This is a genomic window from Actinocorallia sp. A-T 12471, from assembly GCF_033875155.1.
Classification (GTDB): Bacteria; Actinomycetota; Actinomycetes; order Streptosporangiales; family Streptosporangiaceae; genus Actinocorallia.
Map to the genome: position 1 here is coordinate 1 of NZ_JAWZTE010000001.1, position 57,671 is coordinate 57,671.

Annotated in this window: 44 protein-coding genes, 2 tRNA genes and 3 pseudogenes (1 of these 49 running past the window's edge); 30 read left to right on the plus strand and 19 right to left on the minus strand. The window is 68.8% G+C overall.

The annotated features are described in order from the left end of the window. Positions 1 to 73 precede the first annotated feature (73 nt). The 4 genes from abc-f to R9X44_RS00020 all read right to left on the minus strand — a co-directional run bounded on the left by abc-f (position 74) and on the right by R9X44_RS00020 (position 3,296). On the minus strand, positions 74 to 1,711 hold the full coding sequence (abc-f, locus tag R9X44_RS00005; RefSeq protein ID WP_319811818.1) for a ribosomal protection-like ABC-F family protein: 1,638 nt from the start codon (positions 1,709 to 1,711) through the stop codon (positions 74 to 76). Between the two features lie 172 nt (positions 1,712 to 1,883). Next, positions 1,884 to 1,955, minus strand: a tRNA-Lys gene (locus tag R9X44_RS00010). Positions 1,956 to 2,052: 97 nt separating this feature from the next. Continuing rightward, positions 2,053 to 2,778, minus strand: a complete 726-nt coding sequence (locus R9X44_RS00015) for a Clp protease N-terminal domain-containing protein (protein WP_319811819.1) — start codon at positions 2,776 to 2,778, stop codon at positions 2,053 to 2,055. After that, complete coding sequence (locus R9X44_RS00020) at positions 2,775 to 3,296, minus strand: hypothetical protein (RefSeq protein WP_319811820.1); 522 nt, start codon at positions 3,294 to 3,296, stop codon at positions 2,775 to 2,777. The genes R9X44_RS00015 and R9X44_RS00020 overlap by 4 nt, the downstream gene beginning before the upstream one ends. Positions 3,297 to 3,456: 160 nt before the next feature. Between R9X44_RS00020 and R9X44_RS00025 the strand changes: the two genes are divergently transcribed. After that, positions 3,457 to 4,770 (plus strand): dipeptidase, encoded by a 1,314-nt coding sequence (locus R9X44_RS00025; RefSeq protein ID WP_319811821.1) that lies wholly within the window; start codon positions 3,457 to 3,459, stop codon positions 4,768 to 4,770. A gap of 28 nt (positions 4,771 to 4,798) precedes the next feature. On the opposite strand, the gene dapD is transcribed toward R9X44_RS00025, so the two are convergent. Together dapD and R9X44_RS00035 are read right to left on the minus strand one after the other, a co-directional pair. Continuing rightward, positions 4,799 to 5,764 (minus strand): 2,3,4,5-tetrahydropyridine-2,6-dicarboxylate N-succinyltransferase, encoded by a 966-nt coding sequence (dapD, locus tag R9X44_RS00030; RefSeq protein WP_319811822.1) that lies wholly within the window; start codon positions 5,762 to 5,764, stop codon positions 4,799 to 4,801. A gap of 62 nt (positions 5,765 to 5,826) precedes the next feature. Beyond that, positions 5,827 to 6,981: an acyl-CoA dehydrogenase family protein gene (locus R9X44_RS00035; RefSeq protein ID WP_319811823.1), complete on the minus strand. Its 1,155-nt coding sequence runs from the start codon at positions 6,979 to 6,981 to the stop codon at positions 5,827 to 5,829. A gap of 113 nt (positions 6,982 to 7,094) precedes the next feature. Between R9X44_RS00035 and R9X44_RS00040 the strand changes: the two genes are divergently transcribed. Then, a complete protein-coding gene (locus tag R9X44_RS00040; protein WP_319811824.1) occupies positions 7,095 to 7,403 on the plus strand; it encodes a PspC domain-containing protein in 309 nt (102 codons plus the stop codon). Here R9X44_RS00040 and R9X44_RS00045 read toward each other — a convergent pair. After that, complete coding sequence (locus R9X44_RS00045) at positions 7,384 to 8,661, minus strand: MFS transporter (RefSeq protein WP_319811825.1); 1,278 nt, start codon at positions 8,659 to 8,661, stop codon at positions 7,384 to 7,386. The genes R9X44_RS00040 and R9X44_RS00045 overlap by 20 nt on opposite strands. A gap of 94 nt (positions 8,662 to 8,755) precedes the next feature. After that, positions 8,756 to 9,097: a metallopeptidase family protein gene (locus R9X44_RS00050; protein ID WP_319811826.1), complete on the minus strand. Its 342-nt coding sequence runs from the start codon at positions 9,095 to 9,097 to the stop codon at positions 8,756 to 8,758. Between R9X44_RS00050 and R9X44_RS00055 the strand changes: the two genes are divergently transcribed. After that, complete coding sequence (locus R9X44_RS00055; protein ID WP_319811827.1) at positions 9,042 to 10,556, plus strand: metallophosphoesterase; 1,515 nt, start codon at positions 9,042 to 9,044, stop codon at positions 10,554 to 10,556. The two genes, R9X44_RS00050 and R9X44_RS00055, sit on opposite strands and share 56 nt — an antisense overlap. 48 nt (positions 10,557 to 10,604) lie before the next feature. Continuing rightward, positions 10,605 to 10,680: transfer RNA gene (locus R9X44_RS00060), tRNA-Glu, on the plus strand. 837 nt (positions 10,681 to 11,517) lie between these two features. Here R9X44_RS00060 and R9X44_RS35610 read toward each other — a convergent pair. The 6 genes and pseudogenes from R9X44_RS35610 to R9X44_RS35615 all read right to left on the minus strand — a co-directional run. Then, a pseudogene (locus R9X44_RS35610) lies at positions 11,518 to 12,528 on the minus strand (recombinase family protein); the annotation flags it as partial. Positions 12,529 to 12,651: 123 nt separating this feature from the next. Continuing rightward, positions 12,652 to 13,005: a hypothetical protein gene (locus R9X44_RS00070; RefSeq protein WP_319811829.1), complete on the minus strand. Its 354-nt coding sequence runs from the start codon at positions 13,003 to 13,005 to the stop codon at positions 12,652 to 12,654. Further along, on the minus strand, positions 13,002 to 13,946 hold the full coding sequence (locus tag R9X44_RS00075; protein WP_319811830.1) for a TRM11 family SAM-dependent methyltransferase: 945 nt from the start codon (positions 13,944 to 13,946) through the stop codon (positions 13,002 to 13,004). Before R9X44_RS00075 ends, R9X44_RS00070 begins: the two co-directional genes overlap by 4 nt. Continuing rightward, positions 13,939 to 14,766, minus strand: a complete 828-nt coding sequence (locus tag R9X44_RS00080; protein WP_319811831.1) for a hypothetical protein — start codon at positions 14,764 to 14,766, stop codon at positions 13,939 to 13,941. The genes R9X44_RS00075 and R9X44_RS00080 overlap by 8 nt, the downstream gene beginning before the upstream one ends. Positions 14,767 to 14,865: 99 nt before the next feature. Continuing rightward, positions 14,866 to 15,417 (minus strand): AbiV family abortive infection protein, encoded by a 552-nt coding sequence (locus R9X44_RS00085; protein WP_319811832.1) that lies wholly within the window; start codon positions 15,415 to 15,417, stop codon positions 14,866 to 14,868. Next, entirely contained in the window at positions 15,357 to 15,578 is a 222-nt protein-coding gene (locus R9X44_RS35615) for an AbiV family abortive infection protein (protein WP_413774887.1), read from the minus strand. Before R9X44_RS35615 ends, R9X44_RS00085 begins: the two co-directional genes overlap by 61 nt. A gap of 216 nt (positions 15,579 to 15,794) precedes the next feature. Between R9X44_RS35615 and R9X44_RS00090 the strand changes: the two genes are divergently transcribed. Then, on the plus strand, positions 15,795 to 16,058 hold the full coding sequence (locus R9X44_RS00090; protein WP_319811833.1) for a hypothetical protein: 264 nt from the start codon (positions 15,795 to 15,797) through the stop codon (positions 16,056 to 16,058). Positions 16,059 to 16,170: 112 nt separating this feature from the next. Here R9X44_RS00090 and R9X44_RS35620 read toward each other — a convergent pair. Then, positions 16,171 to 16,455 (minus strand): annotated as a pseudogene (locus tag R9X44_RS35620) (IS256 family transposase); the annotation flags it as partial. Between the two features lie 687 nt (positions 16,456 to 17,142). On the opposite strand from R9X44_RS35620, the gene R9X44_RS00095 reads away from it, so the two are divergent. From R9X44_RS00095 to R9X44_RS35625, 4 genes and pseudogenes are all read left to right on the plus strand, one after another. After that, positions 17,143 to 17,523, plus strand: coding sequence for a hypothetical protein (locus R9X44_RS00095; RefSeq protein WP_319811834.1), 381 nt, complete (start codon positions 17,143 to 17,145; stop codon positions 17,521 to 17,523). Positions 17,524 to 17,707: 184 nt separating this feature from the next. Next, positions 17,708 to 18,094, plus strand: coding sequence for a pilin (locus R9X44_RS00100; protein ID WP_319811835.1), 387 nt, complete (start codon positions 17,708 to 17,710; stop codon positions 18,092 to 18,094). Positions 18,095 to 18,297: 203 nt separating this feature from the next. Then, a complete protein-coding gene (locus R9X44_RS00105; RefSeq protein WP_319811836.1) occupies positions 18,298 to 19,659 on the plus strand; it encodes a conjugal transfer protein TrbL family protein in 1,362 nt (453 codons plus the stop codon). Positions 19,660 to 19,706: 47 nt separating this feature from the next. Continuing rightward, positions 19,707 to 19,889, plus strand: a pseudogene (locus R9X44_RS35625) (PrgI family mobile element protein); the annotation flags it as partial. 1 nt (position 19,890) lies between these two features. Here R9X44_RS35625 and R9X44_RS00110 read toward each other — a convergent pair. Continuing rightward, the gene (locus R9X44_RS00110; RefSeq protein WP_319811837.1) at positions 19,891 to 21,216 is read right to left on the minus strand and encodes an ATP-binding protein; all 1,326 of its coding nucleotides are present in this window, start codon (positions 21,214 to 21,216) and stop codon (positions 19,891 to 19,893) included. A 248-nt stretch (positions 21,217 to 21,464) separates the two neighbouring features. Here R9X44_RS00110 and R9X44_RS00115 point away from each other — a divergent pair, with 248 nt between their 5' ends. The 13 genes from R9X44_RS00115 to R9X44_RS00175 all read left to right on the plus strand — a co-directional run bounded on the left by R9X44_RS00115 (position 21,465) and on the right by R9X44_RS00175 (position 42,714). After that, on the plus strand, positions 21,465 to 23,039 hold the full coding sequence (locus tag R9X44_RS00115; protein ID WP_319811838.1) for an Eco57I restriction-modification methylase domain-containing protein: 1,575 nt from the start codon (positions 21,465 to 21,467) through the stop codon (positions 23,037 to 23,039). Beyond that, positions 23,020 to 24,003, plus strand: a complete 984-nt coding sequence (locus R9X44_RS00120; protein WP_319811839.1) for a BsuBI/PstI family type II restriction endonuclease — start codon at positions 23,020 to 23,022, stop codon at positions 24,001 to 24,003. Before R9X44_RS00115 ends, R9X44_RS00120 begins: the two co-directional genes overlap by 20 nt. A gap of 100 nt (positions 24,004 to 24,103) precedes the next feature. Continuing rightward, on the plus strand, positions 24,104 to 27,844 hold the full coding sequence (locus tag R9X44_RS00125) for a hypothetical protein (protein WP_319811840.1): 3,741 nt from the start codon (positions 24,104 to 24,106) through the stop codon (positions 27,842 to 27,844). A 439-nt stretch (positions 27,845 to 28,283) separates the two neighbouring features. Further along, positions 28,284 to 28,640: a sigma-70 family RNA polymerase sigma factor gene (locus R9X44_RS00130; RefSeq protein ID WP_319811841.1), complete on the plus strand. Its 357-nt coding sequence runs from the start codon at positions 28,284 to 28,286 to the stop codon at positions 28,638 to 28,640. Between the two features lie 328 nt (positions 28,641 to 28,968). Then, positions 28,969 to 29,418, plus strand: a complete 450-nt coding sequence (locus tag R9X44_RS00135; RefSeq protein WP_319811842.1) for a hypothetical protein — start codon at positions 28,969 to 28,971, stop codon at positions 29,416 to 29,418. A gap of 572 nt (positions 29,419 to 29,990) precedes the next feature. Further along, positions 29,991 to 30,962: a histidine kinase gene (locus R9X44_RS00140; RefSeq protein WP_319811843.1), complete on the plus strand. Its 972-nt coding sequence runs from the start codon at positions 29,991 to 29,993 to the stop codon at positions 30,960 to 30,962. Between the two features lie 331 nt (positions 30,963 to 31,293). Then, positions 31,294 to 32,097 carry an SAM-dependent methyltransferase gene (locus R9X44_RS00145; RefSeq protein ID WP_319811844.1) on the plus strand — a complete coding sequence of 268 codons (804 nt, stop codon included), beginning with the start codon at positions 31,294 to 31,296 and terminating at the stop codon, positions 32,095 to 32,097. 91 nt (positions 32,098 to 32,188) lie between these two features. Beyond that, positions 32,189 to 32,959, plus strand: coding sequence for a cyclase family protein (locus R9X44_RS00150; protein ID WP_319811845.1), 771 nt, complete (start codon positions 32,189 to 32,191; stop codon positions 32,957 to 32,959). Positions 32,960 to 32,962: 3 nt separating this feature from the next. Next, positions 32,963 to 34,603, plus strand: coding sequence for a thiamine pyrophosphate-binding protein (locus tag R9X44_RS00155; RefSeq protein ID WP_319811846.1), 1,641 nt, complete (start codon positions 32,963 to 32,965; stop codon positions 34,601 to 34,603). 102 nt (positions 34,604 to 34,705) lie between these two features. Beyond that, a complete protein-coding gene (locus tag R9X44_RS00160; RefSeq protein ID WP_319811847.1) occupies positions 34,706 to 35,233 on the plus strand; it encodes a hypothetical protein in 528 nt (175 codons plus the stop codon). 124 nt (positions 35,234 to 35,357) lie between these two features. Then, entirely contained in the window at positions 35,358 to 35,930 is a 573-nt protein-coding gene (locus R9X44_RS00165; RefSeq protein ID WP_319811848.1) for a hypothetical protein, read from the plus strand. 104 nt (positions 35,931 to 36,034) lie between these two features. After that, on the plus strand, positions 36,035 to 37,936 hold the full coding sequence (locus R9X44_RS00170) for a flotillin family protein (protein ID WP_319811849.1): 1,902 nt from the start codon (positions 36,035 to 36,037) through the stop codon (positions 37,934 to 37,936). After that, positions 37,933 to 42,714: a DNA repair ATPase gene (locus R9X44_RS00175; protein ID WP_319811850.1), complete on the plus strand. Its 4,782-nt coding sequence runs from the start codon at positions 37,933 to 37,935 to the stop codon at positions 42,712 to 42,714. Before R9X44_RS00170 ends, R9X44_RS00175 begins: the two co-directional genes overlap by 4 nt. 425 nt (positions 42,715 to 43,139) lie before the next feature. Here the strand turns inward: R9X44_RS00175 and R9X44_RS00180 are convergent, their stop codons facing one another. Further along, positions 43,140 to 44,303, minus strand: coding sequence for a pentapeptide repeat-containing protein (locus R9X44_RS00180; RefSeq protein ID WP_319811851.1), 1,164 nt, complete (start codon positions 44,301 to 44,303; stop codon positions 43,140 to 43,142). 184 nt (positions 44,304 to 44,487) lie between these two features. Between R9X44_RS00180 and R9X44_RS00185 the strand changes: the two genes are divergently transcribed. The 5 genes from R9X44_RS00185 (at position 44,488) to R9X44_RS00205 (ending at position 49,161) form a co-directional block, all read left to right on the plus strand. Further along, complete coding sequence (locus tag R9X44_RS00185) at positions 44,488 to 45,747, plus strand: glycoside hydrolase family 1 protein (RefSeq protein WP_319811852.1); 1,260 nt, start codon at positions 44,488 to 44,490, stop codon at positions 45,745 to 45,747. A 125-nt stretch (positions 45,748 to 45,872) separates the two neighbouring features. Further along, entirely contained in the window at positions 45,873 to 46,325 is a 453-nt protein-coding gene (locus R9X44_RS00190) for a PPOX class F420-dependent oxidoreductase (protein ID WP_319811853.1), read from the plus strand. 230 nt (positions 46,326 to 46,555) lie between these two features. Next, on the plus strand, positions 46,556 to 47,329 hold the full coding sequence (locus R9X44_RS00195) for an SDR family oxidoreductase (RefSeq protein WP_319811854.1): 774 nt from the start codon (positions 46,556 to 46,558) through the stop codon (positions 47,327 to 47,329). Between the two features lie 16 nt (positions 47,330 to 47,345). Then, the gene (locus R9X44_RS00200; RefSeq protein WP_319811855.1) at positions 47,346 to 48,110 is read left to right on the plus strand and encodes a crotonase/enoyl-CoA hydratase family protein; all 765 of its coding nucleotides are present in this window, start codon (positions 47,346 to 47,348) and stop codon (positions 48,108 to 48,110) included. Positions 48,111 to 48,375: 265 nt separating this feature from the next. Further along, positions 48,376 to 49,161, plus strand: coding sequence for a S1C family serine protease (locus tag R9X44_RS00205; RefSeq protein ID WP_319811856.1), 786 nt, complete (start codon positions 48,376 to 48,378; stop codon positions 49,159 to 49,161). 67 nt (positions 49,162 to 49,228) lie between these two features. Here the strand turns inward: R9X44_RS00205 and R9X44_RS00210 are convergent, their stop codons facing one another. Next, on the minus strand, positions 49,229 to 50,053 hold the full coding sequence (locus R9X44_RS00210) for an oxygenase MpaB family protein (RefSeq protein WP_319811857.1): 825 nt from the start codon (positions 50,051 to 50,053) through the stop codon (positions 49,229 to 49,231). An 89-nt stretch (positions 50,054 to 50,142) separates the two neighbouring features. Between R9X44_RS00210 and arfB the strand changes: the two genes are divergently transcribed. Next, positions 50,143 to 50,577, plus strand: a complete 435-nt coding sequence (arfB, locus tag R9X44_RS00215; RefSeq protein ID WP_319811858.1) for an alternative ribosome rescue aminoacyl-tRNA hydrolase ArfB — start codon at positions 50,143 to 50,145, stop codon at positions 50,575 to 50,577. 8 nt (positions 50,578 to 50,585) lie between these two features. On the opposite strand, the gene R9X44_RS00220 is transcribed toward arfB, so the two are convergent. Continuing rightward, on the minus strand, positions 50,586 to 51,599 hold the full coding sequence (locus R9X44_RS00220; RefSeq protein WP_319811859.1) for a hypothetical protein: 1,014 nt from the start codon (positions 51,597 to 51,599) through the stop codon (positions 50,586 to 50,588). A 209-nt stretch (positions 51,600 to 51,808) separates the two neighbouring features. Between R9X44_RS00220 and R9X44_RS00225 the strand changes: the two genes are divergently transcribed. Together R9X44_RS00225 and R9X44_RS00230 are read left to right on the plus strand one after the other, a co-directional pair. After that, a complete protein-coding gene (locus R9X44_RS00225) occupies positions 51,809 to 52,330 on the plus strand; it encodes a gamma carbonic anhydrase family protein (protein ID WP_319811860.1) in 522 nt (173 codons plus the stop codon). Positions 52,331 to 52,348: 18 nt separating this feature from the next. Continuing rightward, positions 52,349 to 57,671: the 5' portion of a hypothetical protein gene (locus tag R9X44_RS00230; protein WP_319811861.1), read on the plus strand. It continues 116 nt past the right edge of the window; only the first 5,323 of its 5,439 coding nucleotides appear in the window; the start codon lies at positions 52,349 to 52,351; its stop codon lies off the right edge, out of view.

The window sequence follows — 57,671 nt, forward strand, 5'->3', positions numbered from 1 at the left end:
GTCAGGGCGTCAGGGCGTCAGGGCGTCAGGGCGTCAGGGCGTCAGGGCGTCAGGGCGTCAAGGCGTCAAGGCGTCAAGGAGGGGCGAGGCGGCCTTGGGTGAGGTGGAGGGTTCGGGTGGTTTGGACCGCGGTGAGCATGCGGCGGTCGTGGGTGACGAGGAGGAGGGTGCCGGGGTAGGTGGCGAGGGCGGCTTCGAGTTGTTCGATCGCGGCGAGGTCGAGGTGGTTGGTGGGTTCGTCGAGGACCAGGAGGTTGACGCCGCGGGCCTGGAGGAGGGCAAGGGCGGCGCGGGTGCGTTCGCCGGGGGACAGGGTCGAGGAGGGGCGGGTGACGTGGTCGGCCTTCAAGGCGAACTTCGCCAGGAGGGTGCGGGCGTCGGCGGGGGACAGGTCGGGGGCGTGGACGCGGAAGGCGTCGAGGAGGGGGACGCCGCTCTCGAACAGGCGGCGGGCCTGGTCCACCTCGCCGACGACGACGCCAGGGCCGAGTGACGCCGAGCCCTCGTCGGGCGTAAGACGGCCGAGCAGAACGGCGAGGAGCGTCGACTTGCCCGCGCCGTTCGGACCGGTGATCGCCACCCGCTCGGCCCAGCCGATCTCCACACTGATCGGCCCGAGCGTGAAGCCGCCGCGCCGCACGACGACCTCGCGCGCGGTCGCGGTGACCGCGCCCGAGCGCGGCGCGGCCGCGATCTCCATGCGCAGCTCCCACTCCTTGCGCGGCTCGGCGACCTCCTCAAGCCGTTCCATCGCGCGCTCGGTCTGCCGTGCCTTGGCGGCCTGCTTCTCGCTGGTCTCCGCGCGGTGCCGCTTGCCGATCTTGTCGTTGTCGGGGGCCTTGCGCCGGGCGTTGCGCACGCCCTTGTCCATCCAGTTGCGCTGCTGCTGCGCGCGTTCCTTGAGCGAGCCGAGCTTGTCGGCGTACTCCTCGTACTCGGCCCGGGCGTGCCGCCGCGCGATCTCCCGCTCGGCGAGATACGCCTCGTACCCGCCGCCGTACACGTTGATCTGCTGCTGGTGCAGGTCGAGTTCCACAACGCGGTCGACGGTCCTGGCCAGGAACTCGCGGTCGTGGCTGACCAGCACGGTCGCCGCGCGCAGCCCGGTGACGAACTTCTCGAGCCGTTCCAGGCCCTCGAGGTCGAGGTCGTTGGTGGGCTCGTCGAGCAGGAAGACGTCGTAGCGGCTGAGCAGCAGGCTCGCCAGGCCCGCGCGCGCGGCCTGCCCGCCCGACAGCGACGTCATCTCCTGGTCGAGCCCGACCGACAGGCCGAGGTCGGCGGCGACCTCCTCGGCGCGCTCGTCAAGGTCGGCGCCGCCGAGCGCGAGCCAGCGTTCCAGGGCCTGCGCGTACTCCTCGTCGGCTCCCGGCGCACCCGCGCCGAACCGCTCGGTGGCGGCGTCGAACGCGGCCTGCGCCTCGGCGACCCCGGTGCGCCGTGCCAGGAACCCCCGGACGCTCTCGCCCGGCCTGCGCTCCGGCTCCTGCGGCAGATACCCGACCGTGGCATGCGCCGGGTTGACCCGCACCGACCCCTCCTCGGCCGGCAGTTCGCCCGCGAGGGTGCGCAGCAGCGTGCTCTTGCCCGCCCCGTTGACGCCGACGAGCCCGACCACCTCGCCCGGAGCCACCACAAGGTCAAGCCCAGAGAACAGCGCCCGGTCCCCATGCCCGGCCGCCAACCCCTTCACCACGATCGTCGCGCTCATGCCCGGAACGCTACCCGCCCCACAAAAACCCCGCCGACCACCCTGTGGACAACTTCCCCCGCCAAAGTTCCACCCGCACTACGACGCCCAACAACCCTGCCCCGAACAGCGACTCCCGAGTACGCGGGCTCCCCTCGGGCACCCCCGCGCAGCTCAGCGAGCCACCTGATAGTGGGTCGTGTGGGACTCGAACCCACAACCTACGGATTAAAAGTCCGGAGCTCTGCCATTGAGCTAACGACCCGTCGAGCATCATACCGATCTCGCCTCGGTCGTTGGCAGCCGAATATGCCCGTGGGGCGGTGCGGCGGTGTGGCGGGCCGCACCGCGCCGGTGGGGGGTCAGGCTTTGAGCGCGTCGATGAAGGCGACGACGTGGCTTTCGGTGGCGTCCTTGGTGACGCCCGCCGAGGTCAGGGGGCCGGCGCCGTCCTCGACCTCGAGGAGCGCGAGGAGGATGTGTTCGGTGCCGATGTAGTTGTGCCCGAGCCGTAGCGCCTCGCGGAAGGTGAGTTCAAGGACCTTCTTGGACAGGGCGTCGTAGGGGATGAGCTCGGGCACGTCCGTGACGGCCGGGGGAAGGGCCGCGGTCAGGACGTCGCGCAGGGCCTCGGCCGTCACGCCCTGCTCGCCGATCGCCTTGGCGGCGAGCGCTTCGGGCTGCGCCAGGAGGCCGAGGGCGAGGTGCGCCGGGATCATCTCGGCGTTGCCCGCCTTGTGCGCCTCGTTCATGGCGGCCATGAGGGAGTTCTTCGCGCGCGGGGTGAACCGCTCGAAGCCCTGGCTGAGGTCGAGGGGCTCGTCGTCGGGCCGCGTGACGAACCGCTTCTGCGCCGCCTGCTTGCTGACGCCCATGCTCCGCCCGATCTCGGTCCACGACGCGCCGGAGCGGCGCGCCTGGTCGACGAAGTGGCCGATGAGGTGGTCGGCGACCTCGCCCAGGTGCTCGCCCGCGATGACGGCGCTCCTGAGCTGCTCGAGCGCGTTCTCGTCAACCTTCTTGATCGCGGAGATCAGCTCATCAAGCCGGACGGGATAGTCGATCTGCACCTTCTCGTGTTCACTCATACGTCAACCATAGGTTGACGACCCCATTCCGTCAACCCAAGGTTGACGCCGAACTTCTTTGGGGTGGGGACCTGTGGGCATTCGGTGGTGACCTCGTCGTCGGTTAGCGCATCGAGGTCTGCCCAGCCGCCGCGATACAAGACAATCTGCACTTCGGTCCATTCATCGGACCCCACGACGCGTACGCCGACCGAGTCCGGGTCGGTGACGAGAGCCCGGTCGGTCTCCAGCGGCTGAGGCCAGGTCGCAGCCGCGTCCCGCCAGGTGATCGGTCCGGGGTCGAGCCCGGACGCAGCCCAGACAGGGAGCCGTGAAGTGATCTCAGCGGCGGCCCGGTCGAGGTCGATGACGTGTTCCACGGAGAGATCTTCGCCCGTGACGCTGCTTCGTGCCGAGGTCGACCGGGTCTTCGATGAACAGGTGGGCCCGGGGAAGCCGAGGGCATCGGCGACGGTGAAGATCCCGTCGATCGAGACGCTGTGCTGGCCGACTTCGACTACCGAGCGGACCTCGACCACTCCGTCGCCGGCACCTGGAACATCCAGATCCCCCTGAGTCGCTGACGCAGGCGCGTGTATGGGGAGTGTCAGGGGTGGGTGTGGGGGTGATCATGGGGGGATTGCGCCGGAGATGCCTGGGGTAGGGCCGGACTGACGGACTCGCGGGGGGAGTACGGCAATGGTCCGAGCACGGGTCGCGGAGCTTATGGGCAGGGCCAGACGCGATCTGGAGGAGTTGGTCGCGTTCCGGTCCGTGGCCGACGCCCGGCAGTTCCCCGAGGAGGAGTGCCTGGAGGCGGCCAGGTGGACCGCCGACGCGTTCACCGAAGCCGGGGTGCCGTGCAAGCTCCGTGAGACACCCGACGGTAGCCACGCCGTCGTAGGGCACCGTCCGGGGCCGGAGGGGGCTCCGACTGTGCTTCTGTACGCGCACTACGACGTCCAGCCGCCCGGCGAAGGGTGGACGTCGGATCCGTGGCGGCTCACCGAGCGCGAGGGACGCTGGTACGGCCGGGGCGCGGCCGACTGCAAGGGCAACCTCGTCATGCACCTGACGGCCTTGCGCGCCGTAGAACCCGCCGTAGGGGTCAAGGTTGTTATCGAGGGCAGCGAGGAGCAGGGTACGGGCGGCCTGGAACGGCTGTTGGCTTACGACCCCGAGCTGTTCGAGGCGGACGCCATCGTCATCGCCGACACAGGCAACGCCGCGGTAGGAATCCCCACCTTCACGACGAGCCTGCGGGGCCGTGCGGGCCTGGTCGTCACGGTGACGACGATGGACAGCCCGCTGCACTCGGGCACCGTCGGCGGGGCCGCGCCCGACGCACTCGCCGCGCTCATCCACATGCTGGGGACGCTGCGCGACGGCGCGGGCAACACCACGATCCGCGGCCTGAAGTCCGACCAGCGCTGGCAGGGCGCGCCGTACCCGTTGGAGAGGTTCCGCAAGGACGCCGGGATCCTCGACGGCGTGGGCGTCGCGGGCACCGGGACCGTCTCGGACATGCTGTGGGCGCGACCCGCGCTGACGGTGCTCGGGATCGACTGCCCGCCCGTCGTGGGGTCCACCGCGTCGGTGCAGGCGAGCGCGCGGGCAAGGCTCAACCTGCGGGTGCCGCCCGGTATCGACCCGGGCTCCGCCTGTGACGCGCTCGTCGCGCACCTGCACGCCGCCGCGCCCTGGCACGCGCGGGTCGAGATCGAACTCGAAGGCGTCGGCAGCCCTTTCCTCGCCCGTACCGGCGGCCGCGCTTACACGACGATGACGGCGGCGCTGTGCGAGGCGTATGGCAAGAAGGTGTCCACGATGGGCGACGGAGCCTCGATCCCTCTGTGTCCCGCCTTGCACAAGGCGTTCCCGAAGGCAGAGATCATGCTGATAGGCGTCGCGGAGCCCGCGGCCCGCATCCACGCCCCCGACGAGAGCGTGGACCCGTCGGAGATCGAGAATCTCGCCGTCGCCGAAGCGCTCTTCCTACGCGGCTACTCCTGAAGAGCGCCCCGGCGGACGGCCTTACGCCTCAGTTGGCGTGCAGGGCCTCGTTGAGGCCGCCCCACGTCCCCTTGCGCGACACCACCTCGACGGCTCCGGACTGCGAGTTGCGGCGGAACAGAAGGCCGCTCGCCCCGGACAGCTCAAGGGCCTTGACGACCTTGCCGTCCGGAAGCGTCACCCGCGTACCGGCCGTGACGTACAGGCCGGCCTCCACGACGGAGTCGTCGCCGAGCGAGATCCCGATGCCGGAGTTCGCGCCGAGCAGGCAGCGCTCCCCGAGGGAGATGACCTGCTTGCCGCCGCCCGACAGGGTGCCCATGATCGACGCCCCGCCGCCGACGTCGCTGCCGTCGCCGACGACGACACCGGCGCTGATCCGGCCCTCGACCATCGACGCGCCGAGCGTCCCGGCGTTGAAGTTGACGAAGCCCTCGTGCATCACCGTCGTGCCGGCGGCGAGGTGCGCGCCCAGGCGCACCCGGTCGGCGTCGGCGATCCGGACGCCGGACGGGGCCACGTAGTCCGTCATGCGGGGGAACTTGTCGATCCCGTAGACCGACAGGTGGCCGCCCTCGGCGCGCACCCCTACGCGGGCCGCCTCGACCTTCTCCGGCAGGACGGGTCCCGCCGACGTCCACGCGACGTTCGCCAGCAGCCCGAAGACCCCGTCGAGGTTGAGGCCGTGCGGGCGGACGAGACGGGCGCTCAGCAGGTGCAGGCGCAGGTAGACGTCATGGGCGTCGAGGGGCGCGTCGGCCAGCGAGGCGATGACGGTCCGCACCGCGACGACCTTGACGCCGCGCCGTACGTCGGCCCGGACGGCGGCGGCGAGGTCGCCCGCCTCCGCGCCCTCAAGGACGACGGTCCCGGCCGGCCCCGAGGGCAGCTCGGCGAGAGCGGGGGCGGGGAACCAGGTGTCGAGCACGGTTCCGTCATCGGCGATGGTGGCAAGACCGACGGCTTCGGCGCCGGAGGAAGTTACAGAGCTCACGGCCACAGGGTAGTGAACTCCGGCGACGCGCAAGGAGCCGGTGCGCGGCCAACCGGTAAGGCTCAGCCCCGGTACGCGGGGATGCCTGTGATGGCCTCGCCGAGCACAAGGGTGTGGATCTCCTGCGTGCCCTCGTACGTCAGCACGGACTCGAGGTTGTTGGCGTGCCGGATGACGGGGTACTCCAGCGTGACGCCGTTCGCGCCGAGGATCGTCCGCGCCTGCCGGGCGACGTCGAGCGCGGCGCGGACGTTCGCGAGCTTGCCGAACGAGATCTGCTGCGACGTGACGGTCCCTGCGTCCTTCAGACGGCCGATGTGGAGCGCGGTGAGCCCGGCCTGCCCCAGGGCCACCTCCATCCACGCGAGCTTCTCCTGGGTCAGCTGGAAGCCCGCGATGGGCCTGCCGAACTGCTCGCGCGACTTGGCGTAGGCGACCGCGGACTCGTAGCAGGCCCGTCCCGCGCCGACCGCGCCGAACACGATCCCGAACCGCGCCTCGGACAGGCAGCCGAGCGGGGCCTTCAGCCCCTTGGCCTCCGGGAGCAGCGCGTCGGCGGGCAGCCGCACGTCGTCGAACGCCAGCTCGGAGGTGACCGACGCGCGCAGCGACAGCTTCCGCTTGATGTCCGACCGGGTGAACCCGGGCGTGCCCGCCGGGACGAGGAACCCGTTGACGCCCTGCTCGGTGCGCGCCCAGACGACGGCGACGTCCGCGACCGACCCGTTGGTGATCCACATCTTCGCGCCGTTCAGGATCCAGTCGGAGCCGTCGCGTCGGGCGTGGGTGCGCATCGACCCGGGGTCGGAGCCGTGGTCGGGCTCGGTGAGGCCGAAGCATCCGATGAGCTCTCCGGCGGCCATACCGGGCAGCCACCTTTGCTTCTGCTCCTCCGAGCCGTACTTGTGGATGGCCGCCATCGCCAGGGAACCCTGCACCGAGACGAACGAGCGCAGCCCACTGTCGGCCGCCTCAAGCTCCCTGCACGCGATCCCGTACGAGACGGCGTTGGAGCCCGCGCAGCCGTAACCCTGAAGGTGCATTCCGAAGAGGCCGAGGCCGCCCATCGCCCTGGCCAGGTCGCGTACGGGCAGCGTCCCGGTCTCGAACCACTCGGCGATGTGGGGGTCGATCGACTCGTTCCGGAAGGCGCGGACCGTGTCGCGTACGAGGCGTTCGTCCTGGCTGAGCTGGTCGTCGATCCGCAGTACGTCCATGGCGCTTCCTCCCGGAGTGTGGCGTTCGCGAGCTTACTCAGGGGGTCGTCTCAGGGTTCGCCCAGGGACCGTCCCCGATGTGGCAGGGGTCGGACGAAGGGCATTCTTAAGACATGAACACGACGCTGCACCGCAAGACCGACAACAAGATGCTCGCCGGGATCTGCGCCACGATCGCCGAGCGGACCAACCTAGACCTGAACGTCACCCGCCTGGCCGTCGCCGGCGTCTCCGTCGTCGGCGCGACCGTCGGCATCGGTTTCGCCATCCCCGTCCTGTACGTCCTCGGCTGGATCCTCATCCCGGCGCAGGACCAGGACGCCTCCATCGCCCAGCGGTGGTTCGACAAGCCGCAGGTGCAGGACGCGATGAACGCGACCGCCGAGGCGCTGAAGAAGCCGCTCAACAAGAAGGAGCAGTGACCTTCGCCGCGGGGACCGAAGGGCGCGCAACCGCGCCGATGACGTCCCCGCGCACCCTCGTCCACACGAGGGACAGGATCGCGGCCGTGGACAATCCCGCCATACCGGCGAGCGCGACCACGGTCTGCGGCCCGACCACCTGCGCCAGCGCCCCGCCGACGAGGATGCCGAGCCCCTGCCCGGCAAGGATCCCCGACTGGGCGAGCCCGAACGCCCGCCCCCGGCCCTCCGGGGGCACCGCCGAGACGAACGCGGCGTTCGCCGCCACCTGGTAGGCGCTGCCGACCCCCGACAGGGACCACAGCAGGACAGTCACGGGGAAGCTCGGATCAAGCGCGCACACGACGAGCGGGGCGCAGGCGAGTATCGACATCCACCCCATCGCCTTGATGCGCCCCGTAGGCCGCACGAACCGCGAGAAGAAGAACGCGCCCGCGACCATCCCCGTGGGCATCGCCGCCATCAGCACCCCCACGTAGATGGGGTCGTCCCCGAACGTCGCCCCGTAAGGCGCGGCCAACCCCTCGGGGACCGTGTAGAACGAGCACAACCAGGCGAAGCTGACGAGGCTGCGCAGGGTGCGGTCGCCGAAGACCATCCGAGCGCCCTCGCGGGTACCGCCCCACAGCTTCAGGTCCTTGCGTGTGCGCGCGGGCGCGGGACGGTGCCGCAGCCCGATCAGCACCGCCGCCGACACAAGGAACGTCAACGCGTTCACGACCAGCGCCTCACGCGTCCCCACGAACGCGACGAGCGCGCCGCCCGCTATGAACCCGATCATCTGGCACGCCTGATGGGTGATGTTGGTGATCGCCGCCCCCAGGACGTACCTGTCGCCCTCCAGGATGTCCGGTAGCAGGGCCGCGCGGGCGGCGGAGAAGGGCGAGGCCATAAGGATGGTCAGGAAGACGAGCGCGCACAGCCCCGCGAAAGGCATCCCGTCGACGGCCATCAACCCCATGAGCGCCATACGGACGAGGTCGCTGACGACCATCACCCTGCGCCGGGGGAAGTGGTCGGCAAGGCCCGACAGCACGGGGCCGCCCATGATCGGCGGCAGGTACGTCAGCGCGTAGGTGAGGGCCGTAAGCAGAGGGCTCTGCGTGCGGTCGTAGACGAGTACCGCCAACGCCACCTGAGCCAACTGGTCGCCCAACGAACTGAGTGTCTGCGCCGCCCAGAGGCGACGGAACTCCCGTTCGGAGAACACCTCGCGGTAGGTGATCCGCCGCTCCGGTGGCCGTCTGTGCCTGCCCATGCTCTGCCCGCCACGTGTCGATTTCCCGACATCAAATCACGTAGCGTCGTCGTCATGTGACCGAATGTGCTGAAATTCCCAGGGCTTTCGCGGGCTACCAGCCGAGCGCGTGCAACCGCTCGTCGTCGATGCCGAAGTGGTGCGCGATCTCGTGTACGACTGTGACGGCTATCTCCTCGCGGAGTTGGTCGTGATCGTCACAGATCGCGAGGTGCTCCTGACGGTAGATCTCGATCCGGTCGGGCAGGACTCCTGCGTACCAATCGCCCCGTTCGGTCAGCGGGACGCCGGTGTACAGGCCGAGAATGCCCGGCTCCGGCGGCTCGTCGACCACCACCACGACCACGTTCTTCATCATCGACGTCAAACCCGGAGGAATCGTGTCCAAAGCCTCCGACACCAACTCCTCGAACTCCGCCTCCGTCGCCTCGACCATCCGCCGGCTCCTTTCCGCGGTCGTCTCCAGCGTCTTCAACCGCCGCACCGCACGCTGGAGTTCCCTCGTGGCCGTGGCCGTCGCGGGCACCGTCATCGGCCTGCTCGTCGGCGGCCGCGTCGAAACCCCCGTCGGGCCCGCTGACGCCTCCCTCAGCCTTGCGTTCTCCGCCGAGGGGGGCACCGAGGTGGAGGTGCCGCCGCTCGGCGCGCTCCGCCTCGACTCGCATGCGGGACCGCTCCTTCTGAAGGCGCAGATAACCCGGTTGAGGCCCGCCGCCACCCAGGCGTTCATCAACGACCCCGCCGGGATCAACGCCCTTGAGAAGACCGTCACGGACGAGATCCAACGCGGCGTTATCTGGATGGCCGTACGGGCCGTCGTAGCCTCCCTCGTCGTCACGGCCCTTCTGGCACTTGCCTTGTACCGGAGTTGGCGACGCGCCCTTGCGGCGACTTTGGGGTCGGTCCTACTGATGGCCGCCATGTCCGGCGTCGCGTGGGGCACCTTCCGTCCGTCGTCCGTCGCCGAACCCCGGTACACCGGCCTTCTGGCGAACGCGCCCCAACTCGTCGGTGACGCGCAGGCCGTCATCGACAGGTTCGACGAATACCGGGGCATGCTGGCCAAACTCGTCGGAAACGTCTCGGAGCTGTACGCGACGACGAGCACGCTGCCCGTCTACACGCCCGACCCCGACACCGTCCGGGTCCTGCACGTCTCGGACATCCACCTCAACCCGCTCGCCTGGGACGTCATCCGCAACATCAGCGAGCAGTTCAAGGTCGACGTGATCATCGACTCGGGCGACCTCACCGACCACGGCTCACGCCCCGAGGACCGCTTCGTCGCCAACATCAACACCCTGAAGGTCCCGTATGTCTTTGTCCGGGGCAATCACGACTCCAAGGGCACCGAGACCGCCGTCTCCAAGATCAAGAACGCGGTGGTGCTCGACGACCGCGCCCAGGAGGTCGCCGGCATCCTGATCTACGGCGCGGGCGACCCACGCTTCACCCCCGACAAGACCAACGACCACGACGCCTTCCCCGCCACCGCCCTCGAGGCCCAGGGCGTCCTCAACGCAGAAACCCTCCGCGCCCTCCCCAACCCGCCCGCCATCTCGGTCGTCCACGACCCCACCCAGGCCCGCCCCCTCGACGGCCTCACCCCCCTCGTCCTGGCAGGCCACACCCACCAACGCAAAACCGAACTCCTCCCTAACGGCACCCGCCTCTTCATCCAGGGCAGCACAGGCGGCGCCGGCCTCCGCGGCCTCGAACACGAATCCCCCACCAAGATCAACCTCAGTATCCTCTACCTCAACCGCACCACCCAAACCCTCCAGGCATGGGACGACTTCACCCTGGGCGGCCTGGGCGAACAGTCCGTCCAGGTCGAACGCCACCTGGCCACCCCACCCCAGCCCCCCACCCCCACCACAACCCCCAGCCGCTAATCCGATTACACCGATCCACCCCCCGTCCCGTACACTGACCCCAGACCAGCCCTCATCGTCTAGTGGCCTAGGACGCCGCCCTTTCAAGGCGGTAGCACGGGTTCGAATCCCGTTGGGGGTACCAGCCAGATGGCTGCAAACCCGGACATTCGTCCGGGTTTTCGGCGTTTAGGCCGCTTTCCGCCGTTCGGGTCGCGGTGTGGGCGGCGCGCTGGATGGTGGGCGCGGTTTCGGCGGTCATGGTGAGGGTGATCTCGGCCCGGTCGGTGGTGTGATCGTAAATGATCTCCAGATTGAAGGCGTCGTAGAGCTGGCGTAGGACAGCCTCGGGCAACGCGGTCAGGTCGACTCGGGCTTGTGGGACGAGGTCGAGGAGTTCGGGGTTCTGGGTGGGCGGTTGCTGGTTGTGGAGGTCTCGGAGTTCGGCGGCTTTGGCCCGTCGGTCTTGGGCGAGCTGGGTGGTGCGGGCGTCGATTTCGCGGGCGAACTCGTCGGAGCAGTCGGGGTCTTCGAGGCGGCGCATGAGGCGGGCGCGGCGTGCGTCGAGGTCGTCGATGTGGGCTTGGAGCCGGGCGAGCTGTTCGGCGTGTTCTCGGGCGGCGGCGACTGCGGCTTGGTCGAGGACGTCCTTGAGCAGGAGTGCTCGGTTCGGTCCGAAGATGTGCGCGGCGAAGAAGTCGCTGATGCCCTGGACGAAGGGTTCCTCGCGGACCCAGATGCTTTTCGGGTGCCCCTCGGGGACGTGGCCGCGGCCGGGTCGGCAGACGTAGTAGGTGTTGCCGCGCGAGTCCTTTCCACCCATCAGCCGCCCGCAGAGCTGGCAGCGGATGTAGGAGCGCAGCAGGTAGGTGCGCTGGGTGTCGGGGTGGGAGTTCCCGTCTTCGATGCGGGACCGCTGCCGGTTCTTGTTGACGCTCTGAGCGGACGTCCAGATGTCCAGCGAGACGATCGCCTCGTGCGAGGGCTCGGCCGACCACACCCATTTCTCCGGCGGGTTGAGCTTGCCGCTGTCGGTCTTGGTGGCCTTGCGGTTGAAGACCATGTAGCCGGTGTACTTCGGGTTGATGATGACCTCGCGCACCGAGGACTCGGTCCATTGGCCGACCGCGCGGGAGGGGTCGACGGGTGCGGGTGGAGGGTTGAGGACGAGGTCTCGGTTCAGTTCGGCGGCGATGGCCTTATAGCCGAGCTTCTCGGCCACCCGCAGGTTGAAGATCCGGGCGACGACGGGCGCTTTCAGCGGGTCGGTCTTGAGGGTGTGCTTGGTGGCTCCTTGCTCGCGGCGTGCGGCGATGGGGTGCGGGACGTCGTGCTTGACGTACCCGTAGGGAGGCTTGCCGATGTTGTAGCCCAGGTGGGAGTGGGTGCTGAGCCCGTCCCAGGACTTCTCCAGCAACTCCAGGACGTACCACTCGGAGACGCCTTGCTTGACGCGGCGGGTGAGGGTCTGGGTCGCGCGCTTCCCACTGGTGATGAGCGGCTCATCGGCGGCGATGAGCAGGACTCCGGCGCGTTCCAGGAGGGTTTCGATCTCCTGGGAGACGTAGCTGCGGCGTCCGATGCGGGCGATGTCCTCGCAGATGACGGCGTCGAACCGCCGGTCGGGCTGGCGGGCTTCGGCCAGGAGGTCCTGGATGCCTCCGTCGCGCGGGATCGGGATGTTGAAGCGCTCGTGTCCTCGACCGTGGCCGCGGGCGTCGAGTGCTTTGCGTCCGGATTCGACGTCGTAGAAGTAGGCGACCATCGCCCCACCGGGAGGCAGCGCGGCTTGGGAGTTGCTGAGCTGCCGGAGCAACGACGTCACCGGGTCTTGCAGGTCGTCGGTCGAGGTCCGCCCGGCGAACGCGACCCGCAGCAGCCGGTCGTCGGCGAACGCGTCGTAGCCGATCAGCTGGGCGCGTCGGCCTCCCGTCCCGGCGCTGATGGCATCGAGTGGGATCGGTGAGTGCTGCTGTCCTGAGTAGAGAGACATTCGAGAACCTTCGTGATGGCCCGGACCTGGCCGTTCTTCACTGCTTCGGCCAGGTGGGGTGCGGCGATGTGGAAGCGGAAGGACAGGACGGGCACACCCGAAGGTGTGCCCGTCCTCGCGGATTCAGGCAAAGGAGAGCCGCCGGGCGACCCGGACGGGGACGCCTGCGGCCGTGAGCCGGAGCAGGACCGTGTTGTAGTGGACGCCGCGATGTTCCAGGCGGTCGCTGGAGCGGGCGATGACGAGGTCGAAGCGCCTGAAAGGGTCGCGGGCCTCGCGCAGCAGGTCGGTCATGGAGCCGTCGCGCTCCAGGCCGAACCCTTCGGGCAGAAGATCCGATTCCCCGACGTCGAAGAAAACCGTGGTGATCTGCTCACCAGGGTTGAGGACCCGCTGGCACAGCTCGCGCTGCTTCATGACCCGGTCCTCTGCGCCATGCCAGGTATCGGTGCGCCCGTAGAAGGCGATGCGCATCACGGCCTGTCCTCCGCCCTGCCGGTGGCCGCCGTGCGGCCGGGACGGGTATCGACGCCGACCTCGTTTCCGCATGTCAAGTCGTCGCCTCCTCGCATCGAGTCGGCCCGCTGGAAGACCAGGAGGTCTTCGTGGGCGCTCGCGCACACGGGCCGTCCGGCGGCGCGGTTGCGTCGGGTTTCGAGGATCTGGAAGAAGCTCGCCCGCGTGACCAGCTGCCCGTCCTTGATCCCGCACAGCAGCGCGGCCAGCCGCGCTTGCAGGACGAGGCCGGCCCTCTCGGCCGCGGTGATGACCTCTCCGGGCAGGTCGACCAGCTCGCCCTTCACCCGGAACGGACGCGTCGTCACCGCCAGGACACCACCGGGCCGAAGCAGCAGGGACGACCCGGCGAGGATCTGCCCGAACCCCTCGATCAACGCGGGGAACTGCCGGTAAGCGAGGTTGGAGCGGTCCTCGGAGTAGCGGTGGTCCCACTTGCTCACCGGACCGCCGTCACCATCCCGGATCTCCGAACGGACCTGCCCGTGCGTGCTTGCCCCGTACGGCGGCGAAGTGAGCACGAGAGCGGCCTTGCCGTGCAGGTCCGAGCACACGGCGGCGATGTTCCGCGCATCCCCGCACACGACCCTCGGCTTCCCAGAGGCTCCCTGGGCGGCGGCGTGCAGGAGGTTGCGGACGCTCAGGTTCGCGAAGTCGGCCTCGTACTCCATCCCGACCGCATCGCGGCCGAGGTGGACGGCTTCCACGAGCGTCGTGCCGATCCCGCACATCGGATCGACCACCAGCCCGCCCGGCTCGGTGTAGGCGCCGATGACGGCTCTGGCGATCGAGGGCAGCATCTTGCCGGGATGCCGCATCGACTCCGGCAGATACCGGCCCCTGTGCTGCACCCGCGAGACCACCTGCCCGGTAGCCAGGACCGAGGGCACGAACTCACTCATCGACACCCCCGCGCGGCTTGGTGAACAGGCACACGTCGGCGTGAAGCGACACCACGGGCGGCAGCACCGTCTCCCGCGGATCGCGGAGTTGCGCGAGGTCGTCGGGCCCGGCCTGCACGACGAGGACATCGCCGTCGACCGGTACTCGGATCGCGATGGCGTGCTGCACATACCGCAGCCCGGCCCGACGCGCGTTGCGGACGATGCGCGGCGCGGGGTCGAACAGTCTGCCTTGCGCGTAGCGGGCCGTGGTGACGACCGCGACATGCCCGCCGGGCTTCAGCACCCGGGCCGCCGAGTCGAGGAACCCGTGCAGCCGCGCGGTGTCCAGCGTCCGCACGTCCCACCGGCACGCCGCACATCCGGGATCACGCCGCCCACCCGAAGGGCCGCCACCGAGCCCGACGACGGGCGGAGCCCCGATCACGAGATCGACCTCGCCGGCCAGATCCGCGAGCCCCTGATGAAGGTGATCAGGCAGGCACGGCCGCAGCAGAACCCGGTCCCGCTCCTCGTCGGTGAGCGTCCGGGCGAGCCTCTCCTGAATTCGCTGCGCGAGCGGAAAGTGCGGCACGCACGCGACCGCACGTCGCCCGGCGCGGACCGAGGCCGCCGTCACCGCCTCGCCCCCGGCGAACGCGTCGACGACCACCCCGCCCGTACCGGTGCATACGTTCAGGAGATGGCGAGCCAGCTCGACCCCGACCGTCCCCCGATGACGCACACACGACGTGCCCCCGGCCGTCTCCTCCTCCGGCCTGTCCGGGCACAACCAAACCGTGAGGGGCAGCAACTCCTGCCCCGTCTTCTCGTCTCCCATGCGCAAGTGACCCGACAGCGGCTCACCCGTTCCCCCGCATTCCTGAAACACCACCGGACTACGGCAGATTGGAGAGGCGCGGGTACTTCAGGGCTGTCATCAGCCACCTGCAGCGATTTTCTGGGCTTCCTCGTTGTTTGAACCCTCATCACGTGAACGAACGAAGGCTTGCCAGTCCTCAGGGTGCGAGATGGGCAGCAACCGGAACTGTTGATCATGGGTGCTGTCGTAGGGCGTGATGGCGCTGTGCTTCATTCGGATGTGGTCCTTGATGAGCATCATTTCGATCACCTGGGCGGCGACTCTCAGGTCCTCCGCTGTCGTCCCAGCGGCGATTGTCGAAGGAGATGAGAGAACCCCGTCGTTGTCGCGATCAACGTAGAAGCCTTGCTGCTTGGCGGCATTGGCCGCCCTCGCGGCTGCCTCAGCTTGGGCCCGCTGCTGGGCGAAGTACTCGTCCCATGACTCGGGATCAGGGCCAGGACCAGCGGCACTACTGTGATCTCCCCAGAAGCTGTCGAGCTCGGTGCCATAGACCGCAGCTTCGAAGTATTTTTCCCTATGGCTTCGCCCATGCTGGGACAGCTTGCCTACAGTCCGGGGGTTCTCGTTTCCCTCGCTCCAAGCGTCCTCAAGGCGTTGTAGATCCACAGAGCTTTGCCTAGTTCCTCCTGCGCCAGGACCATGAGAGACCGAGCCCTCCCAAAGGATTCGGCGGACAGCAGAAGGTAGGAGTCCTTGATCAGAGAGGTGGCATTGTCCATCAAGGCTTTCCAGTAATCGCGTGCCTGCCCAGGGCTCATCTCGACCATGCAGAGAGTCTGCCGCAGATCACGTAGCGGGGCACCTCAGTATCTATTAGGTGAGATCCACCACGTGTTCGGGAGTAATTGTCAAGAGTCGTGGACTTAGCCTTCTGGCGCGGTGACCCCGGCGGCTGGCCGCGATCCGGGCCTTTTCGCGCACCTTCGAGGCAGTATTGGCGGATGGCGGCGCGGCTGTAGCCTCCGGTGTGGCAACATCAGTGCATGGGCATCTTCGACTCCATCATGCGTGGCCTCGGTAGCCTCCGCCCGCTGTCCGACGCGGAACTCGAAGAAGAGCGCGAGGCGCTGCGACAGCGTTACGTATCCACCGGGGATGACAACGAGTCGTCAAGGCTCTACGACGAGCTACATCGCTACGACGCAGAGATGATACGCCGTTCAAACGAGTCCTATGCCCGTGAGAACCCAAACCCACCCGGGCCCAGGCATCGCGAGCACGGGTGGTACCTGCCGAACGACGACTAGGCGGGCGTTTTCAGGCTGTGATTAGGCGCTTCTGTGCCTTCGAGACTGTGTTCTCCGAGCAGCGTGCACCGGTAGCTGTGGTTGAGACCTTCGACATTCCCGCAGACCGCGCTCGGCGGCAGTCGCGCAGCAGGTCGGCCCATGACCCGGTGCACTCGCGCAGCCCTTCGCGAGCGTGATCAGCTCCTTCGTGCCGTTCGGGCGCACCCCCAAGGACCAGCACACAGGAGTGGTCCTGCACTAGCCGGATCTTGGGGCCCACACCTTCGGCCCGCACGTAGACGAGTCGCGTTCCACTGCTTCGTCAGCCGGGTCACGGTCGCCAGCGACAGGCCCGCTGCCGAGCCAAGAACTGCTCCAGCGCGGGCGCGAAGTCGAAGGACAGTCCGTGCAGGTAAGCAGCGGCAGCACCAGGTCTTGAGTATTGCTCCACGTTTGGCCACTTTGCCGAAAGCTGACTACGGACTTGTCGATGAAGGATCGTTGCAGCTCAGCGCCCGTTCAGGGACTTGGTAGGGACTTTGAGTAGCTGCCCCTCGAACTCGAGGACGTACGTCGAGATAGCTCCCCTCGCGCCTCAAAGCGGAGGGCAGTAGAAGGACCGACCACGTGAACGCCCCTGGGAAGGCACTGGATGGTGGTGGAGATCTAGCGGCCTCAACTCTTCGGAAGGGGTCGCGATGTCTGGTGGTCAGGGTGCGGTGGACAACGCTCTCGACTGCGCGGAGAAGGTCTTTCATGTCCTGGTGACGGGGCCGGAACCGCTCAGCCTGCACTGCGGGGAGATCGGCGGGGGGTGGCTCCCGGCCCGAAAGGTGGATCTCGCCGAGCTGAGCGTTCTACTCCTCAAGGGCGGGTGCCCGGATGAGGTGAAGGACGCGGTGTGGCGCGAAATGGTCTCTCGTGCCAGGACGGGGCGGCCGGAGTGGGTGATCGGGTGTGTGGGGCTGGCGATGCCGGGGCTGAAGAACGTTGTGGCCAGGGCGGCGCACAAGTGTGCGCCGGGGCTGGCGGAGGACATCGTGTCTGAGGCGGTCGCGGAGTTCGGGCGCAGCTTCAGCGGATCGATCTCGGGCGTCCGCACGTGGTGGCGCGGCTGCTGCTGTGGGTGCGGAAGGGCGCGCTGCGGGCGCGGGGGCGGGAGACGCGGCACGTGATGCGGCGTGAGGGGCTCGAAGTCCTGGACGAGGTCGCCGCGAACGGTGAAGGGGCGATCGGTCAGGAGCCGGTGCGGGTGCTCGTCGAGGCGGTTCGGGTCGGGGTGATCTCGGCTCGGGCGGCGGAGCTGATCAATGCGACGCGGCTGGAGCGGCAGTCACTTCAGGACTTCGCGAAGTCGGCGGGCGTTCCTGCGGATCGGCTGTACAAGCAGCGGAAGACGGCGGAGGCGCGGCTGGCTCGGGCGATCGAGGAAGGTCAAGTCCTGGTCAGCAAGGTCGGGCTGCTTTCCGATTCGGGGTCGTGAGTCGGGTGCTTTACCTATGACGAGCACGATCACGGCTTGATGCGGTGCCGGGGCGGTCACCCGTTCCCGTTGCACCCGATCGTCACTTCGAGGGTTCCGAAGGAGGACACCCTTTCCGGCCCGCATCGGGTCGTGGTCGTGCTCGGTCCGTGAGGTTCCCGACGAGGAGACCAGGGATCGACAGATGTCTTTCGCACGCAATGAACAGCGCGAGGGCGGGCCGTCGCCGGTTCCGCGTGGGCGGCGGGTCGCGGCCTCCGCCTGGTGGACGGTCGGTTGCCTCGGCGCCGCGCTGACCGTTCCGGTGATCGCGGGGGAGGTGCCCGCCCTGGCTGCGTCGGCCTCGCTGGACCAGGTCATCACGAACATGAGGAACGTGATCGTCGGTCTCCTGGTGGGGCTGGCGACCTTGTTCCTCACGATCGGCGGGTTCCGTCTTCTGATCGCGGGCGGGGATGCCGGCGAGGTCGAGTCGGCGAAGCGCGCCTTGCGGTACGCGGCGCTGGGCTACGGCGTCGCGGTTCTCGCCCCACTGTTCGTGACGCTCCTCCAGAAGATCGTGGGTTCCTGAAGTGAGGGCGGCCAAACGGGCGCGCCTGACGCTGTGGGGTTTGCTGGCCGCGGCGCTGCTCGCTGGAGCCTTCGCCGGGGCCATGGGTGAGGAGGCTGGGCCGGAGCCGTCCGGTATCCGCGGTGGGAGCTCTGCCCGCCTCACCTGCTCCCACCCCGACGCCGTCGGTCCCGACGGAGGCACCGGCCTCGCCGGCACCCGCGGTGACGCCACCCGAGGGTGGAGGAGAGGAACCGGAGCAGGAGGACTGCGGGTTCACCGAGTTCGACTGCCACGCCGCGAACGCGATCAACGGCTGGTTCACCGACCTCATCGAGTCGGCGTCTGAACCGGTGGTCGAGGTGCTGGGGTCGACGCTGTTCGCCACGCCCGAGATCGAGTCCAGCCAGATGGCGACGGTCCGGGAGCTGTGGTCGACCTCGCAGGCGATCGCGGCCACCTGGTTCGTTCTGCTGGTCACCCTCGCGGGCGTGACCCTGATGACGGGTCAGACCATGCCCGGCGGCGTCTCGCCGCGCGAGCTGGCCACCGGCGTCGTGTGGGCGTTCATCAGCGCGAACACCAGCCTCGCCCTGATCGGCTACCTCGTCACCTTCGCCAATGGCCTGAGCCAGGCGTTCCTGAGCGGAGCGCGCGAGGACATCGACCCGCCGCGCGTGGCGAGGACGGTCGTGGACGGGATCTTGAGTTCCGTCGCTTCCCAGGGCGTGTTCATCGCCCTCGTCGCGCTGGTCGCGGTCGTGCTGGCGGTCTGCGTCGGGTTCAGCTACGTGATGCGTCTGGCCCTGACCATGTGCGTGATCGCCATCGCGCCCGTCGCGCTGATGTTCCACGCGCTGCCCATGACGAGCGGGATAGCCCGTCTGTGGTGGAGGGCGCTCGTCGGACTCCTGGCCGTGCAGGTCTGCCAGGCGTTCGTTCTCGCGATGGCCTTCCGCGTCCTGGTCGGCTCGGACGGCGACGACGTCCACACGCCGCTCTTCCCCGACGATGACTCGGCGCTGCTCGAACTCCTCCTGATCATCTGTCTTCTGTTCATCCTGGTTCGCATCCCGGGCTGGGTGGCGCGTCCGGTGTGGCAGGCCGCGCAACCGCCCCGCCTCCTCACGAGCATGATCAAGACCTTCGTGCTCTACCGAGGGATGGGAAAGCTCCTGGGCCGCGGCGGTGCTGCCGCCCGGACGGCCTTGCCGCCGAGTTCGCCAGGAACGAAGGCGCCACCGAGGGGCGGCCCGAAGCCGCCTCCCGCATCGCCCCCGGGGCCGCGTCCGCTGCCGGGCGAGCCGCGTCCCCTTGGAGGAACGCCACCGCCCAGGCCGACGCCGCCTCCTGCCGCCGCGCCTCCGAGCCCCGCGCCAGGCCGAGTGCTGCGGACCGACCGAACCGAGACCGCTAATTCACGGCGACCGCCCGCACCGCGCAGGCCCCAGCCGACGAGATGGCCGTCCGGAGTACCGCCGACCGCACCGCGCCGCCCCGCACCCAGACGACCTGGAGAGCGTCCCGCGCCGCGCACGACTGCCCGGAGACCGGCTCCGAACACCCGCCCGAGGAGAAACCGATGAGCGCAGACAAGGAACCGCTGACCGCCCGCATCCCGACCGACGTTGAGATGCCGGACAAGGTCCTGTTCGGCTTCACCGCCCGCCAGGCAGCGATCCTCGCCGTGACCGGCCTCGTCGGAACCTGGGTCTACGTGCTGGCCGGGCGGGTGTTTCCGACGCCGATCCTGGTCGCGGTGCTCGTTCCGGTCGTCGCCCTCGGCTCCGCGCTCGCGCTCGGCCGTCGCGACGGGATCAGCCTCGACAGGTTCGCCGCGCACGCGGCCGCGTTCCTTCGCCGACCGAAGACCCTGGCCGCCGAAGGGGAGCAGGCGCACCGGGCCCCGGCCTGGTGCAGGCAGACTGAAACATGTCGTTGGCCAGTGCTGCCACGGCTGCGGCCAAGCCTTGAGCTCCGTCGGCGAGATCGTCCAAGAGCACGTCAGTACGGCCGGAGGTCTCCCTTCGCTGCTCGGTGCCGAGCCGGTCGATACCGGAGCCGAAGTGGCTGACGGTGAGTAGAGCCACCGGAACCTCGAACCAGGAAGAGTTTTCGCCATACCGCCCGTTGAGCGTGGCGGTCACTGCGGCCACGCCGGAGGCACCCGCACGGTCGCGGGCATGACGCCCCAAGTACCGAAGCAAGGACACGGTCCACACGAGGATCGCGCTGTCCCACACTGCGACGTGGGTCTTCTCCAACTCCTCCAGATACAGAGACATGACCGCCGACGCAGATCCATCAGCGTGAAACTCGATCCTGCCATCCTGGCTGGAAGCGGTGAAGCGGCGACGTCCGACCCCGGGCTGCCATCCGGTCTGAGGCGGTTCGTAGCCGATCAGCAGCGGCTCTCGCTGCAGATCCGCGCGAAAACGGTCGAAGCTGCTCCGATCGACGATCAGGTCGCCAGGGACCTCCGGGACCAGCGAGATCGTGAGACGCCCGCTGGCCATCCCGGTGCCAGGTCGGCGGGGCAGCGGGAATCCCTCAACGACCTCGCCGGAGATTTGAGTGAGCCGCTCAGCCTGGTCGGCGGCTGCGGCGAACCGACGTCGGTAGGCGGAGGCCAGGTCACTCTCACTCATCCAGATCTTCGCGGTGCCATGCCGTCGCGGCCACCGCAAGTTGTGGCGTGAGGACGGAGTAAAGACCGCGTGCGGTGCCATGGCGCTCGGCGGCACAGTGATGAGTAGCAGGCCCGATGGCAGCTTTCCTTCGTAACCGGGTCGGGGGACCGCCCGCAAGGTGAAGGAGGGTAGCGGGTGGGTTCGCGAGGCAGCCACTTCGTGGATCCGGCGCTCAAGCGCATCGGTCAACTCCACACCGGTGACGGCAGACGGGCGAGCGTTGGCCTCGGCCATACCGACGACGATCACTCCTCCACGGTGGTTGGCGAACGTCGCGATATCCACCGCGATGTCCTCCATACCCTTGTCGCCTGGCTCGTATAGCCGTTTGAAGTCCAGCTCCTCGGCCTCGCCGGCAGCATCATTGCTCGTGAGGGCCTCCAGCTGCTCGAATGTCACTGCCTCGGGGCTTGCTCCGAGAATTGCGTTGAGCCTTGCTGAACGCCAGGCCATGACCATCCTCACCTCAACGGAATCAACCCGTCCGAGCTTGCCATCTCACAGCAAGCCTCGGGTTGAGACGCCTCAATTTGGTAGGAGCCCCCAATACTGGGAAGGATCGGGAGCCGTGGAGCTCACCGAGGAAGCATTCGTCCGAGCTGTGGGGACATGTGGTTCGTGGTCTTCTTCCGGGCGCAACTCACCGCTGAGGCTGGCCGCGAACAGAACGAAGGGGCAGGTCCGCGCCGTAAGCTAGGGGGATGACAGCCGAGGAACCTGCGACAACCTGCGAAGTCGCGGGGCGTCTGGTCGATCGCACCGAAGCCCGCCGACAACAGAGTTCGGCTGGGTTGGATCCCGACCGGCGAGCGAGCCTTGGTCAGTACTTCACCCCATCGCAGGTCGCGGACTTCATTGCTGCACTGGCGAATCTGCCGGAGCTCGGATGCATTCGGGTCCTTGATCCCGGTGCAGGTGCGGGGTCGCTGTCCGCCTCGATCGTCGCCCGCCTCATCAAAGAACGTCCTCACGCCTCGGTGACCTTGGTCGCCTGCGAACTTGACGAGTCCCTGCATCCAGTCCTCGCTGACACGCTCCGCGACTGCCGGGAGTCCGCAGCCAAGGCGGGCGTCAAGGTCGAGACGGTCCTTCAGCCGGGCAGCTTCATCGATTGGGCCGCTGGTGGATCTCTACTGGACACCGCTCCAGAGCCCTTCGACCTGGTGGTGACCAACCCGCCTTACAAGAAGCTCCGAAAGAATGCCTCCGAACGCAGCGTTGTCGCGTCCCACGCGAGTGACGTCTCGAACCTCTACACGGCGTTCCTCGCCATGAGCGTGAACCTTCTGAAGCCAGGCGGGCAGCTGGTGGCGATCACACCGCGAAGCTTCGCCAACGGCCCGTACTTCCGAAGCTTTCGCCAGTTTCTTCTCGACCGAATGCATCTCGATCGGCTTCACGTGTTCGAATCACGGTCGACGGTTTTCGGGGACGCAGATGTCCTCCAAGAGAACGTGATCTTCAGCGCTACTCGAACCGCCAGCATTGAGCGCGGTCCGCTGACGATCTCGACCAGCGCTGGATACGACGACGTTCCACGAGTGCGGACCGCTCCCTATACCGAGGTCGTACATCCGAGCGACCCCGAGCAGTTCATTCACATTAGCGGTGACGACGGCGACCGCGAGACGGCGGCGATGCTCGCCAGGCTCCCCGCTCAGCTGGTCGACCTCGGACTAAAGGTCTCCACCGGCCGTGTGGTCGATTTCCGTGCGAAGGAACACCTCCGCATGGACCCTGAGCCAGGCACGGTGCCATTGATCTACCCATTGCACATGCGTGGTGGGCGGATCATCTGGCCTGTTCCAGGAGCCCGGAAGCCGAATGCGATCGTCTCCACCGAGGCAACATCGAAACTGATGTTTCCATCAGGGAACTATGCCGTCGTCAAGCGAATGTCCTCGAAAGAGGAACCTCGTCGTGTGGTCGCATCCGTCTTCGAGTCCGAGGACTATCCTGGCATGGAGATCGGCTTTGAGAATCACGTCAACGTCTTCCATGCGAACGGCGTAGGAATGCCTGTTGATCTGGCACGTGGGTTGTGTCTATGGCTCAACTCCACGGTTCTCGACGGATTCATTCGAAGGTTCAACGGACATACGCAGATCAACGCCACCGATCTACGCAACCTCAGGTACCCGTCCGTTGCTGAGCTGACGGCCCTCGGGTCCTCCCTCGGGGGTGGCTCCTGGCCGGACCAAGAGAAGATTGACAATCTCGTCCTTCAGCACGTCTCCGCCTGCCAGACTCAAGAGGGTGACGACACCACAGCCTGAGGGCTCCGCGCAGAAGTCGATCGCTGAGCAGGTCTTCGAAGCCCAACGCATACTGCGCCTCCTGAACTTCGATGACGAGCGCTGCAACGAGCGATCCGCCTTGACCTTCCTTGCCTTGATGGGTATGACACCTGACGTGGCCTGGGTGGACGCCGAGCGACCGCTTCTCCGGACGGTCGAGATCATGGACTGGCTTCGTACCCGCTACGACAAGGACTACAAGCCGAACTCTCGTGAAACTATCCGTCGTTTCACTCTCCACCAGTTCATCGATGGCGGACTGGTCGTGCTCAACCCAGATGACCCCAAGCGCCCCGTCAACTCTCCAAAGAACTGCTACCAGATCGAAAAAGAAGCCTTCGATCTGATCCAGCGAACTGGTGACGCGGACTTCGAGGACCAGGTCGCCGCTTACCTTGCCAGGGTTCCCGGACTGCGAGCGAAGTACGCCATGGAACGGGATCTCCTCCGCATCCCGGTCACGCTCCCGGACGGAACCGAGGTGCGGCTCAGCCCTGGTGGACAGAATGAGCTCATAGTCCCCATCATCAAGGACTTCTGTGAGCGTTTCACCCCTGGAGGAAAGATCCTCTACATCGGCGACGCCGACGAGAAATGGAGCATCTTTCAGGAGCGTGCTTTGGCCGACCTGGGTGTAACCATCGACTCGCACGGAAAGATGCCGGACGTCATCGTCCACTTGCCTGACCGGAACTGGCTCGTCCTCATCGAAGCCGCATCGTCCCACGGGCCAGTCGACTCCAAGAGACACGGCGAGCTCAAGAACCTGTTCCAGGCGGCAACCGCTGGCCTCGTCTTCATCTCCTGCTTCCCCTCAAGGGCAGATCTGAGGCAGTACCTGAAGGACATTGCCTGGGAGACGGACGTCTGGTGCGCCGACAACCCCACTCACCTGATTCACTTCAATGGGGAGAGGTTTCTGGGACCGTACGACCACTCCTAGCCTGGTGGCCAACCCACATTACATGCCGATGAGCTTCTTTTATCAACCGTAGGCTTCGGCAACAGCATCCGGTGCCGCTCGGCCATAGTCCGGAGGGGAAATGATCAGTCCAGAGTTGGTCAATGCGACGCAGCTGAGTCAATGGGCAAGCACCCGAGCTTCGCAAGATCGATTTCCTGAGTTGATACGACGGCTTCTCGCTTCTACGCGAGGAATCACTGGCATTTCTGTCCGTTCTGGTGACGGCGTCGCTGCTCCAGGCTGGGATGGACGTGCTAAGTCTGAAGGTACCCCTTTTCTTCCATCCGGAGATCTCTGCTTTGAGTTCGGCGTCAACTCTAATCCTAAAAGTAAAGCGGATTCAGATTACAAGAACCGTCTAGTCGGCGATGCTGGAGGCGTTGAGCGAAAGAAAGTAGTCTTCATTTTCGTGACTCCCCGACGATGGTTCGGAGCAGAAAAATGGGCCAGTGATCACCGGGCGAAGGGCGACTTCGCCGATGTTCGCGTACTGGATGCTGATGACCTCGAAGGATGGCTTCAGCAGACACCTGCTGTGCATTTTTGGATATCTGAGCATCTGGGTTATCGGCCGAAAGGGGCGGAAAGCCTCGACAGTTGGTGGGAGCGATTTCAGTCACGTACTATGCCCTGCCTTCCTGCTCAGTTTTATCAGTCAGGACGGGATGAGGAGCGGGCCCGACTTCTGCGAGTTTTGAACGGAAGGCCTGATGCCGTCTCCGTCAGGTCCGGGTGGCGCGAGGAATCCCTGGCTTTTATCGTCGGCGTGTTGACTTCTGGGGAACAGAAAGACGACTTTCCCCCAGTTCTAGTCATTTCTCAGCAAGTTATCTGGGATCGCGTCATCGCAATGAGCAGTCGAGCTATCCTTATTCCGATATTCGAGAATATCGGCATCGGTCCGACACTCGAAGCTGGCCACCATGTAATTATGCCACTCGGCCATGGGTATATTGCGGTTTATGGATCGGTGATTGAACTACCACGAGTCTCCCGGCGCGAAACTGAGGCTATCCTCGAATCTGTTGGTATTACTGATCAACGTGCCTATGATCTCGCGGCTCTAGCTCGTCGAAGTATGCAGTCAATGACCCGAGCTCTGTCAAAAGATCCTGCGTTCACCTGTCCTCCCTGGGCACGGTCACCCAGTGACGCCGCAGTGCTTGCGCCACTGATCCTCCTCGGATCATGGAGCGAAAGAGATTTTGATCTTTCTGTCGCAAGCACCCTGTCTGGAACGTCCTGGCCGGAGATAGAGAGAGTGCTCCTGCACTGGCAGAATACTGACGACCCTCCGTTCATTCGTACCGGAAGCGGTTGGTATGTAACTGCTCTTGTCGAGGCATTCCATGCATTGCATCCCCTACTCTCTTCTTCGGTGATGCGACGATGGCAAGAAATCTTGGTCACGGTCTTCAATCAAATAGAAGATGCCAGCCAGATTAATCGGAGGGAGGGTGCTCCTTCTATTGCTTCACCTCTTGCAAGGCGTGGATTGGCACAAGGTTTGGCGCTTCTTGGAACTGAGGGAGGCCGAATTCTAGGAGATGTCACCTCATGCGCTTCGTATGCTCGCCGTAACGCCGCTATGATCCTGCGACAGGCCAACAGCGATCTCACTGGAGCTACCTGGGATCTTCTCGACGATGCGCTGATGTTTATCGCGGAAGGGTCTCCCGAGACATTCTTGACAGCCGTTCACGGAGATCTAGATCGTGCTGATCCCGTCCTTAGGACCCTGTTCCAGGATGGAGAAGGATCATCTGGGCGGCCAGCTCATACGAGTCTCCTCTGGGCTCTGGAGATTCTCTGCTGGTCGCCCGACCACCGCACCGATGCAGCGTTCGCGCTAGCACGCCTTCACTTGATCGACCCGGGTGGTCGTTGGGCGAACCGGCCTCTAGAGAGCCTTATCAGCGTTCTCTTCGGGAGCTTTCAGAACACGCAAGCTTCTCAGGCAGTCAAGATAAAGATCTTGGAAACGATCTGCCGTCGGCTGCCTGAGGCAAGGAAAGATCTTCTTTCGGCTCTTCTCTCTATATCATCGAGGATAATTACGGCTCCGCAGGAGCCACGTTTTCGAGATTGGAGATCCGAGGATCTAAATACAGATGTTTCTGACCCGGTGGACTATGTAAGCAGCTTGGTAAATCTTGCGATCGATGCGGCACAAGAAGATGTCGAAATCTGGACTAGCCTTGTTGGCGGCTTGCATGGCTTGCCGGCATCTGAGCGTCACCGGATCTTGATTGCGCTCAGACTGGATGTGAGCTCGATTCTCGAGTCTGGCCATCAAGCTCATCTATGGGAGAAGTTGCGTGAGAAGTTGATCCAATTTGAGTCCATGGATCTTGATGAGCAGATAGGTGAAGGTCATGTTTCAGATATTCGCGGGCTCGTTGAACTTCTAGAGCCTCGTGCAGGCGCCGTAAAGTATGCATATCTATTTGGCTCGCAACCAGTGATTTCTGGATGGTCGATCCTTGACAACCATAGATCTTATCGAGAGGAGCTACAAAAGCTTCGCTCCGAGGCAGCCCGAGTTGTGCTCGGCGAGGGCGGGATAGCAGCAATCAACGAGCTGAGTATCCATAGTGCAGTTCCCGAACAACTTGGCTATTCGTTGGGTGAGGTAGCTCCCGAGGAAATGACCGGGGATCTTGCTGCTTGGCTAGATTCGACTGATCAGTCTCAGCGCTCAGTAGCGGTGGGGTGGGCGCGAAAGAGGCTGCATGATGGGGGTGAGGAGTGGTTGAGGTCCACACTTCGACATCCCAGCTTTCAGCTCCCGGAGAGGCGAATACTTCTGGTTCTGAATGCTCCCGCTATCGGATCTTTTTGGGATGTAATTCTTGAAGCTGATCCAGATCTCCACGCGAAGTATTGGTCTCAGGTATCTGAGGTTTACGTGGAAGTGGAAGACCTGAGCCGGGCAGCACGAGAGTACATTGATCACGATCGGCCTTGGCTAGCCGTTGATCTTCTCCAAGCGTGGACTCGTCAAGAAGAGGGAACTGAGCCTGCATCCCTAGATCTCAATCTTGTCCAAGAAGCCCTGGACAGGGCTTGTGCCGCAGATCATCGAACTGCAAAAAGTGCATATCCTGGTTTCGGTGTTGGAAGGCTCATAGATTACCTTTCATCAAAGGGTTTGAGTCGAAGCAAGATCGCGTTCTATGAGTTCATATTTTATGATCTCCTTGATAGGAATCGTGACACTAAGGCCCTATTCTCGGTCCTTAATGAGGACCCGTCGAAATTTGTCGATATGGTTAATCTTGCCTATAAGGAAGACCATGCGCGTCCACGCTCAATGGATGAGCAGGCTCGGGGTATTGCTCTGAGGGCATGGGATATCCTTCGAGGCTGGCCGGCCGTTCCTGGGGTGCAGTCGGATGGTTCAATTGATAATGGCCATCTGAAAATTTGGGTGGAGACTGCGCGATCTAGACTCTCCGAGATTGGCCGAGCGAAGACCGGCGACAAGATTATTGGTCAAATACTCTCGTCACACCCTGCAAGTTCCGGCGAAGTATGGCCTGTAGAAGCGGTTCGAGAGATTATCGATTTGGTGGGCAGCCAGCAGATCGATGAGGGATTTATCTTCGGGACGCTCAGTCGTCGAGGCATAACAAGGCGTGACGTTTTTGAGGGAGGTAGTCAAGAGCGTGAGCTCGCGAAGCAGTACCGTCTTTGGGCTCATGATATTTCGTATGGCTGGCCCCGGACTTCGCGTTTGTTGCGCGAGATTGCCGAGGATTACGAGATGAGTGCTATCAGAGAAGACTCTGAGGCAACCAGCTCGGCCGATACGGAATAGTCGAGTTGTATGGGCTTCATGGCCGCACGTACGTCATGATCCCGAGCTCGCACTGGTGATATTGAAGTGTCCACGTAGCGTTAGCTGGCGGTGGCTGGGAAACCATCGGCTGGTTGCAGCCATCTGGCTGGTATCCGGTTGGGGGTACCACCCAAACCCTGCAACCCCGGACATTTGTCCGGGGTTGTTTGTGTTTGGGGAACTTGAGGGGTGGGGGTGGACGTGGGGAGGGGGATGAGGTTCTGGGTGGGCGGGGGGAGGGGTTCGGGGTGCTGTTCGATCGGCATTAGCGGGCGGTTTACAACTGCTGCTTCAGGCGGACGGGGGACTGGGGTGGGTGAGGATCTGGCGTCGGTGGGGTTCCTTGAGACGTGGCGGAGAAGGTGGGACGTGCGGTTGGAGCACGGGTTGTTGTTGGCCTGGCTGTACGGGGGTAGCGATGAACGTGGTGCGGAATCACCGGAGGTCGTCGCGTAGGTACCGGGACGTGCTTGAGCGGATGCCGCATGTGGTGGTGGGCGAGGATGACGCGGAGGCCGTCGCGGGGAGGGGCGAGGACGAGCGGCGGATGCGTGAGGTGCTGGCGCGGATCGCGGGGCTGGCCCGGCGTTACCAGGACGTTTTGGCGCTGTGCGTGTGGGAGGAGCTCTCTTACGCGGACGGCGTGGCGGCGCTGGGGATTCACGTCGGGACTGTGCGGTCGCGGTTGAATCGGGCGCGGGAGAGGGTGCGGGAAGCGGTGCCGGCACCCGGATACAGGGAGGGTGAGCACTCACTCAGGGAGGAACTGTTATGACGATCCCGGAAAGGCGGGACCTGCCTGGGTGCCCGAACCGGGGGCGGCGCCTGATGAACGAGATCACCGACGAACGCCGTGCGCCCAGGCGTGGGCTTGTCTTTGGCGGGCTGGTCAGCGCGCTGGCCGCGGCGGCGGGGCCCGAACTCAAGCCGGAGCCCGGGTAGTACTTGTACTTCTCCTCGAAGAGCCATCAGGCGGAGACCGTCATAGGGGATTTGCCTGCCCAGCGCGCTTTCGACACAGTCCGGGAGGTCTGGCTTTCGGCCGGCGGGGACAAGCCCGGCTACCTCGACCAGCGGACCTCTCGCGGCCGCCCATGGGCTGCGTGGAGGACGGCCCCGCCTACCTGACGACGGTGCCGACCGACCCGTCCGCCGCGAAGAAGTGGGTGTACGACCGGTCGCGCGGCGGCAACCCGGTGGATGTCCAGGCGTTCCACACCCTCGGCGACACGATCCGCGAGCACGTCATCCCGGGGGCGTCCCTTGCCGCGCTGTTCCGCGCCGCCGCCGAGATCCCGGGCGTCGACCTCACCGAGGGCGTGACGGACCTCGAGGGACGCCCCGGCATCGCCGTGGGCCAGACCTACAACACCATCCGCTGGGAACTGGTCTTCGACGCCGAGACCTTCGCCCTCCTCGGTGAACGCACCCTCCGCGACCTCGACGCCACATGGCGCCCCACCGGCGACAAGCCCACCACCCCCGCCGACCTCCCCCCACCGCCAAGGACGGCGACCTCCTCTACACCAACGCCTACCTCACCACCGCCATAGTCCCCACCCCCGGCCACCGCCCCTGACCCCCCACCCAGCGCGCCCCGGCCCCACGGCCGGGGCACCCGCCTGTCCGACGGACGGCCCGCTCGCGCTCGGCGCGGACTGCGAGGTCGGGGGATAGGGGCTTTTGGCCTTTTTGGGTGGGGGAATTCGGGGGGATTTGTAAATGGGGGGGGTGGGGGGTGGGGAATGGTAGGTTTGGGGGGTTGGGTGGGGAGAGGGAGGAGTTGGGGATGGGTGGGGAAGGGCGGATGGGGGTTGGGGAGTTGTTCTTTTCGGTTACGGATGGGAGGGGGGTTGTTCGGGAGGGGAACTCGGTGTTCGCGCGGGTGTCGGGGTACGGGCTGGGGGAGATGGTGGGGAGGCCGCATAGTTTGGTGCGGCATGCGGAGATGCCCGGGGGGATTTTTCGGGTGGTTTGGGGGATGTTGGGGGAAGGGAAGGCGGTCGGGGTTTATGTGAAGAATGCTACGAAACAGGGTGGGGAGTATTGGGTTTTCGCCACTATTTGTTCGGTGGGGGAGGGGTATTTGTCGGTGCGGGTGGTGCCCCGGACGGGGTTGCTCGGGGTGGCGGAGCGGGTTTATGGGGAGGCGGTGCGGGCCGAGGAGGCGGTGCGGCGGGGTGGGGGGAGCCGGAGGGACGCGGCCGAGGTGGGGGCGAAGGTCATCGAGGAGGAGCTGCTGGGGTGCGGGTATGCGTCCTATGAGGCGTTCATGGTGGAGGCGGCGGCGGCCGAGGTGGGGGCGCGGGGGGCGGGGGCGGTGCGGGAGCACGCGCGGCCCGGGGCGCGGGGGGCCATTGGGGAGGTGCTCGCCGGGACCGAGGAACTGCAGGGGGTGCTCGGGGAGCTCGTGGGGAGGCTCGAGGTCTATCAGCGGGTCTGTTCGGAGCTGACGGGGGCGTCGGAGGAGGTGCTCGAGGTCGCGCGACGGCTTGAGGGGGCCGTGCTGGCGGCGCAGGAGGCGTCCGAGGTCGCCGTGGACGCGCCGGTCCTGGCGAACGTGGCGCGGGTGATGGCGCGGCCGATCGGGGAGGCGGTGGCGGCGCTGGAGAAGCTGGGTCCGGAACTCACGCTGCTGCGCGGCGACGTCGCGCGGCTGCGGTTCTGGATCGCGCTCGCCAGGGTGCAGGCGGAGATGTCGGCGGCATTCGCGGCCGAGGCTCATGACGGGCTCGGCGAGGGCGCGACGCTGGCGTCGGTGCCGTTGCTGTGCGACGCGGCCGCGGCTGGCGCGTTGGAGATGGCCCGGCGGGTGCGGCGCGTCAACGAGGGGCTGCACGGGGTCGCGGAGCTCGCCGGGCAGGCCGAGGGGATGATGGAGGACTTCCGGCGCTGGCTCGGCCAGTGGCGCAACCTTGTGCTGCGGCATCGGGCGGGCTCGGTGATCGGTGGGCATCTCGCGGTGATCGATGGGGAGCTGGCGGCGAGTTGGGATTGGATGCGGATGTTGCGTTGGGAGGGTTATGAAGCGGCGGTTGTGCCGTTCGACACCGCGCTTATGACCGCTCCGCTTGAGCGGATTGCGCGGGCTCTGTGACGGTGTCGGCCGGAGGGCGTGGCCTGGGGGGTGCGGACTCCATGGCGGGGTCGGACCAGAAGGCGATCAGTTCGTCGGGTGGGGCGTCGGGGTGGGCCGGGCGGGCGCGGCCCGTCAGCACCTGCCATGCCCCGGTGAGCAGGAGCAGGAGTTGGCCGTCGTCGGTGTAGCCCGTCTGCACGGGTAAAAGCCTGCCACTTATCTCGCCGTGCCGAGGTGAATACGGAACGTTCGCGCCGCCGAGTCTCCGCACAGTCCTGCCCGAAATGTCGGAAAAATTAGAAAGCCCAGAGATAGGGATTCTCGCGGGGAATGTGTTTATGATCACCCTGTGACGGGAGAGACTGCGCCGCGTGGGGTCGACCCCACGGTCCCCTCTTCGGCGCGCATCTATGACGCGCTGCTCGGGGGCAAGGACAATTATGAGTCCGACCGCGAAGTGGTCAGACTGCTGACCGAATTGTATCCGTTCGCCCAGGCCACCGCCGTGGCGAACCGGGCGTGGCTGGGCCGTGCCGTCAGTTATCTGGCAGATCACGGCATCCGGCAGTTCCTGGACATCGGCGCGGGCCTGCCGACGCAGGAGAACGTGCACCAGGTCGCCCAGGCCGTCGACCCGGGATGCCGGGTGGTTTATGTGGACAACGACCCGATCGTGCTGTCGCACGGCCGCGCGCTGCTCACCGGCACCGACAACGTCAGGGTCTTCGAGGGCGATCTGGCGCGGGTCGAGGAGATCCTCGCCGAGGCCCGCACGTTCCTCGACTTCGAACGGCCCGTCGGCGTCCTGCTCAGCGCGATCCTGCACTTCTTCGACGACGCGGCCGACCCCTACCGGATCGTCGCGACGATCCGCGACGCCCTCCCGCCCGGCAGCTACCTGGCCCTGACGCACGGCACGGTCGCCCCGGACAAGGCCGATGAGGACTCCAAGGAGTTCACCGACGCCTACTCCCAGCGCTCGAGCAGCGGCCTCCACCTGCGCGACAAGGCCCAGGTCGCCCGTTTCCTCGACGGGTTCGAACCGGTCGATCCGGGCGTCGTCTACGCCGTCCACTGGCGGCCGGTTCCGGGCACGGAGCCGCGTCCCGTCGAGCAGGCGCCGGTGTGGGCGGCGGTCGGCCGGCTGCCCTGACGCGGCGACGCGCCGGGAGTCCGCACTGGTGGCGCGGCCTCCCAGGTGATTCGATATGTCCGCTCGCAAGGGTTTCGGCAAGGAGTGGGACATGGGTGTCGTCGCTGGTCTGCTTGGTGCGCTCGACGGTTCGGTGAGGGTGGTCGACCTGACGTCGCCGCTGCATGAGGGGACGCCGATCCTCCAGCTCCCCGAACCGTTCGCGAACACGATCCCGTTCAGCAGGACCGAGATCAGCCGCTATGACGCCCGGGGCCCGGCCTGGTACTGGAACGACTTCGCGTGCGGCGAGCACACCGGAACCCACTTCGACGCCCCCGTCCACTGGATCACCGGCAAGGACGGCGAGGACGTCTCGCAGGTGCCGGCGCGGCGGCTGTTCGGCCAGGCGTGCGTCATCGACGTGACCGCCAAGGTCGAGGAGTACCCCGGCTACCTCCTGACGGTCTCCGACATCCACGAGTGGGAGGCCGAGCACGGCGCGCTGCCCGACAACACGTGGCTGCTGCTGCGCACGGGCTGGTCGGTCTACGGCGACGACGCCGCGAAGTTCCTCAACCCGACCGACAACGGCCCGATCACCCCCGGCGTGACCGTCGAGTGCGCCCAGTGGCTCGCCGACGACCCCCGCATCATCGGCCTCGGCGTCGAGACCGTCGGCACGGACGCGGGCGCGGCGCACTCGTTCGACCCGGCCTTCCCGTGCCACCAGTACCTGCTGGGCGCGAACAAGTACGGCCTGACCCAGCTGCGCAACCTCGCCGAGCTGCCGCCGCGCGGCGCGCTGCTGATCGCCGCGCCGCTGCCGATCGTCGGCGGTTCCGGCTCGCCCGCGCGGGTCCTGGCGCTCGTGGACGCCTGAGCCATGCGGGTGCACGAGCGGATCGCCGACAAACTCGTCGAACTCGGGGTGACCCACGCGTTCGGGGTGATCGGCAGCGGGAACTACGCGGTGACCCGCGCGCTGGTCGCGCGGGGCGTGCGCTACACCGCGGCGCGGCACGAGGGCGGCGCGGCGGCGATGGCCGACGCGTTCGCCAGGCTGTCCGGCACGGTCCCGGTGCTGACCGTGCACCAGGGCTGCGGTCTGACGAACGCGGTCACCGGGATCGGCGAGGCGGCCAAGAGCGGCACGCCGATGCTGATCCTCGCGGCCGAGCCCGCGGCGTCCGCCGTGCACTCGAACTTCAGGATCGCCCAGGACCGGCTCGTGGAGTCGGTGGGCGCGGTCTCGACGCGGATCACCGCGGGCAGCGCGGTCCGCGACATCGTGCTCGCGCACCGGACGGCGCTGGTCAGGGGCGTCCCGGTGCTGGTCAACCTGCCGCTCGACGTGCAGGCCGCCGAGAGCGACGAGCCCGACACGCCCCCGCCCGCGCCGCAGACGCTGCCCGAGGCGGCGGCGGCCGACGTGGCGCGGCTGGCGAACCTGCTGGAGCGGGCGCGGCGGCCGGTGCTCATCGCCGGACGCGGCGGCCGTCACGCGGGCCCTGAGCTGCGTGAGCTCGCCGAGGCGTCCGGCGCGCTGCTGGCGACGTCGGCGGTGGCGCGCGGCCTGTTCCACGGCGACCCCTTCGACCTCGACGTGTCCGGCGGCTTCGCCACCCCGCTCGCGGCCGAGCTGATCGCGGACGCCGATCTGGTCGTCGCGTTCGGCTGCGCACTCAACATGTGGACGACGCGGCACGGCGAACTCGTCGGCGCGGACACCACGCTCGTCCAGGTCGACCTCGACCCGCTGGCCCCCGGCAGGCACCGCCCGGTCGACCTCGGCGTGGTCGGCGACGCCGCCCTCACCGCCCGGGCCGTCACCGAGACCCTGCGCGCCTCGACGGACACGCGACCGACCGGCTACCGCACCGAAGAAGTACGCGAACGGATAGCGGGCGAGGGCCGCTGGCGGCAGATCCCGTACGAGGACCTCGGCAAGGGCGAGCGCATCGACCCCCGCACGCTCACCATCGCGCTGGACCGCATGCTCGACCGCGAGCGCGTCATCGCCGTCGACTCCGGCAATTTCCTGGGCTATCCCACGATGTTCCTCGACGTCCCCGACGAGTTCGGCCTGTGCTTCAGCCAGGCGTTCCAGTCGGTCGGCCTGGGGCTGCCGTCGGCGATCGGCGCGGCGCTCGCCCAGCCCGGCCGGCTCCCGGTGTGCGGGACGGGCGACGGCGGCCTGTTCATGGCCGCGTCCGAGCTGGAGACCGTCGTCCGGCTCGGGCTGCCGATGGTCGTCATCGTCTACAACGACGCCGCCTACGGCGCGGAGATCCACCACTTCGGCCGCACCGACGCCGACGCCGGCTTCGTCACCTTCCCCGACGCCGACATCGCCGCGATCGCGCGCGGCCACGGGTTCGTCGCGGTGACCGTGCGCGGCCCCGAGGACCTCTCCGGCGTCGCCGACTGGCTCGCCGGACCGCGCGACCGCCCCCTGCTGATCGACGCGAAGGTCGCCGACTCCGAGCCGTCGTGGTGGCTCGCCGAGGCGTTCAAGGGCCACTGACGCCCCCACCACGTCCCACGAAAGGCATCCCCCGCCATGCCCTGCACCTACTGCGGCGCACCCTACGGACACGCTCCCGGGTGTCCGTACGCCGTCGCCCCTATGCCCCCGCCGCGCAAGCAGAACTCGGCGGCCCTCCTTGTCGTCGTCGTCCTGACGATCGTGGCCGTCCTCACGGCAGTCGTCATCGTGTACGTCGTCGCACAGAAGAAGGACAACCCGCGCCCCTCCGCGCCCGTCGCGACCGGGCAGGCTCCGCGCACCCCGAGGCCGGGCGGAATCCGCGCCGACGAGCTCAGCGGCACGTGGACCGGCACCTACACGTGCTCGGGCCGGGTCCGCGCCCTCGAGCTGACGGTCATGCCGTCCGGCGACGACCTCGAGGCCGAGTTCGTCTTCTACCCCTCGGCCGAGCTGTCCGGCGAGCCGCACGGCAGCTACGTCATGTCCGGCACGTTCGGCGGCGGCGTCCTCGACCTGAAGGGCGAGGCGTGGATAGACCAGCCGAGCGGCTACGTGATGGTCGACCTGAGCGGCGTCCCGGCGAGGGCCGCCGACGGCTCCCTGACGCTCACCGGAACCGCCACGCACTGTGACGGCGTCACCATCACCAAGCCGGCAGTACCCTGACGCGCCGGGCCGGAAGCCCCCACAAGCAGAAAACCGCGTCATATGCCACAGGTTCCAGAAGAAAGATAAGAAAGTTGCCTTTGCCGGGAACCGGAGTGATCTCCGCTGCATCTGACCTGGTGTGATGGACTTCGTCGAGATCGCCCTGGGAATGCCCACCGTGGTGTTCACCGTGCTGCTCGGCCTCGTCGTCCTGTACTGGGTGCTGGCCATCATCGGATTCGACGCCCTCGCCGACGACACCGACCTGCTCGGTGTGCTCGGCCTGCGCGGGGTGCCGACGTCGGTGATCCTGTCGCTGTTCGTCGCCGTCGCGTGGTTCCTCAGCCTCGCCGGGACCGACCGCTTCGGGAAGAACCCCCTCGTGGTGGTCGGCGCGGTCGCGGGCGGCTGGCTCGCCGCGCGGCTGCTCATCAACCCCCTGCGCTATGTGCTGCCCGAGCCCGACGTCTCCTCCCGCAACGACTTCGTCGGCCGGGTCTGCGTGATCAGGACCGGCACCGTCAGCGAGGCGTTCGGCCAGGCCGAGGCGCACGCGTCCGACGGGTCGTCCGCCCTGGTCGAGGTGCGCAAGGTGGGCAGTGAACCGCTGGGCGCGGGCGACACCGCGCTGATCTTCGACTACGACGCCGCGGGCGAGTTCTTCTGGGTCATGCCCTATGACGCGGAACTCGACCCGCACCGAAAAGACGTGTAGGCGGCACTTCCGCCGCCGCCAGCGCCGCATGGCGCGCAAGACCACCGCACGGGCCGGAGCTCCCGGCCGTCCCGTGTCGGACCCCCTGAGTGAAGGGCAGTCATATGGACACTGTGACGACCGGCCTCGCCGTGCTGGCGGGCGTCGCTCTCCTTATCGTCGTCGGCATCGTCTTCATCGTCAGCCGGCTCTTCCGGAAGGTGGAGCAGGGCCGCGCCCTGATCATCTCCAAGGTGAAACGGGTCGACGTGACCTTCACCGGGGCCGTGGTGCTCCCGGTGCTGCACAAGGCCGAGTTCATGGACATCTCGGTCAAGACCATCGAGATCGTCAGGACGGGGAGGGAGGGCCTGATCTGCCGCGACAACATCCGCGCGGACATCAGGATCACCTTCTTCGTCCGGGTGAACAAGACGGTCGAGGACGTCGTGAAGGTCGCGCAGGCGATCGGCACGCAGCGCGCCTCGTCCAAGGAGACGCTGCAGGAGCTGTTCAACGCCAAGTTCTCCGAGGCGCTGAAGACCGTCGGCAAGCAGCTCGACTTCGTCGACCTGTACACCAAGCGCAAGGAGCTGCGCGACCAGATCATGGCGGTCATTGGCACCGACCTCAACGGCTACAGCCTTGAGGACGCGGCCATCGACTACCTGGAGCAGACCCCGGTCGGCCAGCTCGACCGCAACAACATCCTCGACGCGCAGGGCATCCGCAAGATCACCGAGCTGACGGCGATCGAGCACGTGCGGACCAACGAGTTCCAGCGCAACGAGGAGAAGGAGATCACCCGCCAGGACGTCGACGCCCGCGAGGCGATCCTCGAACTGGAGCGCCGCAAGGCGGACGCGGAGATCCGGCAGAAGCGCGAGATCGAGACCGTCAAGGCGCGCGAGGAGGCCGAGACCCAGCGGGTGCAGGCCGAGGAGCGGCTCCGCGCGGAGACCGCCGCGATCAAGACCGACGAGGCGCTCGGCGTCCAGTACGAGAACAAGCTCCGCGAGGTCGCGGTGGCCGAGCTGAACAAGAAGCGCGTCGTGGCCGTGGAGTCCGAGCGGATCGAGAAGGACAGGGTGCTCGAGGTCGTCGCGCGCGACCGGGCGACGGAGCTCGCGACCATCGCCAAGGACCGCGAGCTCGAGGCCGAGAAGCGGGACATCGCCGAGGTCGTGCGCGAGCGCGTCGCGGTCGAGAAGACCGTGGTCGAGCAGGAGGAGAGCATCAAGCGCGTCAAGGTCGTGGAGGAGGCGGAGCGGCTGCGTCAGGCGGCCATCATCGCCGCCGAGGCCGAGGCGCAGGAGAACCTGGTCAAGGACATCAAGGCCGCCGAGGCCGCCGAGGCAGCCGCCGCGTTCAAGGCGCGCGAGGCGATCATCCTGGCGGAGTCCAAGCAGCAGGCGTCCGAGCTCGAGGCGCAGGCGATGATCCGCCTCGCCGAGGGCAAGCAGGCCGACGCCGCCGCCGCGGGTCTCGCCGAGGCCGCGGTGCGCGAGCGCAGCGCCCAGGCGATCGAGAGCGAGGGCCGCGCGGAGGCCGCCGTGCTGCGCGAGAAGGGCCTCGCCGAGGCCGAGGCGACCGAGCAGGTCGGCAGGGCCGAGGCGATCGCCGAGCGCGAGAAGGCGATGGCCGGCGCGGACGCGCTGCGCGAGAAGCTGAAGGGCGAGGCCGAGGGCCTCACCGAGAAGGCCGCGGCGATGGCCGCGCTGACCGAGGCCAGCCGGGGCCACGAGGAGTTCCGCCTCACCCTGGAGACCGAGCGCGACGTCCGGCTCGCCGGGATCGAGATGCAGCGCGAGGTCGCCAAGGCGCAGGCCGAGGTGCTGGCCAAGGGCCTGGAGAGCGCCGACATCGACATCGTCGGCGGCGACAGCGTCTTCCTCGACAAGATCGTCAACTCGATCTCGCTCGGCAAGGGCGCCGACGCGCTGGTCAGCAACGCGCCGCTCACCGGCGAGCTCGTCACTGGCCTCGTGGGCGAGGTGCTTGAGCGGGTCAACGGGAAGGGCAAGTGACGGGGAGCGCCTCGGCAGCCGACGAGGGAGCGCGGCTCGACGCCGGGACCTACGAGGTCCTGAGGTCCCGGCTGACGGCCCAGGCCGCCGCCCTGCGGGAAGGGGCGGCGGCGCTCAACGGGCGGCGGACCGAGGTCTTCGGCGGCTCCGAGCTGCGCCTCGTCGGCACCGAGCGGATCCGCACCGAGAACCACTGCGTGCCGCGCGACATCGTCGCGGTCGGCGGGGTGATGCTGTTCGGCTACAACGTGTTCGTCGGCATGCGCCCGGAGACCGCGGTCTCCGACGTGTTCTCCGCGCACGCGTTCGCCCGCGACGGCGACAGGTTCGCCTTCACCCCGACCAACGCGCCGCTGCTCGCCGAGCCGGGGTTCGTCAAGGACTTCGGCGACCTGTACCGGTACTACCGTGACACCCGGCTGACGCATCTGCGGCTGCTGGACGGCAAGCTCCTCGCGGTGTTCCAGACCGGCACCGACCAGCGGGTGCTGCGCTGGACGTCCGAGGGGGCCTACCTCGACAACCGGGGTGAGCGCGACAACGTCTACCCGCCCGCGTTCGACTTCGACTGGGTCGCCACGACCCGGGCCGACCACGTCGAGGGACGGCACCCGCACATCTCGATCCAGGGCGAGGTGTTCGTCGAGACCGTCGGCGGCGACCTCACCATCAAGATCGAGAACAACACCGAGACCGGCGCGGGCGTCTACAGCGAGCCGGTGGACGAGCCGCTGCAGTCGCTCGCCGACGCCGACATCTCCTACGCACGGGTGGGCGCGCTGATCCTGCTGCGCATCCGCCCCTACAACGAGGAGGCCGTGCGCCACCTCGTGTTCAACACCCGCACGAAGTCGGTCGTCCGCCTCGACGGGATCGGCCAGGCGTGCCGGCGGCTCCCGGAGGACCACGGGATCATCTTCCCCGGCGGGTACTACCTGGAGACCGACGTCGTCAAGACGTTCGACACCGCCACCGAGGGCCTGGAGTTCGAACGGCTCATCAAGGCGGGCAACGGCGAGGACGTCATGTACGTCTTCCACGCGCGCGCCGAGGGCAGGACGCTGCTGCTGCCCTACAACGTGATCCGCAAGGAGGTCGCGACCCCGATCGTCTGCCACGGCTACTCGCTGTTCGACGACGGGACCCTGATCGTCTTCCGCGCCGACACCGACGAGCCGACCAGGTCGCACCCGATGCAGATCTGGGAGACCCCGTTCAAGCCGGACGAGGCAGCGCCCGTCGGCTCAGGTCCGCTGGAGCGGATCGGCAACGCCGACCTCGTGCGCGGCATCTCCGACTGCATGTCCGTCGCGCGGATGGCCGCGGAGATGACGCCGACGAGCCAGGTGTTCGAGGCGCTGATCGCGGCGTGCGTGACCGCGGCGGACAACCACCACTGGCTGGGCGAGCACGGGCTGGCCGAGCCGCTTGAGGCGGTCAGGACGACCGCCGCGCAGGTGCTCGAAGAGTTCGAGTCGGTCCGGGAGATGACGGCCCGGGCGGCCGAGGCCGTCGAGTCGTCGGCGACCGAGATCGCCGCGCTGGTCCGCAGGATCAGGGGCGAGGCCCCGGCGTCGGCCGACGACTGGGTGGCGCGGCTCGCCGCGCTGCGCGCCCACCAGGGCCACCTGGTCACCCTGCGCGAGCTGCGTTACGTGGACGCCGCGCGCCTCGACTCGCTCGCCGAGGGCCTCGCCGCCGACCTCGCCTCCGCCGCCCAGCGCGCGGTGGAGTTCCTGGGACGGCCCGAGGCGTTCGACGGGTACCGGACCGAGGTGCGCGAGCTCGCCGAGCGGGCCGCGGTCCTCGAGTCGGTGGCCGAGGCGGCTCCGGTCGCCGAAAGGCTGTCCGGGCAGGCCGCGGCGCTGGAGAGCGTCACCGAGATCGTCGGGTCGCTGGAGTTCGCCGACGCGACGGTCCGCACCGGCGTGCTCGCCGGGATCGGCGAGGTGCTCGGCGGCGTCAACCGGGCGCGCGCGATCCTCGAAGGCCGCCGCAGGGACCTCCTCGAGGTCGAGGGAAGGGCCGCGTTCGCCGCGGAGTTCACGCTGCTCGGCCAGTCGGTGACCGCCGCGCTGGCGTCGGCGTCGAGCCCCGAGGCGTGCGACGAGCAACTCGGCAAGCTGCTCCTCCAGATCGAGACCCTGGAATCGCGTTTCGCGGAGTTCGACGACTTCCTCGGCGAGCTCGCGGCGAAACGCGAGGACGTCTACGAGGCGTTCTCGTCGCGCAAACAGGCACTGCTCGATGAGCGGACACGCCGCGCCGACCGGCTCGTCGCCTCGGCCGACCGGGTGCTCGGCGGGGTCGCGCGGCGCGTCGCGGGGCTCGGCTCGCTGGAGGAGGTCAACACCTTCTTCGCGACCGACGCCATGGTCGCGAAACTCACCGCGACGGCCGCGGAACTGCGCGAGCTGGGCGATCCCGTCCGGGCCGACGAGCTCGACGGACGCGTCAAGGCCGCCCGCCAGGAGGCGGGACGCGCGCTGCGCGACAGGCTCGACCTGTTCGAGGGCGACACGATCAAGCTCGGCGAGCACCGCTTCACCGTGGACGACCAGCCGACCGAGCTGACCCTCGTCCCGCACGACGGCGGGCTCGCCTTCACCGTCACCGGGACCGACTACCGCTCCCCGGTGACCGACCCTGCCTTCGCCGACACCCGTCAGTACTGGACGCAGTCCCTCGTCTCGGAGACCGACGAGGTCTACCGGGCGGAGTTCCTCGCCGCGTCGCTGCTCGACCAGGTCAAGGCCGGTGACGCGCTCGCGGACAAGGTCCGTGAGGCGGCCGTCGAACGCTACGACGAGGGCTACGAGCGCGGCGTCCACGACCACGACGCCGCCCTCATCCTCGAACGCCTCGTGGAGCTGCGCGACGGCGCGGGTCTGCTCAGGTTCGGCGCGCCCGCCCGCGCGGCCGCCCAGCTGTTCTGGGCGCACCGCGTGGCCGACGACGAGCGCGACGGCCTGCGCGTCCGGGCCGCGTCGCTGGTCTCGGCCCGCGCGCTGTTCGGCACGGCCCCCGCGCTCGCCGACCTCGCCGCCGAGCTCGCCGGACGGATCGGCGGCCCGCACGCCCGCGAGGCCGGGGAGTACCTGGTCGAGGAGCTGGCCGAGGGCTCGTTCGTCACCGGCAAGGCGGCGCGCGAACTGCTCGACGGCTTCCACCGGACGCTCGGCTCACGCCGCGACGCCTACACCCGCGACCTCGCGGCCCTGCCCGGGCTGCGCGAGCGGGAACAGCTCGTGACGGCATGGCTTGAGGCGTACGTCGCGGGCAAGGGGATTGCGGCCGACGACCTTCCCGAGGCCGTCGCGCTGGAACTGTGCCCCGATCTGCCGAGGCGTGACGCGGCGACGGGCGTCGCGGGGGCCGTCGAAGGGCTGCTCGGGACGCATCCCCGGATCTCCCGGGGCAGTCTTGAGCTGCGCCTTGACGAGTTCCTCACGCGCACCCGCCGCTTCACCGAGGAGCGGGTGCCCGGCTTCCGCGCCTACCAGCGCCGCCGTAACGAGCTCGTCGAGCACGAGCGGGAGCGGCTGCGGCTTTCGGAGTTCCAGCCGAAGGTGATGTCGGCGTTCGTCCGCAACCGGCTGTTGGACGAGGTGTATTTGCCGCTGATCGGGGCGAACCTCGCCAAGCAGCTCGGCGCGGCGGGCGCGGCCCGGCGCACCGACCAGATGGGCATGCTGCTGCTCATCTCGCCGCCCGGCTACGGCAAGACGACGCTGATGGAGTACGTCGCGTCCCGGCTCGGGATGGTGTTCGTCAAGGTCAACGGGCCCGCGCTCGGCCACGAGGTCACCTCGCTCGATCCGGCCGACGCGCCCAACGCCACCGCGCGGCAGGAGGTCGACAAGATCAACTTCGGCCTCGAGATGGGCAACAACGTCCTGCTCTACCTCGACGACATCCAGCACACGTCGCCGGAGCTGCTGCAGAAGTTCATCTCCCTGTGCGACGCACAGCGCCGCATCGAGGGCGTCTGGAACGGCAGGACCAAGACCTACGACATGCGCGGCAAGCGCTTCGCGGTCTGCATGGCGGGCAACCCGTACACCGAGTCGGGACAGCGCTTCAAGATCCCCGACATGCTCGCCAACCGCGCCGACGTGTGGAACCTCGGCGACGTGCTCGCCGGCCGCGACGAGGTCTTCGCGCTCTCCTACATCGAGAACGCGCTCACCTCCAACGCCGTGCTCGCGCCGCTGTCCACCCGGGACAGGGGAGACGTGGAACTGCTCGTGCGGATGGCGGCGGGCGACGCCGAGATCCGCGCCGACCGGCTCGCCCACCCTTACGGCAGGGTCGAGCTGGAACAGATCCTCGCGGTGCTGCGCAAGATGCTGAAGGTGCAGGAGGTCGTCCTGGCCAACAACCGCGCCTACATCGCCTCGGCGGCGCAGGCCGACTCCTCCCGCGTGGAGCCGCGCTTCCAGCTCCAGGGCTCCTACCGCAACATGAACAAGCTCGCCGAACGCATCGTCCCCGTCCTCAACGACGCCGAACTCGACGCCCTCATCAACGACCACTACATAGGCGAGGCCCAAACTCTCACCACGGGCGCCGAAGCCAACCTCCTGAAACTGGCAGAACTACGCGGCACCCTCACCCCCGAACAAGACCGCCGCTGGACCGACGTCAAGGCCGCCTTCCTCCGCGCCCGCGCCCTGGGCGCCTCCGAAGACGACCCCATGTCCCGCGCCGTCGGCGCCCTCGGCCTCCTGGCCGACCGCCTCGCCGCAATCCAAACAACCCTAGAAGACCGCCCCTGACCCCACGACCCGGCGCGCCTACGCGCGCCGGGTCCCTACCGCCCACAACCGCCCGCCCCACGGCCCAGCCCGCCAGGGCTCTGACCCCGCAGCCCGGCCCGCGTCAGCACACAGCCCGGCGCGCCACGGCCCGGCCCGCTCGGGCCTGACGCCCACGCCCCACGGCCCGGCCCGCCGGGGCGCTGACCCCGCAGCGCGGCCCGCGTCAGCGCACAGCCGGGCGCGCCACGGCCTGGCCCGCTCGGGCCTGACGCCCACGCCCCACGGCCCGGCCCGCCAGGGCGCTGACCCCGCAGCGCGGCCCGCGTCAGCACACAGCCCGGCGCGTCAGCACACAACCCGGCGCGTTAGCGCCGCTCCGCACAGCCCGGCGCGCGTAGCGCGCCGGGCTGTGGGGGGTTTTGCTTGGGAGGCGGCGGCTTGGGTCAGGGGTGGGCGAGGTGGGTTAGGGCTGTGCCGTCCTCTACGCCGAGGCCCGTGAGCAGCAAAGCCGCTGCGATCAGGAGGGCGATCGTTATGTGGGTGCGGACGGGGTCGTTGCCGTAGCCGGAGGTTACGCGGCAGAGGGTAAGGAGGAAGCGCCACCAGGCGGACGGGTGGGATCTTCGGTAGATCTCGACCGAGCGGAATCGGAAGTCGCGGGCCTGGTCGGGGTCGTCGGTGGCGTCCGCGAGGCGGCGGTACAGGGCGGCCGTCCAGGGGGCGGGTTCTTCGGCGAGCCGTCCCGAGCAGCCGCACAGCCGCAGGTCCGCCAGTTCGGCCGACTCGAACAGGCACGCGCCGAGGTCGACGTCGGTGAGGCGTGCCGCGTCCGCGACGGTTCCGGTGAGGGTGTGCGCGCCGCCGCCCTGCAGGTGCAGGTCGGTCGCGGAGGTGTGGGACAGGTCGGCGTGCCCGCCGGGCTTCACCGCGCGCAGCTTCGTCGTGCGCAGGACCGCGTTGCGGATGCTGACCCTGGGCGCGGCCGCGGTGAGCCGCAGCGTCCGCGACGCCCGCGCCGAGTTCAGGCTGATCCGTCCCCCGACGACGAGCGGCCCGAGCCAGGCGCAGTCGCGGAAGACCGCACGGTCGAGCAGCAGATGACGGCCCACCGACCCGTCCCGCCACGACACCGGCGAGCTGAACCGCGTCTCCTGGGCCTGGACGTCGCGGGCGCAGGCCGAGCCGTCGAAGTCGGCCGCGCCGAGGAACGTCGCCCCGGTGAACGCGGCGTCGGCGTCCCAGCGCGCTTCGGTGAACAGGGCGTCGCCGTTGAAGCGGGCCGAGGTGAAGCCCGCGTGCCGCCGGAACGCCGCGCGGTGGAACGTGACGCCGCGGTGGAACACCGTCTCGTGGAAGCCGACGTTCCCGGCGAACACCGCCTCGCGGAACGCGGTCCCCCTGCGGAACTCGGCCCTGTCGAAGGACACGTCGCCCTCGAAGACCACGGCGTGGAAGTCGGCGCACTCAAGGCGCGCGTCGTCGAAGCGGCACCGGCCGAGCCTGACGACGCCGTCGCGCCCCGTCGCGGCGGCGCGCACCGCCGCCCACGTCGCGGGGTCGACGGTCTCGCCGCGCAGATCCAGGTTCCCGCCGGGTTCCAGCTCCACAACCCGGTTGTACTCCCCACGGAACGTCAGGGGAAGTGCCTTTCGCGTGACGCTCCCGGACCCGGTCCGGAAGTGGCCGGGCGGGTTCTCGGCGAGGCGGATGCGGCGTACGTTCCGGGCACGAAAGGGGTGTGCTGTGGGTCGGAAGCGGTTCGTGTGGGCGCTCTGGTGTGCGGTGACGGGAATGCTGGGATCTCTCTTCCTCGGGGTCCCCGCCCACGCGGAGAGCGCGGTCCCGCGCTTCCCCGCCGACTTCCTGTGGGGCGTGTCGTCGTCGGGGTTCCAGTCGGAGGGAAGCTTCCCCGACAGCAACTGGACACGTTACGCGGCAAAGAAGGAGCCCTACCGGGACTCGGTCGACTTCCGCAACCGCTACCCCGAGGACGTCGAGCGCGCGGCGGGCCTGGGCGTCGGCGTGTTCCGCACGTCGATCGAGTGGGCGCGGGTCGAGCCGAAGAAGGGGACCTGGGACTGGAAGGAGGTCGCCTACTACGACGACCTCGTCGCCCAGATCCGCGCGCGCGGCATGCGCCCGATGCTCACCCTCAACCACTGGGTCCACCCCGGCTGGGTGCAGGACAGGGGCGGCTGGCGCAACGCCGCGACCGCCGACGACTGGCTGCGCTTCGTCGCCTTCGTGGTCGACCGCTACAAGAACATGGACGTCGTCTGGATCACCTTCAACGAGGCGAGCCAGTACATCTTCCACGAGCTGACCGACGGCGGCATGTCGGTCTTCGACGTGCCGAAGATGCGCGACAACCTCGTGCGCGCCCACCGCGCGGCCTACGACCTGATCCACGCTGCGGACCCCGGCGCGATGGTCTCCACCAACATCGCCTACGGCAACGTCCTGAACCCCCTGTTCGACCAGGCGATCTTCACCAAGGTCACCGACAAGCTCGACTTCATCGGCGTCGACTACTACTACGGCGCGAGCGTCTTCAACCTGTCGGCCGTCAACGCGCTCACCGGCGCGTACTGGAAGATCAAGGCGGAGCCCGAAGGGCTGTACTACGTCCTGCGCGAGTACCAGCGCAGGCTCCCGCACCTCCCGGTCTTCGTCGTGGAGGCCGGGATGCCCACCGACGACGGCAAACCGCGCGCCGACGGCTACACCCGCACCGACCACCTGCGCGACCACCTCTACTGGGTGCAACGCGCGATCGGCGACGGCGTCAAGATGATGGGCTTCAACTACTGGTCCCTCACCGACAACTACGAGTGGGGCTCCTACCGTCCCCGCTTCGGCCTCTACACCGTCGACGTGGCTTCCGACCCCTCGCTGAAGCGCGTCCCGACCGACGCCGTCGCCTCCTACCGACGCGTCATCGCCGAGCGCGGCGTCCCGTCCGGTTACCGTCCCGTCATCCCTCCGGCCTGGTGTTCGTGGGAGGGCGCGCTGCCGAGCTGCCTCCAGACCCTTCCGACGCCGCCAGCCTAGCCTGTTCTGAATATCAGGGTATGTGTCTTGTTTAGCGGGACAACCTCTGCTTGACTGCGACGTGCGCCGGCGCACCCGTCCAACGCGAGAGGGAGCCCAGAAACATGTCCGAGGGAAAGACGTCAGTGTTCAGTCCGCAAGCGCGTGACCTGCTCGAAGGGCCCGCGAACGCGGTCTTCTGCACGCTGATGCCGGACGGCAGCCCGCAGGCCGTCGTCGCCGGCTTCGTACTGGACGGCGACGAGCTCGTCGCGCACACCGCGCCGCGTATGCAGCGCGTGCGCAACCTGCGGGCCGACCCGCGCATCACGGTCCTCGTCGTCGACCCCGCCGACCCCAAGCGCTACGTCGAGGTGCGCGGCGAGGCGACGCTGCGCGAGCCGTCCGCCGCCGAGGCCGCGCCGCTGTTCAAGGCGCAGGCCGTCAAGTACGGGCTGCCCGAGCGCGCGGGCAGCCTGCCGGAGGGCATCACCGTCGTGCAGATCCGGGTGAAGCCGACGAAGGTGAACTACATGGAGTTCACGCCGGAGCGCATGGGCCCGAAGATGGGCCAGCGTCCCGGACCCGCCGGAAGCTGACCGGCATCCGGGCCCCGGCGTCGCGTCCGCCGGGGCCCGCTTCGCCGCCCCCGCCCCCGTCCCCGCCCCCGCCCCCGTCCCCGTCCCCGCCCCCGCCCCCGCAAAAGAAGATAGGACGGTTGGGCGGACCTGCCTCCTGGGCAGTAAGTGGGGGGTGGCTATTCTTCGAGCCTGACCAGTGGGTAACATCGGCCGAACCATATTCGGTTTCCTCAGGTAAGGTGCTCTTCATGGAACTGAACGGAGTATCCGCCGTCGTCTCCGGTGGCGCGAGCGGGCTCGGCGAGGCGTGCGTCCGTGACCTCGCCGCCAAGGGCGCGACGGTCGTCATCGCCGACCTCAACGAGGTCAAGGGCAAGGCGCTGGCCGACGAGGTCGGCGGTGTCTTCGTGAAGACCGACGTGACCGACGAGGCCCAGGTCCAGGCCGCCGTCCAGGCCGCCGTGGACACCGGCGCGCCGCTGCGCGTCATCATCAACAGCGCAGGCATCGGCTGGGCGACGCGGACCGTCGGCAAGGGCAACGTGCCGCACCCGCTCGACTCGTTCGAGAAGGTCGTCCAGATCAACCTGATCGGCACCTTCAACCTGATGCGCCTCGGCGCGGCCGCCATCGGCGCGACCGAGCCCGCCGACGCCGACGGCCTGCGCGGCGTCGTCATCAACACCGCGTCCGTCGCCGCCCTCGAGGGCCAGACGGGCCAGCTCGCCTACTCCGCCTCCAAGGGCGCGATCGTCGCGATGACCCTGCCCGCCGCCCGCGACCTCGCGGCCATCGGCGTGCGCGTCAACACGATCTGCCCCGGCATCATCGACACCCCCATCTACGGTGAGGGCGAGGCCGCCGAGGCGTTCAAGGCCAAGCTGTACGCGCCGGTCCCCTTCCCCAAGCGCATGGGCAAGGCGTCGGAGTTCGCGCACCTGGCGACCGCGCTCATCGAGAACGACTACATGAACGGCGAGACCGTCAGGTTCGACGGCGGCATCCGCTTCCAGCCGAAGTAGCGAGGCAGGGTCACACATGAGCGACGCAGTTCTCACTGAAGAAGACGGTGGCGTTCTCGTCATCACGATCAACCGCCCCGAGGCCAAGAACGCCATCAACGCCGACGTGGCCAAGGGCATCGAAGCCGCCCTGACCGAGCTTGACGGCCGCAAGGACCTCGCGGTCGGCATCATCACCGGCGCGGGCGGCACGTTCTGCTCGGGCATGGACCTCAAGGGCTTCCTGACGGGCGAGCTGCCCTTCACGCCCGAGCGCGGCTTCGCGGGCATCGTGCAGAAGCCCCCGGCGACCCCGCTGATCGCGGCCGTCGAGGGCTACGCCCTGGCGGGCGGCTGCGAGATCGCGCTGTCGACGGACATGATCGTGGCGTCGTCGGCCGCCAAGTTCGGGCTCCCCGAGCCCAAGCGCGGCCTCGTCGCGGCGGCCGGCGGCCTCATGCGGCTGCCCAAGCGGATTCCGTTCCACATCGCCATGGAGATCGCCCTGACCGGCGACTTCTACACCGCCGAGCAGCTCGCGGCGTACGGCCTGGTGAACCGGATCGCCGAGCCGGGCAAGGCGCTGGAGGCCGCCAAGGAGCTGGCCGCCAAGATCGCGGAGAACGCCCCGCTCGCCCTTGCCGCCACCAAGAAGATCATCGTCGAGTCCGCCGAGTGGTCCACCGAGGAGATGTGGGACAAGCAGGGCGAGATCTCGAACCCGATCTTCGGCTCCAAGGACGCGCAGGAGGGCCCCAGGGCCTTCGCCGAGAAGCGCAAGCCGAACTGGAGTGGCGAGTAGCCTCCCGCCCCGAGTTCCGCGAGCAGGCCGTGCCTTTGGGCGCGGCCTGCGCCGTTTCCCCGGCGGGTCCCCGGCTTCGGTCACGGGAACGTCGGCGGGTCGTGGCGGGCGGCGCGGATTTCTTTACCTTTGACCACGGGCGGTTAAGGAATTCCTCAGGTTTCCCCTGCATTGTGTGATGTGTCGGGCACGAATCGGCCCGGCCACAGACACCGAGCCGGGGGAACACGTGATCGAGGAGACGCCTCAGCGACCCGCTTACAGGTTGCGTCCCGGAAGTCAGCCGGAGCGCGGCGCGACCGGCAGGGCCTTCGTCGGGCTCGGCGTGGCGGCGTCCGTGGCGCTGGCCGGGGGCGCGGCCGGGGCCGTCGGGGCGCTCACGTTCACGCGCGGCGCGACCGCGGTGACCGTCGCCGACGGGATCGCCGCGCACACCACGATCAGCAAGATCGCCGCCTCGGTGCAGCCGTCCGTGGTCTCCCTCACCGCGTCCTCCGACGGCGTCCAGGCGACGGGCTCGGGGGTCGTGCTGCGCTCGGACGGGATGATCGTCACCAACGAGCACGTCGTGTCGGGCGCGCGGAAGATCACCGTCAAGTTCAGCGACGGGACGACCGCGCAGGCGAAGATCGTCGGCACGAGCCCGGATCACGACCTCGCCGTCGTGAAGACGTCGCGGAAGGCCAAGGCGTCACCGGCGACGCTCGGCGACAGCCGCTCCCTTGCCGTCGGCGACACGGTCGTGGCGATCGGCAGCCCGCTCGGGCTCGACGGGTCGGTCACCGCGGGTATCGTCAGCGCGCTGCACCGGGCGGTCCAGGAGAGCGGGGGAGCGGTCATCCAGGACGCGATCCAGACCGACGCCGCGATCAACCCGGGCAACTCGGGCGGGGCGCTCGCCGACGGGTCGGGCCGGATCGTCGGCGTCAACACCGCGATCGCCACGTCGGGCGGCGGGTCGGGGAGCGTCGGCGTCGGGTTCGCGATCCCGGCCGAGACCGTGAAGACGGTCACCGACCAGATCATGACCAGGGCGTCGGTCTCCGACTGACGCCGCACAGACCGGCGGGACCGGGGGCCACTGGGGGGTGGAGTCCTCGGTCCCGCCGCTTTTCTCCTCAGGCCGAGCGCAGTTTGCGGCGCGGCCTTGTGCGTTCGGCCTTGGCGAGCCTGCGGCGCAGGGAAGCCAGGTACATGTCCCGGGGAGCCGTACGCAGCGCCAGAGGAAGCCTCGGGTAGACGATCCGCAGGGCGTTGATGAGGACCAGGAAGCGGCGCTGCCGCGCGGGCGACCAGTCCCAGCCGTACTGGGTCCGCAGCGGCTCGGGCATCAGGCCCGCCGTCGCCAGGCGCGCGGCGGCCAGTACCGGACGCCGGTGCCACGGGGCCCTCGGATACAGCAGAAGCCGCGCGACCTCCCTTGACGCCTCGGTGATCCGGAACTCCTCGACCTTCTCCCGGTAGTACACCCGGAACTCCTTGAGCCCGGAAGGCTGGAGGTCGGCGGGAGCGCCAAGGATCTGCGCGTATACGCGGCTCTGCTGGTAGAACTCCTCGAGTTCGGCTTCCGACAGCCGTCCGAACAGCGCCTGGTAGAGCCGCGCGGCGACGTCGAAGAGCGTCGCGCCGACCCAGACCTTCAGCTCGGGGTCCTGGGCGTCGTAGCCAGGCCCGTTCACCCTGTCGTGCATCTTCCCGACGAACGCGCTGACCCGCTCGGCCTCCTCGCGCGTCCCGAAGTGGACGGCCGTCAGCCACTCCATCGTGCCCCGCAGCCTTACCAACGGGTCGTCGAAGGTGTAACTGTGGTCGTGGACGCCCTGGCCCACGCCGGGGTGCGACGTCTGGAGGATCGAGGCCGCGCCGCCGCCGAGCAGGAGGACGCCCTCCCTGGTGATGCGCCGGATGACGTCGCCGTCCTGGAACATTCCGGGTTCGCTCATGGCACGAGTGTAAGTAAGCACTTGCAGTACTTCCAGGGCCCCGGGTTTATCGCCTCGCGCCGGGTCGCGGAGTTTCCGATAATGGAGTCATGTCCGGACCCTTGCACGTCGCCGTCACGCCAGGCGTCTCGGTGGAGATCCCCGAGGCGGAACTCGGCTGGCGCTTCTCGCGCTCGTCCGGGCCGGGCGGCCAGCACGTCAACACCTCGGCGACCGCCGCCGAACTGATCTTCGACGTCGCCGGGTCGGCCGCGCTCCCGCCGCCGCTGCGCGACCGTGCCCTGCGCCGCCTCGCCGGCCGGCTCGTCGACGGGACCGTCACGATCCGCGCCGAGGAGTACCGCTCCCAGCTGCGCAACCGCGAGGCAGCCCGCGAACGCCTCGCCGACCTCCTGCGCACCGCGCTCGCCCCGCCGCCCAAGCGCCGCAAGGCCACCCGGCCGTCACGCGGGGCGGTCGAGCGGCGGCTGGAGAACAAGAAGCGCCGCTCGACCCTCAAGGAGGGCCGGCGGCGCGACTGGTGACGCGGAGGCTAGATGCCAAGGTCTCCCGACAGCGGGCCGGACAGCGGCGCGGGACGCTCCTCGTCCTTGTAGAGCGACGGCGACGGACCCGACACCGACGCCGTCGACCCCGACGAAGCCGACACCGACGACACGGACCCGCCCACCGAACCGCCGACCGGGCCGACCGCCCCGGCGACCGGCGTCGACACCGCGGGCGACACCCCGAGCGGCTTGGCCTGCTCGACCGGCTCGGCCTGCACCGCGGGCAGCGGCGCGGTCTGCGTCGGCCGCGGCTCGGCGGTCGCACCCGCCGGACGTGCGGCGGCGGGCTTGCGGACCGGCTTGGCGACGGCGTCGTCCACCATCTTCTCCAGCGGACCCGCCTCGTTCTCCGCGCGCAGCAGCGCGCTCAGCGTGTGGCTGATCTCGGTCAGCCGCTGCAGCGCCTGCGAGTGGTTCTTCGTGACGTGGTTCAGCCGCTCGGTCGCGTCCTCGTTGATGACGGTCGCGCGCCGCTCGGCCTGCGTCAGCGTGCGCTCGGCCTCAAGACGCGCGCTGGTGACGGTCTGCTCGGCCTCGTGCTTGGCGGCCGTCAGCACCTTCTCCGACTCGTTCTTCGCGGCGTTCAGCACCTGCGCGGCCTTGTCCTGCGCGGCCGCGACGTCACGCTCGGCCTGGCCGCGCGCGTCGTCGATGATCCGCTTCGACTCCTTCTCGGCCCCCTCGCGGATCTGCTTGCCGGTGTCCTCGGCCTGCGCGACCTTCTCCTTGGCCTCGTCCTCGGCAAGGTTGATGATCTGGCGGAGCCGGTCGCTGAGGTCGTCGCCGGTGGGCTTGCGCGCCTCACGGACCTCGACCATCTCGCGACGGGTGCGCTCGACGTCGTCGAGCGACCGCTGCAGCCGCGCCTCGAGGTCGCGGATCTGGTTCTGGTACCGGGTGATCATCTCGTCGACCTGACGGCGGTTGTAGCCCCGCATCACGATCTCGAACTGCTCGTCCCGGAGAAGATTGGGGAGGATCTCTGCTTCGTTGCTCATGGCGCCTCAGGCGGTCGGCCCCGTGACCGGGGATCTGCTGGTGTCGGTTCGGTTAGGGGCGCTGGGGTGACCCCTGATACTGGCTTCAGTACAGGCTTCAGGCTGACTCTGGTCCGGTCTGACCTCTTCGCGCAACCGAAACGCCGGTACTCGCGTGAATTGCGGGTCGCCGTCAGGGTCCGCACCCCGAACCAGACACAATACGGCTCATGACGTATCTGGGCGCACTGGGCGCATACAAGCCGGAAATCCACCCGACGGCCTGGATCGCGCCGGGCGCGGTGGTCGTCGGGAAAGTCACCCTCGGCGCGGACTCCAGCGTCTGGTACGGGACCGTCCTGCGGGCCGACGAGGAGGAGGTCATCGTCGGCGAGGGCGTCAACATCCAGGACCTGAGCTGCATGCACTCCGACCCCGGCACGCCCGCCGTCCTGGAGGACCGCGTGTCCCTCGGGCACAAGGCGATGGTCCACGGCGCGTACGTCGAGACCGGCGCGCTCATCGGGATCGGCGCGATCGTCCTCAACGGGGCGCGCATCGGCGCGCACACCCTCGTCGCCGCCGGGGCCCTGGTGACGCCCGGCAAGAAATTCCCCTCCGGAGTACTCGTCGCGGGAGCGCCCGCGCGCGTCGTAAGGGAACTGAGAGACGACGACCGTCTTGTGCTGGAGCACACCTCGACCCACTACATGGCGAAGGCGCGGCAGCACCGAGAGGTCGAATGGAGGTAATCAATTAGCATGGCCCGCGTGGCATGGGGACCGGGAGAACCGCGACGTGACGATCCGTTCGGCAAGGCCGAGCGGGCGGTGCGCGACGCCGTCGCGGCGGGCTGGTGGCCGAGCGCCCGCCCAGGCCAGCGCGAACACGCACTCGCCGGGCAGGTGGTGGAGCTGCCGGACGGCACCCAGTGGCTGTTCGGCGCGTGGGCCCGCTGGTACCGCAAGCACCCCGGCGACACCCAGTGGTACCTGTGCCCGCCGCCTTACGCCAAGCAGGTGCGCAGGGCGGGCAAGCAGGCGCCGCCCGCCTCGCCGCCGCCCCCGCACGTGGTGCCGCTCGGGCCCGACTTCACCGCGGCCGGGCCCGTCGCGCTGCCGCTGTTCGGGTCCGACCTCGGCGCGCTCACCGCGCCCGTCCGCGCGACGCTGGAGTCCGCGGCGTCGCTGAACGCGCAGGACCACCCGCTGCCGGAGAACCCGCCGCGCTGGCTCGCCGACTTCGCGCCGACCGTCCCCAGCACCGTCGCCGCGTGCTGGGGGACCGCGCTGTGGTGCGCGGCCTCGCCCGTGTTCGACGCGCGCGAGGACGCCAAGCTGCTCGGGCTGTGGGACCCGTACCGGGCCAACCCGCTTCCGCGCATCGAGGGGCCGCGCTGGCTGACGCCGCCGACGCTCGAGGAACTCGCCGCCCTGTACGTCGAACGGCTTCGGGCGCACCGGGTCGAGGCCGCCGTCGTCGTGCTGCGGACGATGTGGGCGACCGCGTCGGTGCTGCGGGAGGAGCCGCGCTTCGCGGCGCGCGCCGAGGCGCTGCTGGCGATCCTCGGCAGCACCCTGGCCGACCCGCAGGTCGACTACGGCGCGCTGCCGCATGGCGACGCCGCCGTCGCGCAGCTGTGGATCACCCGCTGCCCGCCGCACCTCACCGCGGCGCTGCGGATGGAGAGCTCGCCGGGCGACGGGTTCCGGCACGCCTTCTACGACTTCTCCCAGACGCTCGTCGCGGCCGCCGGAGACCCCGGGGACGCGGCGTTCGTCGAGCCCCGGCTGATCGCGGCGTCGCTGCTGGCGGCCGAGCTTTCGGTGATCCGGCAGGACGTCGTCCAGGAGGTGTCGCGCTGGCTCGACCCCGAGCTGCGCTTCACCGTCCAGGCGATGGTCGGGCAGCCGGGGCACCCGCTGCGCCGGCGCTTCTGGCCCGAGGCCAACCGGCTGCCCGAGCAGCTGCGCGCCGGCACCGCCGCCAACCGCGAAGAGGTCCTCGCGGCCCTCTACAGCCTCGACCTCGCCTGGTGCCGTCTGGGCGGCGGCATCCCGGCCCGCCCCCGCGGCTTCCCCGCCGCCATCGCCGTCCTCGCCGAACACATCGGCCCAGACCGCGCCACCGCCACAACCCCGCCCCCGGCCTCCCCCTCCTGGCCATCGCAGCCGTCTGGCACCGGCCAGTCCGCCCAACCCTCACAGCAGGCCGCGCAATGGGGCCCACAAGCCGCCGCCGCCCACGCCGGTCAAGCTGCGCAGGGCGACCCCGCCCAAGCCGCGCAACAGGCCACACCCTGGGGCCCGCAGGGCGACCCCGCCCAAGCGGGCCAGCAAGCCGCACAGCAGAGCACGCCGTGGAGCCCGCAAGGCGACCCCGCGCAGCCCGGTCAGCAGGGCACCCCCTGGGGCCCACAAGGCGGTGCCGCACACGCCGGTCAACAACCCGCGCAGGGCGACCCCGCCCAACCGGGCCAGCAGGCCGCACAGCACCAGGGAACCCCGTGGGGCCCCCAGGGAGACGCCGCCCAAGGCGGGCCGTGGGGCCCGCAAGCCGACCCCGCGCAGCCCGGTCAGCAGGGCGCGCAGTGGGGCCCCCAGGGCGACGCCGCGCAGGCCGGTCAGCAGGGCGGGCCACGGGGTCCGCAAGGCGACGCCGCACAGGGCGGCCAGCAAGGCGCGTGGGGCCCGCAGGGCGACGCCGCCCAAGCCGGTCAGCAGGGCGGGCAATGGGGTCCGCAGGGCGACGGCGCGCAGGGCGGCCAGCAAGGTGCGCAGTGGGGTCCGCAGGGTGAGGCCGCGCAGCAGGGTGGGCCTTGGGGTCCGCAAGGCGAGGGTGCGCAGGGTGCGCAGCAGGGGTCGCCGGAGCAGCAGGCGCAGTGGGCGGCCGAGCAGGCCGCGGTGCGCAGGCGCGCGGCGGCGCAGCGCGGGCCGACCGCGGAAGAGTTCGCGCAGAACGCAGGGAAGGCGTTCGAGAAGGCGTGGGGCAAGGCGCGCAGACTCGGCGGCAAGCTGCTCGGCGGCGGAACCCCCGCAGCACAGCCCGACGCCTACACCACCGGCCCGGTCGGCTTCGACAGCCCCGACGGCCCGAGCCAGCCGCCCGTCCCGACGCCGCAGGCCGCGTCCCGTCCGACCCCCGCCGCGCCCGAGCACGGCACCCGGATCATGTCCGAGACGATGGTCGGCGACTTCCTCGACTTCGCGCCGGTGCCGTCCAGGCCCGTCCGCGACATCGCCCCGCCCCCGGAGGGCCCGCCCGAGGCCGCGACCGTCACCCGCCGCGGCGTCACCTTCGTCTACGACCCCCGCGACGACGCCGAGGCGTTCCTCGACGCCCTCCCCGCCCCCACCTTCGCCGCAGACTCCACCCAGGTCTACCGCGCCCCCACCCCCGACGCCCCCCTGACGATGCTCGACCAGAACCTGGCAACCCTCCTCAACGAGCCCCGCCCCGAAGCCCACCCCCCCACCCCCCCATCGGACCCCCCACGCACCATGGTCGCCCCTCCAGGCGCCTTCGCCCCGACCGACCCCACCCAGAACGACCCCCCGCGCACCATGGTCGCCCCTCCGGGCGCGTTCGCCCCGAACGACCCGGCCCAGAACGCCCAAAACAACCCCCCACGCACCATGGTCGCGCCCCCTGGCGCCTTCGGCCTGGACGTCACCCCCCCAGACACCCCCACCCAAGACACCCCAAACCCGAACACCCCCGGCCACAGCGGCCCAGCCCCGGGCACCCCCGGTCAGGGAGGCTCAGCCTCGGGCACACCCGGCCACGGCGGCTCAGCCCCGGGCACCCCCGGCCACAGCGGCGCGTCCTCCGGCGCACCCGGTCAGGGAGGCTCGGCTTCGGGTACACCTGGCCACGGCGGCTCGGCTTCGGGCGCGCCTGGCCACGGCGGCGCGTCCTCCGGCGCGCCCGGTCAGGGTGGCGCATACCAGGGCACATCCGGCGAAAGCGTCAGGAACCCCGGCGGCCAGCCGCACGGCACTCCCGCCCAGGGCCAGCAGGGCGTCCAGGGCCAGGGAGGCCAGGGGCAGGGCCAGGGCCAGCAGGGTCAGGGCGGGCAGGGCCAAGGCCAGGGCGGTCAGGGTCAGCAGGGCCAGGGCGGGCAGGGCTTCGACCCGCAGGCGACCATGCTCGACCAGGGCGGCCGCACCCGCACCCCCGAGCCGTTCGACCCGCACGCCACGATGGTGGACTCCCGCGCTCGCCGCCCCGTCGACCCCCAGTCGACGATGCTCGACCGAGGCGGCCGTCCCGAACCGTCCTCCAACGACCCCCAGTCGACAATGCTCGACCAGAACGCCCGCACCAACCAGCCCGCCCACGGCAACCAGCCCGCCCAGGGCAGCCACGGCAACCACCCGGCCCAGCCCGGTCAGGGCAACCAGCCCGCCCACGGCGCTCACGGCGGCCAGTCCGGGCAAGGTGGGCCGAGCGGTCCTGGCGGCCAGCCCGCCCACGGCGGCCACGGAAACCAGCCCGCGCAGGGCGGTTCCGGCAACCAGCCCGCTAAGGGCGGTTCTGGCGGCCAGTCCGGGCAGGCCGGGCCGAGCGGGCCTGGCGGCCAGCTCGTCCAGGGCGGCCACGGTGGCCAGCCCGCGCAGGGCGGCCAAGTCGGGCAGGGCGGGCCTGGCGGCCAGCCTGGGCAGGGTGGGCAGGGGTTTGATGCGCAGGCGACGATGCTTGATATGGGAGGGGCCCGGGGCGGGGGGCCGCAGGCGACGATGCTTGACGGGGGTGCGCCCGCGACGCGGATGGAAACGGCATATACCGGGCCGGTGGCCGTTTCGGTGTTGCTCGTCGGGACGCCGCATACCGGGCAGCGCAGGTTCGCGCGGATGATCTCGCAGATCGTGTCCGACGGCGCCCTCGAGGTCCGGGACGCGGAGGAGCTGCGGGGGCTCGCGCTTGAGCGGCTCGCGACGCTGTTCGACCCGGGCGGCTCCGCGGTGCTGCTGGAGCGCCTCGACGTCGCGCTGCTCGACGCCAACGACCCCGCGGTGTTCCTGCGGACCCTGCGCACCGTCAGGGCCCGCGCGCGCACCCCGCTGATCGCCACGTGCGACCCGCGCTCGTACCGCAGGATCGCCGAGGAGCACCCGGAGCTCGAGCGCGTCTTCCGCGTCTACAAGTTGCCGGAGCTGCGCGACATCGAGGAGCGCACGACGCTGCTGCGCGTCCTCGCCGACGAGCGCCGCGCGTCGCTCGACACCGTCGCGTGGTCGGCGGTCCGCGAGGATCTGGTGCGCCTCAGGGGCCCCGGAGACCTCACGGCGGCCCGCCTTGTCGAGACATACCTGGAACGGGCTTACAACCGCGCTCTGGGGCGCGGCGGGGGCGCTCAGGAAAGGCTCGTGCTCCAGGCCGCCGACTTCTCCGGCGTCGCGGAGTCCATCGAACCCGCGCTGCACCCCGGCGGCGACGTCGACGGCTACCTCGACATCCTCGCCGACATGGTCGGCCTGACGTCGGCCAAGGCCGAGGTCGAAAGGCTCGCCCGCGAAGCCGACGGCCCGCTGAACCTCATCTTCGAGGGCCCGCCCGGCACCGGCAAGGCGACCGTCGCGGGACTGCTCGCGGGCATCTTCGGCGCGCTCGGCGTGCTGCCGTCCGGGCACCTGATCCAGTGCCGCCCCGAGCACATCATCGGCCGCGACTCCCTGGAGACCGAGCTTCGCACGGCGGGGATCGTCCGGCAGGCCGAGGGCGGTGTCCTGCTCGTCCAGAAGGCCGACGGGCTCACCCCCGAGGCCGTCGCCGAGCTGTTCCGCGGCCTGCGCGAACACCCGTACATGCTGGTGCTCGCCGCGACCGACATCGACCCGTTCCTCACCGCCAACCCCGACATCGCCGCGACCTTCGAACGCGTCGACTTCGAGGCGCCGACCGACCGCGAACTCGTCCAGCTGTTCGTGAAGCTCGCCGAGAAGAAGCTCTACATGGTCGACGAGGAACTCCGCCTCGAACTCATGACCCGCTTCGCCCGCTTCCGCGACAACGACGAGTTCGTCTTCGGCCGCACCGTCCACACCTGGTTCGACGAAACCGTAGCCCGCCAGGCCCGCCGCATCTCCTCCC

Coding starts and splice junctions, on each gene's coding strand:
- R9X44_RS00090 (WP_319811833.1), top strand. CDS start 15,795: ATGGGCATCTTCGACTCCATCATGCGTGGCCTCGGTAGCCTCCGCCCG.
- R9X44_RS00200 (WP_319811855.1), top strand. CDS start 47,346: ATGAGCGACGCAGTTCTCACTGAAGAAGACGGTGGCGTTCTCGTCATC.
- R9X44_RS00015 (WP_319811819.1), bottom strand. CDS start 2,778: ATGAGTGAACACGAGAAGGTGCAGATCGACTATCCCGTCCGGCTTGAT.
- R9X44_RS00165 (WP_319811848.1), top strand. CDS start 35,358: ATGGACTTCGTCGAGATCGCCCTGGGAATGCCCACCGTGGTGTTCACC.
- R9X44_RS00040 (WP_319811824.1), top strand. CDS start 7,095: ATGAACACGACGCTGCACCGCAAGACCGACAACAAGATGCTCGCCGGG.
- R9X44_RS00100 (WP_319811835.1), top strand. CDS start 17,708: ATGTCTTTCGCACGCAATGAACAGCGCGAGGGCGGGCCGTCGCCGGTT.
- R9X44_RS35615 (WP_413774887.1), bottom strand. CDS start 15,578: ATGGTCGAGATGAGCCCTGGGCAGGCACGCGATTACTGGAAAGCCTTG.
- R9X44_RS00110 (WP_319811837.1), bottom strand. CDS start 21,216: ATGGCCTGGCGTTCAGCAAGGCTCAACGCAATTCTCGGAGCAAGCCCC.
- R9X44_RS00220 (WP_319811859.1), bottom strand. CDS start 51,599: ATGAGCAACGAAGCAGAGATCCTCCCCAATCTTCTCCGGGACGAGCAG.
- R9X44_RS00080 (WP_319811831.1), bottom strand. CDS start 14,766: ATGGGAGACGAGAAGACGGGGCAGGAGTTGCTGCCCCTCACGGTTTGG.
- R9X44_RS00035 (WP_319811823.1), bottom strand. CDS start 6,981: ATGGACGTACTGCGGATCGACGACCAGCTCAGCCAGGACGAACGCCTC.
- R9X44_RS00025 (WP_319811821.1), top strand. CDS start 3,457: ATGGTCCGAGCACGGGTCGCGGAGCTTATGGGCAGGGCCAGACGCGAT.
- R9X44_RS00185 (WP_319811852.1), top strand. CDS start 44,488: ATGCTGGGATCTCTCTTCCTCGGGGTCCCCGCCCACGCGGAGAGCGCG.
- abc-f (WP_319811818.1), bottom strand. CDS start 1,711: ATGAGCGCGACGATCGTGGTGAAGGGGTTGGCGGCCGGGCATGGGGAC.
- R9X44_RS00155 (WP_319811846.1), top strand. CDS start 32,963: ATGCGGGTGCACGAGCGGATCGCCGACAAACTCGTCGAACTCGGGGTG.
- R9X44_RS00170 (WP_319811849.1), top strand. CDS start 36,035: ATGGACACTGTGACGACCGGCCTCGCCGTGCTGGCGGGCGTCGCTCTC.
- R9X44_RS00125 (WP_319811840.1), top strand. CDS start 24,104: ATGATCAGTCCAGAGTTGGTCAATGCGACGCAGCTGAGTCAATGGGCA.
- R9X44_RS00075 (WP_319811830.1), bottom strand. CDS start 13,946: ATGAGTGAGTTCGTGCCCTCGGTCCTGGCTACCGGGCAGGTGGTCTCG.
- R9X44_RS00130 (WP_319811841.1), top strand. CDS start 28,284: ATGAACGTGGTGCGGAATCACCGGAGGTCGTCGCGTAGGTACCGGGAC.
- R9X44_RS00050 (WP_319811826.1), bottom strand. CDS start 9,097: ATGGTCGAGGCGACGGAGGCGGAGTTCGAGGAGTTGGTGTCGGAGGCT.
- R9X44_RS00210 (WP_319811857.1), bottom strand. CDS start 50,053: ATGAGCGAACCCGGAATGTTCCAGGACGGCGACGTCATCCGGCGCATC.
- R9X44_RS00115 (WP_319811838.1), top strand. CDS start 21,465: ATGACAGCCGAGGAACCTGCGACAACCTGCGAAGTCGCGGGGCGTCTG.
- R9X44_RS00150 (WP_319811845.1), top strand. CDS start 32,189: ATGGGTGTCGTCGCTGGTCTGCTTGGTGCGCTCGACGGTTCGGTGAGG.
- R9X44_RS00045 (WP_319811825.1), bottom strand. CDS start 8,661: ATGGGCAGGCACAGACGGCCACCGGAGCGGCGGATCACCTACCGCGAG.
- R9X44_RS00225 (WP_319811860.1), top strand. CDS start 51,809: ATGACGTATCTGGGCGCACTGGGCGCATACAAGCCGGAAATCCACCCG.
- R9X44_RS00195 (WP_319811854.1), top strand. CDS start 46,556: ATGGAACTGAACGGAGTATCCGCCGTCGTCTCCGGTGGCGCGAGCGGG.
- arfB (WP_319811858.1), top strand. CDS start 50,143: ATGTCCGGACCCTTGCACGTCGCCGTCACGCCAGGCGTCTCGGTGGAG.
- R9X44_RS00160 (WP_319811847.1), top strand. CDS start 34,706: ATGCCCCCGCCGCGCAAGCAGAACTCGGCGGCCCTCCTTGTCGTCGTC.